This window comes from Flavobacterium sp., from assembly GCF_046073885.1.
In the GTDB taxonomy this organism is placed as follows: domain Bacteria; phylum Bacteroidota; class Bacteroidia; order Flavobacteriales; family Flavobacteriaceae; genus Flavobacterium.
Window position 1 is genome coordinate 1 of sequence record NZ_JBJTND010000028.1, and the last position, 40,655, is coordinate 40,655.

Sequence of the window (40,655 nt, forward strand, 5' to 3'; positions counted from 1 at the left end):
TCCCATTCGAGAATCATCAATGAAGCTGTGCCATTTAATATGGAAGCCGATTCATTGAACGCTTCGATTTTAGGTGCAGATGCCGTGCCAGGAACACCGGAATTTGATTTGTTCATCAATCAGGCGCGAAGCGAAATCACCGTTAAAGCGGGTCAGAAATGTACCGCAATTCGTAGAATGATTGTTCCTGAAAAACTTATTGATGAAGTGCAAAATGCTCTTTCTAAATCGTTGGATAAAGTAACCGTTGGTGACCCACGATTGAAAGAAGTGCGCATGGGTGCTTTGGTTAGTAAAGACCAAGTTGAGGTGCTTAAAAATAGAGTTTCGGAGTTATCTAAAACCACCAAATTGGTTTATGGCGATTTAGAAAAAGTGAATTTAATTGGTGCCGATGCAAAAGGTGCTTTCGTGAGTCCGATTTTACTTCGTGAGGATCAACCATTTCAAAATACTTCCGTGCATGAAACGGAAGCGTTCGGACCTGTTTCAACCTTAATGCCTTATGCAACTTTAGAGGAAGCCGTAGAATTAGCACAAATGGGTAAAGGTTCTTTGGTTTCTTCCATTGTTACCAACTCGGATGCAATTGCCAAAGATTATGTAGTCAATGCTGCTTCGCATCATGGAAGAATTTTAGTGCTGAATCGCGAAAATGCAAAACAAAGTACCGGTCACGGTTCGCCATTGCCTTTGTTGGTTCATGGTGGTCCAGGGCGTGCTGGTGGAGGTGAAGAGATGGGTGGAGTTCGCGGAATTACGCATTACATGCAGCGCTGTGCTATTCAAGGTTCGCCAACAACATTAACCGAAATCACCGGAATTTACCAAGCAAATTCAGCTTACAAAGAAATTACCCAACATCCGTTTCAATACCATTGGGAAGACATCCAACCGGGAATGTCGTTGCGTACTCATAACAGAACGGTAACCGATACAGACATAATAAATTTTGCCAACCTTACTTGGGATCATTTCTATGCCCATACCGATATTACCTCTTTGGACGGAAGTATATTTAAGAAAAGAACCGCGCACGGCTATTTTATTTTGGCAGCAGCTGCAGGATTGTTTGTGTATCCAAATAAAGGTCCGGTAGCAGCCAATTACGGATTGGAAGAATGTCGTTTCTTACGTCCAATTTACCACAACGACACCGTTTATGTGCGCTTGACTTGCAAGCAAAAAGTAGATCGTGATGTGGCTTCCGCCGAACATCCAAGCGGAATTGTAAAATGGTTTGTAGAGGTTTTTGACACTACTGATGAATTGGTGGCCGTGGCTACAATCTTGACCATGGTTCAGAAAAAGCAAGAAGTTTTTGTGGAAATGACCGATGAAAAAATAGCAGGATGCTTAAATAAATTAACCGAAGATGCTAAACCAAAATGGGGTACCATGTCGGCGCAACATATGTTGGAGCATTTAGAATTTGGCTACCAAATCGCATCGGGTAAAATTCAAGATTTTGAAATTACCACTCCCGAAAAGATTATAGATAAAGTGCACAATACACTTTATAATTATGAGAAAATGCCACAAAATTTTGATTTTCCTTTAGCAGAAAAATCAAAAATAAAAGAGTTGAAGTACGCCGATTTATCAGAAGCTAAAAACAAAATGTTGGAAGCTCGTTCAGCTTACCTTGATTTCTTTAAACAAAATCCAGAAGCCCTATTGAAAAATGCCGTTTTTGGTGAAATGAATCGCTATGAATGGTATTTATTAGAACGAAAACATTTGAACCATCATTTTGAACAGTTTGGTGTGCTATAAAACTTTATACTTTAAATTTTAAACAAAATATGAGCGCTTACGTAAAACATAACATAGAAAATCACATTGCAACGATTGAATTTTTTCATCCGGAGCAAAACTCATTGCCGGGAACTATTTTGGCGCAATTGGCCAATACGATTATCGAAGTTGGAAATCGCGATGAGGTAAAAGTAATTATTGTAAAAAGTGGGGGCGACCGAACCTTTTGTGCCGGAGCCAGCTTTCAAGAATTAATTTCAATTAACGATGCGGCAACAGGAAAAGTTTTTTTCTCGGGTTTTGCCAATGTCATTAATGCGATGCGTAAATGTCCGAAGTTCATCATTGGGCGCATACAAGGAAAAACTGTGGGTGGTGGAGTCGGAATAGCTGCGGCAACCGATTATTGTATGGCAACCAAATTTGCAGCCATAAAATTATCCGAATTAAATGTCGGAATCGGACCATTTGTAGTTTCACCTGCCATTGAAAGAAAAATGGGTGTTTCAGCTATGTCACAAATTGCTATTGATGCCAATTCGTTTTACGATGCCAATTGGGCAAAAGAGAAAGGGTTGTTTGCCAATGTTTTTGAATCTATTGAAGAAATGGACGAAGCCGTTCAGAAATTTGCCGAACATTTGTGCACTTACAATCCGGAAGCCATGCTTGAAATGAAAAAAGTTTTTTGGAGAGGAACAGAAGATTGGGATAATTTATTAGCCGAAAGAGCCGCTATCAGCGGAAGATTGGTGTTGTCTGATTTTACAAAAGAAACATTGAAAAAGTTTAAATAGGGTCTAAGGTTTGAGGTGTTGGGTATTTGAAAAAGCCTAGAACCTACAACCTAGAACCTAATACCTATAAAAATGATATACGAATTCAAAGGATTTATTCCGGTTGTTCACGAAAGTAGTTTCATTCATCCGCAGGCTGCGGTCACGGGGAATGTAATTATTGGGAAAGATGTATATGTTGGTCCGGGTGCTGCCATTCGTGGCGATTGGGGCGAAATCATCATTGAAGACGGATGTAATGTGCAAGAGAATTGCACCATTCACATGTTTCCAGGAAAGGCCATGGTTTTAAAAGCGGGAGCGCATATAGGTCACGGTGCGATTATTCATGGAGCCAATATTGGAGCCAATACGCTTATCGGAATGAATGCCGTGATTATGGATGATGTAACGGTTGGTGATGAATGTATCGTGGGCGCGTTAAGTTTTGTTAAAGCTGGAACACAAATTCCGAATCGAAAAATGGTGGTTGGAAATCCGGCTGCAATAATTAAAGATGTTTCCGATGAAATGATCGATTGGAAAACCAAAGGAACTGCTTTGTACCAACAATTGCCAAAAGAATGTTACGAGACTTTAAAAGCGGTTGAGCCTTTGCGTGAAATTCCAGCCAATAGACCAACACAAGAAGCATTTTATAAAACATTAGAAGAATTTAAATCAAAATGATAATAGAATTCAAAATGCCCAAAATGGGCGAAAGCATATCCGAAGCAACGATAATCAGTTGGGTGAAAAGCGTGGGTGATTATGTGGAAGCCGAAGAAACCATATTAGAAGTTGCTACCGACAAAGTCGATAGTGAAGTGCCTGCACCCGTTTCTGGGGTGATTACTGAAATTCGTTTTAAGAAAGATGCTGTTGTTGAGGTAGGTACTGTTTTGGCTTTGATTGAAGAGACAGCCGGAAGCCAAAAGCCAGAGGTTGGAAGTAAAAAAATAGAAGTTAAAAAAGATCAAGTTGTTGAAGTTCCACAAACTAAAACACAAAACTCAAAATTCATAGCTAATCCTGACGCTTTCATTTCGCCATTAATAATCTCCATTGCTCAAAAGGAGAATCTATCTATCGAGGAGTTGCAAACCATTCCGGGATCAGGGGCAGACGGGCGTTTGCAAAAAAGCGATGTTTTTAATTATTTGAAAAATAGAAAATATCCAATTCAAAGTAAGCCAACAGCTAATTGCCAACCTACATCTTCTTATCCGAAACCAAAAATCAATTTTGTTGAAGGAAAAGACCGCATAGTAGAAATGGATCGTATGCGCAAAATGATTGCCGATCACATGGTTTATTCCAAACAAACTTCGCCTCACGTGACTTCCTATATTGAAGTGGATGTGACGAATTTGGTGAATTGGAGAAACGAAAACAAAGATAAATTCCAAGAGAAATACAACGAGAAACTGACATTTACTCCGGTTTTTGTTCAGGCTGTAGCCAAAGCAATAACCGATTTCCCAATGATTAATGTTTCTGTGGATGAGAAAAATATTATCGTGCACAACGACATCCATATCGGAATGGCAACGGCTTTACCAAACGGAAATTTAATCGTTCCGGTGGTGAAAAATGCCAATGAAAAAGACCTTGTTGCATTAGCTAAAGATGTTAATTATTTGGCGGATGCCTCACGAAATAACAAATTAAAACCAGAAGAAATACAAGGAAGTACTTTCACGATTTCAAATGTGGGAACCTTTGGAAGTTTAATGGGGACTCCCATAATTAACCAACCTGAAGTAGCTATTTTAGCTCTCGGAATTATCAAAAAGCGTGCTGAAGTAATCACAACTTCCAAAGGTGACGAAATTGCCATTCGCAGCATGATGTACCTTTCGCTATCCTTTGATCACCGCATAGTAGATGGTTATTTAGGAGGTTCTTTTTTAAGAAAAATAGGCGATTATTTAGAACAATTTGATATAAACACAACACTATAAATAAGGAACAAGAATATGAAATTTGACATTAAAATAAACAAAGTTGCGCAGTCTAAAGTTAGCCAAGTCGATTTGGATAATGTAATCATGGGATACAATTTTACCGATCACATGTTTATATGTGATTATGAAAACGGAGAATGGCAGAACCCAAGAATTGAGCCATTAGAATTAATTCCGACGCATCCAGCTGCTATGGCGTTGCATTATGGGCAGGCTATTTTTGAAGGAATGAAAGCGACTTTGGGTAAAGACGGAACGGCTTTATTGTTTCGCCCAATAGAAAATGCAAAGCGTTTGAATCACAGTGCGGACCGAATGGGAATGCCTGCTTTTCCTGAAGATTTATTCGTGGAGGCGTTAAAACAATTCACTGTTTTAGAAAAAGAATGGATTCCGAGTAAAATTGGAAGCGCCTTGTACTTAAGACCGTTTATGTATGCCGATGAGCCTTTTATAGGAATGCGTGCTGCAAATAATTATAAGTTTATTGTGATGGCTTCCCCTGCTGGGCCTTTGTACAGTAGAAAAATTAAATTATTTGCCGAAAAAACATTTGTTCGAGCAGTAAATGGTGGAACCGGAGAAGCAAAAGCGGCAGGAAATTATGCTGCGGCTATACGCCCAACCGAATACGCAAAAGCAAAAGGGTACGACCAAGTATTGTGGTTGGATCCTTATAATTTTGAATACATTCAAGAAGTAGGAACCATGAATATCTTTATCAAAATTGGAGGTAAATTCATTACTCCCGATTTGAGTGGTTCGATATTGTCTGGAATTACACGAATGAGTGTCATTGATTTATTGCGAAGCAAAGGATTTGAAGTAACCGAAAGACCAATCACTATTTCAGAAATTGTAGAAGCGTCGAATAATGGGACTTTAGAAGAAGCCTTCGGAACCGGAACAGCGGTAGGAATAGCGATGATTGAAGAAATTGGAAATGAAGAATTGGCGATTAAATTCCCAGAAAACAATCCGGTTTCTGTAATGGTAAATGATACCTTGAATGGAATTAAAGTTCAAGATATCAAAGATGAATTTGGTTGGATTATAGAAGCAAAATAGTTTTTTTCAATTCAAAATAACCCAGAAAAAGAATCAATGTTAGATAAAAAAATATTAGAAAAAGCCTTCTCCACTATGGCTACTGCCAAAGCCATGGCGACCTTGTATGAAGACAATTTCAAAATAGTTTCTAAATACGTACACGCCACTTCGCGTGGGCATGAGGCCATTCAAATTGCGATGGCAATGCAATTGTTACCACAAGATTATGCCTTTCCCTATTATCGCGATGATGCGATGTTACTGGGAATAGGAATGCAACCGTATGATTTGATGTTGCAATTAATGGCAAAAAAAGACGATCCGTTTTCGGGAGGGCGAACTTATTATTGTCACCCAAGTTTGAGGGATGCCGATAAGCCAAAAATTCCGCATCAATCTTCGGCAACGGGAATGCAAGCCATTCCGGCAACAGGCGCTGCGATGGGATTTTGGTATAAAGAAAATACAGGAATTCAAGATAAAAATCAAGAAAATCCAATAGTGGTTTGTTCGCTTGGTGATGCTTCGGTAACCGAAGGAGAAATTGCTGAAGCGCTTCAAATGGCAGCTTTAAAACAGCTTCCAATTTTATATTTGGTTCAAGATAACGGCTGGGATATTTCGGCGAATGCTGCCGAAACCAGAGCACAAAATGCCTTTGAATATGCCAAAGGATTTCATGGAATTGAAGCGATTTCTATTGATGGCGCTAATTTTATAGAAAGTTATGAGGCCGTTCAAAAAGTAGTGCAGATTATTCGAAAGGAGCGTCGTCCGTTTTTACTACATGCTAAAGTTCCATTGTTGAATCACCATACTTCTGGAGTTCGAATGGAGTGGTACCGTGATGATTTGGAAGAAGCGCAATCTCGAGATCCGTATCCGGTTCTAATAAAACAGTTAATGGATGCCGGATTTACTTCGGAAGAAATAAAAAATATTGAACAAAATGCGGTTGCCAAAGTGCAATCCGATTTTGATAAAGCACAACAGGCAGAAGACCCTTCGCCTGAAGATTTATTCACACATGATTTTGCTCCAACTCTAATTACGGAAGAAGTAGGCAATCGAAATCCGGAGCGGGAAGAAAAAGTGGTGATGGTTGATTGTGCGCTTTTTGCTGTGGAAGAATTAATGAAAAAACATTCCGAATGTTTGCTTTACGGACAAGATGTAGGCGGAAGATTGGGAGGTGTTTTTAGAGAAGCCGCTACATTGGCACAGAAATTTGGCGACGACCGCGTTTTCAATACACCAATTCAAGAGGCTTTTATTGTTGGTTCTACTGTCGGAATGTCGGCGGTTGGTTTGAAACCAATTGTTGAGGTGCAGTTTGCCGATTACATTTGGCCGGGATTGAATCAGCTGTTTACCGAAGTGAGTCGTTCGTGTTATTTATCGAATGGTAAATGGCCGGTAAGCATGATTTTAAGGGTGCCTATTGGTGCTTACGGCAGTGGTGGACCGTATCATTCTTCTTCTGTAGAAAGTGTACTAACCAATATCCGCGGAATCAAAATTGCCTATCCAAGTAATGGTGCCGACTTAAAAGGATTGCTAAAAGCCGCTTATTACGACCCCAATCCGGTGGTGATTTTAGAGCATAAAGGTTTGTATTGGAGTAAAGTAAAAGGCACAGATGCAGCTCGAGTGAATGAGCCAAGTGAGGATTATATTTTGCCTTTTGGAAAGGCCAATGTGGTACAGGAAATTTGGGAGCAAGAAGAGGAAGAGACCATTTCTGTAATTACTTACGGAATGGGCGTGCATTGGGCATTGAATGCATCTGCTGAAATTCTTCGACAAGCTCAGAATGACAAGCAACGAGTTGAAATTATCGATTTGCGTACCTTATATCCGCTTGACGAAGAAACCATATTTAAATCGGTTAAGAAAACCAAAAAATGTTTGGTTGTCACCGAAGAGCCAACTAATAATTCTTTCGCGAGAAGTTTGGCAGGATTAATTCAGGAAAAATGTTTCAAGTATTTGGATGCGCCTGTCATGGTTATTGGTTCGGAAAATATGCCGGCTATTCCGCTGAATAGCACCTTAGAGTTTACCATGATTCCGAATGTGGATAAGGTCCGATTAAAAATGGAAGAGCTTTTAAATTATTAAATCATAAAAAAACCACAACTCAGTTGTGGTTTTTTTATATAATTAGTTTACTTTTTTTGAGGAGGATATTGTTCTAAAATTTTATCTACAAATTCTTTAATTCGGGCATCTTTTTGCTCTACATCTTTGGTTAAATAGCCACTTCCTTCACCTTGCCAAATTAGTTCTTTAGTTTTTGCATCTAAAAGATCAATGAATAAAGATCCTTCGGGAGTAACAAAAGTGGAGGAATAACCCATTCCAAAACCTGGTCCCCAGCCCCAGCCCCAGCCGAAACCTGAATTATTGTAAACGTCTACACGTTGGTTTTCTTTGGTAAAAATACTCACCAATAAATCAGGTGTTTCGCTTTTAGAAAAACCTTTTAAAGCTAGCGCTTCGTCAATAGAATGAAGAATTCGTTTTTTGTCTAAATCGGAAATTTCAACTTTATCCACGGCGCCTTTTAAGTAGGCATAAGTTTTATAGCTGTCGAAATTTGCTTTTTTGTCGTAATCGACATTTACTCTAACCGAACTACATGAAGTTACTATTAAAAGTAAAAATAGAGGAACTAGTTTTATTGCTTTCATAATTAGAGAGTTATTAAGGTTGAAATACTATTTTTCAATTCAAATTTAATAAAAAAATGCAATCAACTTATTTTTGTTTTCTTAATTAACACTTTCTAAATAAGTTTTAACACTAATTAACAAGGGTTTAGGTTTTTTGTTTGAACCACTTTTGAGCATTAGGTCTTCTGTGAGGGCATCCCGGCCAGCAACAAGGGTTGCGTTTTCCTTTTATTAATTCTTCTCTCAATCTTTTATTATGGTCTTCTCTTGTTTCTTGTTTTTTGACAATCGTGACCCAACAAATCCATTCATTTCGTTGAATAGGTGTTAGTTTGTTCCATTTTTCAAGAAGAGTTGCGTTCGATGATAATGTCGTTTGCATATCATCTGGTACTTCATGTAAAATACCGTTTAAGATTTCAATAGTCATTATGAGTTACTATTAAATGAAATTTATCATTATTTAATGCTTGCTAAGTTTTTTTTGATTTTTATCATAAGTACGTCTGGAGTAACTCTAGGTAAATTACTAATAAACCAATTCAAAAATCCAACAACTTTCTTGCTTTTTCCATTTAAAAAGAGTTCAACTCCGGCTTTTGCAACGACCTTTACAGGCATTGGTTTGTTGATTTTCATAGCGTTAGTTTTACGCATTGAATTGGTGTGAAATGCAGTTTCTACTGCACCAGGACAAAGCGCTGTAAGGGTAACGCCAGTTCCTTGTAATTCAGAAGATACGGTTTCTGTAAAGGCTAGAACGAAACTTTTTGTAGCCGAATAAACAGAATAGTAAGGGAAGGGTATAAACGAAAGTATGGATGCTACATTCATGATTTTGCCTTTGCCAAATTGCACCATGTCAGCGCCAAACAATTTTGTAAGTCCAACTAATGCAGTGATGTTTACAGCAATCATTTCGTTGTCTTTTTGTAATGGCATTTCAACAAAATTACCATATTCTCCAAAGCCTGCATTGTTAATTAAACCGGTAACTAGTAAATTAGATTCTTTGATCTTATTATATAAATCTTCAGCAGAATTTGGTTTAGACAAATCAAAAAGAAAATAGAATACTTCAATTTCAAACTTATGTTTCAATTCATTAGAAAGTTCCTCCAATTTATCTTGACTTCGAGCTACCAATATTAAATTGTGTTTTTTTGACGCTAAAATTTTTGCCATTTCATAGCCAATACCCGAGCTTGAACCAGTTATTAAAGTAAATTCTTTCATTTTTTAGTTCTTAAAGATTTTGTTTATTCTACAAATCTAATTAATTAATCGGATCTTTTTTCTGTAAATAGAATTGTGAATTGCAATTGAATTTAATAATAGAAGCATTTACTTTAACTAATCCTCCTCTTTTTCATTGTTTTAGGTTAATTTCTCGTCTCTTTTTTTGTTGTTTTGTAAAAAAGTAATACTTTTGCAATCCTTTTGGCGAAGAAGAGTTTCCATTAGGAATCAACTATTTATGTAAAACACTGCTGCTGTTTTCTACCGCATTAAGAAACTCGAGAGGCACGGCATACAAATTTTTTATCAGCATGTCTGAATTAAACAAAGAACAACAAGCATTTTTAAATGATTTTAATTGGCACAATTACGCAGAAGGAATTGATGCAGTAGATCAAAAAAACTTGCAAGAATTTGAAGATTTAGTATCAAAAACTTTTATTGATACAGATCAAGAAGAAGTAGTAGAAGGTGTAGTAGTAAGAATTACCGATCGTGATGCTATTGTTGACATCAACGCAAAATCGGAAGGTGTTATTTCATTAAACGAATTCCGTTACAACCCAAACTTAAAAGTGGGTGACAAAGTAGAAGTATTAATTGACATCCGTGAGGACAAAACAGGTCAGTTAGTATTATCTCACAGAAAAGCTAGAACAATTAAATCTTGGGATAGAGTTATTTCTGCTAATGAAACTGGAGAAATCGTTCAAGGTTTCGTTAAATGTAGAACTAAAGGTGGTATGATTGTAGATGTTTTTGGAATTGAAGCATTCTTACCAGGTTCACAAATTGATGTGAAACCAATCCGTGACTACGATGTATATGTGAACAAAATGATGGAATTTAAAGTTGTTAAAATCAACCACGAATTCAAAAATGTTGTTGTATCTCACAAAGCGCTTATCGAAGCAGATATCGAAGTACAGAAAAAAGAAATCATTGGTCAATTAGAAAAAGGACAAGTATTAGAAGGTATTGTTAAAAACATTACTTCTTATGGTGTGTTTATTGACTTAGGTGGTGTAGATGGATTAATCCACATTACAGACCTTTCTTGGTCAAGAATCAATCACCCAAGTGAAGTTCTTGAATTAGACCAAAAATTAAACGTAGTAATTCTTGATTTTGATGATGAGAAAACAAGAATCCAATTAGGTTTAAAACAATTAAACGCTCATCCATGGGATGCTCTTGGAGCTGAACTTAAAGTAGGTGACAAAGTGAAAGGTAAAGTAGTAGTTATTGCTGATTACGGTGCTTTCATTGAAGTTGCTGAAGGTGTTGAAGGTTTAATCCACGTTTCTGAAATGTCATGGTCTACGCATTTAAGAAGTGCGCAAGATTTCGTGAAAGTAGGAGATGTAGTTGAAGCTGTTGTTTTAACATTAGACAGAGACGAAAGAAAAATGTCTTTAGGTATCAAACAATTAACTCAAGATCCATGGACAGACATCACTGCGAAATATCCAGTAGGTTCTAAACATACAGGTATCGTAAGAAACTTTACTAACTTTGGTATCTTCGTAGAATTAGAAGAAGGTATTGATGGTTTAGTTTATATTTCTGATTTATCTTGGACTAAAAAAATCAAACATCCATCAGAATTTGTTAACGTAGGAGACAAGTTAGAAGTTGTTGTATTAGAATTAGATGTTGACGGACGTAAATTATCTTTAGGTCACAAACAAACTACTGCTAATCCATGGGATAAACACGAAGCAGCTTTTGCTGTAGGAACTATCCACAACGGAACTATTGCTGAAATCGTTGATAAAGGTGCTACTGTAGATTTTGGTGATGATGTTGTTGCATTTATTCCAACACGTCACTTAGAAAAAGAAGACGGTAAAAAATTGAAAAAAGGCGATGCTGCTGATTTCAAAGTTATCGAGTTCAACAAAGAATTCAAAAGAGTAGTTGCTTCGCACACTGCTATCTTTAGAGAAGAAGAAGAGAAAAATGTTAAAGCTGCTACAGAATCTGTTGCTGCTGCTAACAGTAACAATCAAGCTTCAACTTTAGGAGATAACAATGATATTCTTGCTGAATTAAAAGCTAAAATGGAAAAAGGAGGTAAATAATCTCCATTCTAATACTAGTAAAAGCGTTACTTCTGTAACGCTTTTTTTTTGATTCAATTCTATAAAAAAACACTCCAATTGGGAGTGTTTTTTTTATAAAAGAACGTTACTAATTATCTCAATTGAGCTCCAAGTTCGCTTTCAAAGTTGGATTGAAGTTTGCTCATGATTTTGTCAATTTGAGTATCAGTAAGTGTTTTTGTTGCATCCTGAATTGTAAAACTTACCGCATACGATTTTTTCCCTTCCGGCAAATTCTTCCCTTCATATACATCAAATAGATTGATGTTTTTAAGCAATGATTTTTCCGTTTGAAGTGCAATTTTATATATAGATTCAAATGCTACATTAGCATCAACTAATAAGGCAAAGTCTCTGCGCACTTCTGGGTATTTTGGAATAGGAGTAAATTTGATTTTATTCGATAATACCTTAAGAATTAAATCCCACTGAAATTCGGCATAAAATACTTCTTGCTTAATGTCAAAATGTTTGGTAATTGATTTTTTAACCGTTCCCATTTCAACCAAAATATCTTTTCCTAAAGCAAATCCGATCCCTTCTGCAAAAACGTCACTAGCAACTGGTGTGTTTTGAACAGAGTCAATTCCTAATCTAGATAAAACAGAATTTACATATCCTTTAAATAAAAAGAAATCGGAAGGTTTTTCTGGATTAGTCCAAGTTTCGGCCGAACGATTCCCGGTTGTGAAAAGAGTAAGGTGTTTCTTTTCGCTATAGCCATTTACTAAATTGCGGTAGCTTTTCCCGAATTCAAATAATTTTAAATCGCTACTTTTTCTATTGATGTTATACGAAATAGCCTCAAGCCCAGAAAACAACATCGATTGTCGCATCGTTGACAAATCGTTGCTTAACGGATTTAACATCGTTACATTATGCTCCTCTTTTAACTGCTCAGATAATTTAATATACTCTGGGGTGGTTAAAGAATTGGCCATCATTTCATGAAATCCCAGGGAATTCAACTGATTGGCAATTACATTTTGAACTTTATAATCTTCGGTTCTTGGAGAATTCGAAACAGTAGCTGTTAATTTATTTGGAATGTGGATGTTGTTGTATCCATATACTCGAAGAATCTCTTCAATTACATCTACTTCTCTTTGCACATCGACTCTATATGGAGGAATTTGCAATCCAAGACCCGCATCTGAAGAGCTATTTACTTTAATATCTAAAGAAGCAACAATTTTTTTGATGGTTTCTTTAGGTAATTCTTGACCTATTAATTTGAAGGTTTTTTCATAATTTAAGAAAACCGAAAACCCTTCAATTTTCTTTGGATACAAATCAATTATATCAGAAGTGATTTCACCACCTGCAACTTCTTGAATCAATAATGCAGCACGTTTTAATGCGTATTCTGTAATCTCTGGATCGATACCTCTTTCAAATCGGAACGATGCATCGGTACTTAAACCATGTCTTTTTGCCGTTTTTCTAACCGCCACCGGATTAAAATAGGCACTTTCTAAAAATAGGGAAGTAGTGCTTTCTGAAACACCTGAGTTTTTTCCTCCAAAAACTCCTGCAATACAAAGTGCTTCATTATCGTCGCAAATCATAATGTCTTCTTCGTGAAGCGTTCGCTCAATTCCGTCTAGTGTAACAAACTTAGTTCCCGAAGCAACTGTTTTTACATTTATTTTTCCATTAATTTGGGAAGCATCAAATGCATGAAGCGGTTGGCCCAATTCGTGTAACACATAATTCGTGACATCAATCACGTTGTTTTTTGGCGAAAGCCCAATTGCTTTCAATCTATTTTGTAACCAACTTGGAGATTCTTTAATTGTAACTCCAGAAATTGTAACACCACAATAGCGAGGTACCAATTTAGAATCGGCTACATTCACGTCAATTTTTAGCGTTCGTTTATCTATTTTAAATTTAGATACCGATGGAGTAATCAATTCTAGTGAAGCGTTTTTCTGTAATAAACCGGCTCTCAAATCTCTTGCCACCCCCATGTGAGACATGGCATCAGCGCGATTTGGCGTCAATCCGATTTCAAAAACTTCATCATTTTCGATATTAAAAACTTTAGCCGCAGGAGTTCCTGGAGCCAAGCTGGCATCCAAAATCATAATCCCATCATGGCTAGAACCAAGATCCAATTCGTCTTCGGCACAAATCATACCGTGACTTTCTTGACCTCTAATTTTTCCTTTTTTGATTTCAAATGCTGCACCTTCTTTATCAAAAAGTTGGGTTCCAATTGTTGCAACAGGTACTTTTTGACCAGCTGCCACATTACTAGCGCCACAAACAATTTGAACCGGAGTACCCGATCCAAGATCTACGGTTGTAATTTTTAATCGGTCGGCATCTGGATGTTTTTCGCATGTTAAGACATGACCTACAACAACGCCTTCTAATCCTCCTTTAACCGATTGGTATTTTTCAACCATTTCTACTTCAAGTCCTAAATCAGTAAGGATATTAGAAACTTCTTCAGAGGGAGCATCTATTTTTAAAAATTGTTTTAACCAGTTGTATGAAATCTTCATGATATTATATGCTATTTGAGACCTCAAAGATAAGTATTGTAGCTTTTACAATAAAATATATTTAACCCAAAAAACATTTTCTTTTATTTTGAGAATCTAATTATGAATACCTATCTTTTTTTTGAAATGTATAATTAATTAGCAATTTTTTTCCTTACTTATCATATTTGTGCTATAGAATGCAATTTTTGTGCTATTTTTTTGTGAAGTGGGTTTCTACTTTTGGATAAACCAAAAAATTAAATATTATGAGTAATTTAGTCAAAAGACCACAATTAAAAGAAAAGTACGATAATTACATTAACGGAACTTGGACTGTACCTTCTACAGGTCAGTATTTTGATGTAGTTTCTCCAGTAGATGGGAAATTATTAGCAAAAGCTGCACATTCAGCAAAATTAGATATCGAAAAAGCAGTAGATGCTGCTGAAAAAGCATTTGTAACTTGGAGTCAAACCTCGGCTACAGAAAGAAGTATAATATTAAACAAGATTGCAGATCGTATTGAAGCTAACATTGAGCTTCTTGCAACTGTAGAAACGCTTGATAACGGAAAAGCAATTAGAGAAACAATTAATGCCGATTTGCCATTATCTGTTGATCATTTTAGATATTTTGCAAGTGTTATTCGTGCAGAAGAAGGATCTATAAACGAATTAGATAAAGATACGGTTTCAATTATTGTTAATGAGCCATTAGGAGTAATTGCACAAATTATCCCTTGGAATTTCCCAATATTAATGGCAGTTTGGAAACTTGCTCCGGCACTTGCCGCAGGAAACTGTGTGGTGCTTAAACCAGCAGAAAGCACTCCAATTTCAATCATGGTAATGATGGAAATCATTGGAGATTTATTGCCTCCAGGGGTAGTGAATGTTGTAAATGGTTTTGGTGCAGAACTAGGAAGAACTTTAGTTACCAATCCAAAAGTTGCTAAAGCGGCATTTACAGGATCTACTGCAACAGGTAGAATGGTAATGCAATATGCTACAGAAAATATTATTCCTGTAACATTAGAATTAGGTGGAAAATCTCCAAATATTTTCTTCCCTTCAGTTATGGATGAAGACGATGCCTTTTTAGATAAAGCTATTGAAGGTGCTGTATTATTTGCTTTCAATCAAGGAGAAGTTTGTACCTGTCCATCAAGATTGTTAATTCATGAAGCTATTTATGATAAATTCATTGCAAGAGTATTAGAAAGAGTAAAAGCTATTAAAGTAGGACATCCATTAGATCCAACTGTAATGATGGGTGCTCAAGCTTCACAAATTCAAAAAGATAAAATTCTTTCTTATATCAATTTAGGTAAAGAAGAAGGAGCTGAATTATTATGTGGTGGTGGTGTAAACCACTTGGGTGACGAACTTGAAGGAGGATATTATATTCAGCCAACTCTATTTAAAGGTCATAACAAAATGAGAATTTTTCAAGAAGAAATTTTCGGACCTGTATTGGCAGTAACTACATTTAAAACTACCGAAGAAGCATTAGAAATTGCTAATGATACCATGTATGGTTTAGGTGCTGGAGTTTGGACTCGTGATGCACATGAATTGTACAGAGTTCCAAGAGCAATTCAAGCGGGTAGAGTTTGGGTGAATCAATACCATGCTTATCCAGCTGGCGCTCCATTTGGTGGATACAAACAATCGGGTATAGGTAGAGAAAATCATAAAATGATGTTGGATCATTACCGTCAAACAAAAAACATGTTGATTTCTTATAACAAAAACAAATTAGGTTTCTTTTAATAGTTAACAGAAATTAATCTAACCGCAAATTCACAAATTACTATATTTGATGAGTTTGCGGTTTATAATTATATATTATGGAAAAAATAAAACGATTGGCAGTAACTCCAAAAGCATTGGAAGTTATTGAGATGCTTGAGAGTAAATTTGGTGATTTAATGTTTTATCAAGCAGGTGGATGCTGTGAAGGAACCCAGCCTCAATGTTTTGAAAAAGGTGCATTTTTTCCGAGAACCAATGATGTTTGTATTGGGCAAATTCTAAGTTTTGACTTTTGGGTAGATAAAGATCTATTTGAATATTGGAAATTCAGTCATTTTACTTTGGATGTAACCGATGGGTTTGGTCCGGGTGGATTTTCTTTGGAAACCCCTTATGGTAAAACATTTAAAATTAATTACCGATTATTTACAGAAGACGAATTAAGTAATTTGGAAGAAGTAAATTTAAATTCCTACGATTAATGACCAACATTCATTAATTGGTATTGCTTTGGTGTAACTCCCTCGTATTTTTTAAATAAACGAATAAAGTAATTACAATCCTCAAATCCGGTTGCATAAGAAACTTCATTCACATGAATCTTTGGGTTTTTAAGCAGTTTCTTTGCGTGTTTTATTTTTTCATTCAAGATGTATTCAATTGGGCTCATACCCAATTCTCTTTTAAAATAGCGATAAAACGAGGTCGTACTCATGCACGCTTTCTCGCTTAAATCTTTCAAATTGATATTTTCCTGAATATTTTTTTTAATAAAATCAATGGATGCCGAAAGCGAACTATTGATTTCAATTGGGGCATCACCTTCAAATCGTTTTGCCGTTTGTGTTTGAATGATTCGGATGAGTAATTCTTGCAAAGTCAAATCCGCTAATGCGTCTTTGGTTATTGAAGTGCTCATACACTCTTTAATCAATTTATTAATAGTTGTAGCCAAATCTACATTGTTGTAGAAAAAATAATTCTGATAATTTAATTGCCAAAAATTATTATTTCCTTCTTTAGGATACCGCTCATTCAAAAAATTCAGCGTATCCGATATTTTAGTTTGGTCAATAGCCAATGCCAAACATTGAGTTGGATTTTCTAGTGTAGCTTCAGGAAAGTCAATTTTCATTCCCACATTGGACGGAATAACTACCGTTTCTCCAGGAAGATAATCAAAGCCAGGATCATCAAAAAGATGCATTACTTTCTTACCACGCAACATGCTTGTAACTACCAAATCATTGAACTTTAAAGGAACCAAAGCCGATTCTTGATAGGTTTCAAAAATATTCAACTCACAATTATTCAAAGAAAAAATGGTTCGGTTTTCCACCAAAGTTTTCAGAGATTTTTCATGAGTTAATGCAGGTGCATTAAGTAATGATTTTAAAGACATTGAAAATAAATACTTGATTTCGAGTACCAATATAAAAAAAATAATCAGATTAATTGCATCTTTAATTAATCTGATTATTAGAATTGAATATTTATTAGGTTACAATAAATTTTCGTCTACCAAATTTGGAAGAGTTACTTTTAACAAAGGTTGCACTTCCATAGCTCTCTTAATTGCAAAAACAGCACCTTCATTTCGCGCCCAACTTCTTCTTGAAATTCCGTTATTGACATCCCAAAAAAGCATCGATTCCAATCTTTTAGAAGCTTCTTTGCTGCCGTCAAGCACCATTCCAAAACCACCATTAATTACTTCGCCCCAGCCAACGCCTCCACCATTATGAATGGAAACCCAAGTTGCGCCACGGAAGCTATCACCAATAACATTGTGTATTGCCATATCGGCTGTGAAACGAGAGCCATCATAAATATTGGATGTTTCTCTATAAGGTGAATCCGTTCCGGAAACGTCGTGGTGATCGCGACCTAAAATAACATAACCAATTTCTCCACGAGCGATAGCTTGATTAAAAGCTTCAGCAATTTTCATTCTTCCTTCTGCATCAGCATAAAGAATACGCGCTTGCGACCCTACCACCAATTTATTTTCTTGAGCTCCTTTTATCCATTGGATGTTGTCGGCCATTTGTTGTTGGATTTCTTCGGGTGAATTTTGCATCATTTTTTCCAATACATCACACGCAATTTGATCGGTTTTTGCTAAATCATCCGGATTTCCAGAAGCACAAACCCATCTAAAAGGGCCAAATCCATAGTCAAAACACATGGGACCCATAATGTCTTGCACATAACTGTTGTATTTAAAATCGATGTGGTTTTCTGCAAATACATCAGCGCCAGCTCGAGATGCTTCCAATAAAAAGGCATTTCCGTAATCAAAGAAATACGTTCCTTTTGCGGTGTGTTTGTTAATAGCCGCAGCATGACGACGAAGTGTTTTTTGCACTTCTTCTTTAAATTTATCGGGATTGTTCGCCATTAATTCATTGGATTCCTCAAAAGTATAACCAATAGGATAATACCCTCCAGCCCACGGATTGTGTAATGAAGTTTGATCTGAACCCAAATCAATATGTAGATTTTCTTGATCGAATAGCTCCCAAACATCCACCACATTTCCTAAATAAGCAATAGAAACTACTTCGTTGTTTTGTAATGCTTTTTTCACTCGAGGGACTAATTCCTCAATAGAATCGGTTACTTCATTGATCCATCCTTGCGAATGACGAATGTGGGTAATTTTCGGATTTACTTCGGCACAAACCGTTACGCAACCCGCAATATTTCCTGCTTTGGGTTGTGCTCCCGACATTCCGCCCAGTCCCGAGGTTACAAATAATCCGCCTTTTGGTGATTTTTTTATTTTTCTGAATCCGTTTAAAACAGTAATAGTAGTTCCGTGAACAATTCCTTGCGGTCCAATATACATATAACTTCCTGCAGTCATTTGGCCGTATTGAGAAACACCCAAGGCATTCATTTTTTCCCAATCGTCGGGCTTAGAATAATTCGGAATTACCATTCCGTTGGTTACAACCACTCTTGGTGCTTCTTTATGCGAAGGAAATAAACCCATTGGATGCCCGGAGTACATCACCAAAGTTTGCTCGTCGGTCATTTCAGATAAATACTGCATGGTCAATCGGTATTGCGCCCAGTTTTGAAACACCGCACCGTTTCCACCATAAGTAATTAATTCGTGTGGGTGTTGTGCCACAGCATGATCCAAATTGTTTTGTATCATAAGCATAATGGCTTTTGCTTGCTCGCTTTTTCCAGGATATTCAGAGATAGGGCGGGCATATATTTTATAGTCAGGACGGTAGCGGTACATGTAAATTCTACCGTACGTTTCTAATTCTTCTTTAAATTCAGGTAGTAACACCGCATGGTGTTTGGCATCAAAATAGCGTAAGGCATTTTTTAAAGCCAATTTTTTTTCTTCAGCAGAAAGAATCTCCTTTCGTTTTGGGGCATGATTTATTGCTGCTTCGTAGGGTTTTACATTCGGTAAGGCCGATGGAATTCCTTGTGCTATTTCTTCTTTAAAAGTCATATTATTTATTTTCTATGATAATATTCGGGTTGATTTTTTGTAACTCGTTTAGGAATAATACTTCATTATCAGGAGTAATGTAGAGGTCGTTTAAGTGTTTTGTAAAAATAATTAATCCATTAGTTGTTGTGCCAAATTTATTAAATCCGCTCCACATTGTTTCGCCTTTTCGTACTTTATAAATTTTATTGATGTCGGTTTTGTACATCGTAAAAATTATTTTTATCAGAAGAAAATTCCCTTCAATTCTAATTTTTAATTTTAGAATAGAAACAATTAAAATGAATATTATAATCAGAAAAATACTTTCCATTACTAGAAATGGATAGAATCCATTTTTTTCTAATAACATTAGTACGGGCATTAGCAACAAAAAAAGAAATAAAAAAATATAAATCAGCCGAAATATCCCTGCCAGCTTCTTTGATTGGAATTCCATATTCATTGTATCAGCTATTTTTTTATAGTTCCTGTTTTTTTATCAAATCCATATGGACAATGGCGACAACCACTTCGGCAACAATGGCCTCTTTTTAAGTGGAATTTTTCGGTAAAAACTTTATAACCTTCTGGTGCAAGATAATAATCTTCACCTTCAATAAGTTTTACTTCTTCTTTGTCTTCTTTCATAGCTACAAATTTAGCAACTTACAACTACTAAATACCATTTCTAATTAATAATTTTGATGGAGTTAAATTTCATTTATTTTTAAAATTTAGGGCTTCCGATTCGTAACTTTGTAAAAAATAATTCAATTGGAAGTTTTAACTCAAGAAATACAAATTAATAACCCATCGGTTAAATTAGCTATCCGAAGGGAAGATTTGATTCATCCTTTTGTTTCTGGGAATAAATTCCGAAAGTTAAAATACAATTTGCTGCAAGCAAAAAAAGAAAATCATCACACGCTGCTTACTTTTGGCGGAGCTTTTTCCAATCATATTGCGGCAACAGCATTTGCAGGAAAAGAGAACGGATTTCAAACCATTGGTGTCATTCGTGGGGAAGAATTAGAATCAAAAATCAAAGAAAATCCAACATTGCAATTTGCCCAAGATTGTGGTATGAAATTTGAGTTTGTATCGCGGGAGGAATACCGACAAAAAGAAAGTGATGTGTTTATTTCAAAATTAAATCACAAATACGGTTCTTTTTATTTGGTACCCGAAGGAGGAACCAATGAATTTGCGATAACGGGATGTGAAGAAATTTTGACTTCTGCCGATTCAGAATATGATTATATATGTTGTGCGGTAGGAACAGGAGGCACGATTTCGGGGGTTATAAATAGCAGTTTTGAAGGCCAAAAAATTTTGGGATTTCCGGCGTTAAAAGGAGATTTTTTACAAAAAGATATTCGTAATTTTGCCAAAAAAGATAATTTTAGTTTGATTACTGATTATCATTTTGGCGGATACGCAAAAGTGACAGAGGATTTGATCGAATTTATTAATTTGTTTTACCAAAAAAATAAAATTCCTTTAGATCCAATTTATACCGGAAAGATGGTTTTTGGCGTTATAGATTTAATACAAAAAAAATATTTTCCATCAGGGTCTAAAATTCTCCTGATTCATACTGGAGGATTACAAGGAGTGGCCGGAATGAATTTACAATTGAAAAACAAAAATTTACAAACTATACAATTTGATGATTAAGAAATTAGTTTTCGGTTTTGCTTTAATTGTTGCTACTTCCTGTGGCACAAGTCGCCCAGTTATTGCCTATACTAAGAGTAAAAAAGCACCAGCAAAAGCAGTAGTTAAGCCTACGCAACCTGTTGCTGTAACTAAAACGCAAACGGGTAATACTACTGAGCCCACACCGGCCAACACAATCAGCACAAGCAATTCAACTGAGGTGCTTGCTGCAACTACTCGAGTGAAAGTTACTACGGCCATGGTGTTGGAATACATTGAAAAATATAAAGAAATTGCCAAACAAGACATGATTGACTACGGAATTCCGGCAAGTATCACGCTTGGTCAAGGGATTTTAGAGTCGGGGGCGGGTACTGGACCTTTGAGTATTCAGGCCAATAATCATTTTGGAATAAAATGCCACAAAGAATGGACAGGACCAAGTATCAATTATGATGATGACGCCGAGCAAGAGTGTTTTAGAAAATACATGGAGCCAAAAGAATCCTATCGTGATCATTCACTATTTTTAACTTCACGGGAACGGTATTCTGGGTTGTTTAAATTACAAAAAGACGATTACAAGGCATGGGCAAAAGGCTTGAAAGACGCGGGTTACGCGACCGATGTTGCTTATCCAACCAAACTTATCGGATTGATAGAGCGCTACCAATTGCAAAAATACGATGCCGAAGTATTAGGCAAAGTGTATATTCCAACAGCAGTCAGCTCGGTGGAAAAAAATACTCCTGCAACCGATTCAAATTCGGATTTGCATGAAGTGATTAAAGGAGATACGTTGTATTCGATTTCAAAACGATACAATATTTCGGTGGAAGATTTGAAAAGAAAAAATAATATTCCGGATTTCGGAATTGCTATAGGCCAAAAATTAATTGTAAAATAATAGTTCAGCATACATTTTATGTTATATCAAAGAAGTAGTCAGTTATTTATCGATGCAGAAAAAGTAATTCCAGGAGGAGTAAATTCTCCGGTGAGAGCCTTTAAAGGAGTAGGAGGAACCCCAATTTTTGTAAAAAAAGCCCAGGGTGCTTATTTATATGATGAAGACGGGAATAAATTAATAGACTACATCAATTCGTGGGGGCCTATGATTTTAGGTCATGCCTATCCACCCGTTATTGACGCTATTACGGAGCGAGCAAAAAGCGGAACTTCTTTTGGAATGCCTACTGAGTTAGAAACTCAAATTGCGCAATTGGCCGTTTCAATGGTTCCAAATATTGATAAAATTCGATTTGTAAATTCAGGTACCGAAGCATGTATGAGTGCCATTAGACTGGCTCGCGGATTTACAAATAAAAACAAAATAATCAAATTTGCTGGTTGTTACCACGGTCATTCCGATTCGTTTTTAATTCAAGCCGGAAGTGGAGCGAGTACTTTTGGAACTCCAAATAGTCCCGGAGTTACTCCAGGTACCGCACAAGATACCTTATTGGCAAATTACAATGATTTGGAAAGTGTTCGGAATTTATTTGAAGCAAATAAAAATCAAATTGCAGCCTTAATTGTGGAGCCCGTTGCCGGAAACATGGGTTGCGTGCCGCCTCTTGGGGGATTTTTAGAAGGTTTACGTGAACTATGTACTGAAAATGAAGCGTTGTTAATTTTTGATGAGGTGATGACTGGCTTCCGATTGGCAAAAGGGGGCGTTCAAGAATTATATAATATCAAAGCAGATATTGTTTGCTTTGGGAAAGTAATTGGTGGTGGTTTGCCTGTTGGTGCTTTTGCTGCACGAAATGAAATCATGAATTATTTGGCTCCGGTTGGACCTGTTTATCAAGCAGGAACTTTATCGGGAAATCCGTTGGCAATGGCCGCTGGATTGGCCATGTTACAGGAAATAAATACAAATACCCAATTATTTGATAATTTAGATAAAAAGACGGCCTACTTAGAGGCTGGAATACATAAAGTACTTACTCAAAACGGAGTTGTTTATACCATCAATAGAGTAGGATCGATGATTTCGGTGCATTTTGATGCGCAACCAGTGGTAGATTTTCAAACTGCAAAAAATGGTGACAACGAAACCTTCAAAAAGTTTTTTCACGGCTTGCTAAAAGAAGGAGTATACATTGCGCCTTCTGCCTATGAAACTTGGTTTATTACGGATGCACTTACCTATGAAGATTTAGACTTTACGATTTCTGCCATAGATAAAGTTTCGAAGGCATTTTAATTAAGTTTATCTGCCTTGCAGCCATAAATTTCTAAAATCTCCATTTTTATCATAATCGGAGGCTTGTTTTTCAATGTTAAAATAACGGTTGCCTCGCGGGTCATTGCCAACGCCTGCCAGATAGGCCCAGTTGCCCCAATTGCTGCACACATCGTAATCAATTAATTGCTGCTCGAAATAAGCGGCGCCCAATCTCCAGTCTAGTTTCAAATCGTTGCATAAATAACTAGCTACATTTTGTCGACCACGATTGCTCATGAATCCGGTATGTTTCAATTCGAGCATGTTGGCATCAACAAAATCAACTCCGGTTTTACCCTCTATCCATTTTTGAAGTAGATTAGTATTTGAGTTGATTTCTGAACTTTCTTTGTTCTGGATACCTGCTTTTTGGAATAATTTTACTTTGTGTTTCTTCATCATAAATCGAAAATAATCACGCCATAATAATTCAAAAACCAACCAATAAGTAGAATCATTTGCTCCAAATTGGTGCTCGTATTTTTTTAATTCCTGATAGATAAATCGGGGTGAAATACAACCCATGGCCAGCCAAGCCGAAAATTTTGAAGAATAATCTGCCCCGATCATCCCGTTGCGGGTTATTTTATATTCTGAAATGCATTTACTTTCATAAAAATAATGATTCAGTCTAGCAATTGCTTCTGTTTCACCGCCTTTAAAATGAAGTACTGCATGCGAATCAATAGCTTGAGGGGTTAATCCCAATTCTTCCAATGTAGGAAGATTCATAGTTTCAATAATTGGAGATTTTATTTGCGGAGGCACATTAAAAGCAGGTCGAATAACAGATTCTTTTTCAGTTTTTTTTCTAAAATTGGTAAACACATCGGGAATGTTTTTAATAGAAAAAGGTAAATCTTCAGCGTGATACAAGGTGCTGGTGCTGAACGATTCGAAATCACATTTTATTTTAAACAGTGCTTCCTGAACTTTTTGTTCGGTGTTTCGTTCTTCAAAAGCAACCTCTCTTTTAGCAAACACTTTAGTTGCCTTATGTTGCTTTACTAATTTTGGAATTTCCTCTTCGGGTTTTCCTATTAAAATGACTAAACTAGATCCTAGGGCTCTTAAATTCCGATCTAAATCCTCAAGGGATTCCAATAGAAACTGCGCTCTAAAACTACCTGTTTTTTGGAAACCAAATTTGGTGGTGCCAAATTGTCCCTCATCAAAACAATACACTGGAATAATGAAATCACTTTCTGTAATGGCCTTAATTAAGGTTTCGTTGTCGTGTAATCGCAAATCGGTTTTAAACCAAACCACACTTATTGTCATAATTCGTTAATGTTATTTAAATAATAATCGGCTTGTTCAAGCAAAGCTGTTTTGTCTTCATTTTTCATTTTTCGCCATACATTATACATCATCCCAATGCGAGGATTAGAGGCAAGTTTGCTTTCATTTTTATCATAAAAATTCCAATATAAACTATTGAACGGACAGGCTTTATCACCTGTTTTTATATTTTTTTTGTAAAAGCAACTGCCGCAATAATGGCTCATTTTATCGATATAACTTGCTGAACTCACATAAGGTTTGGTTCCAACAATGCCTCCATCTGCAAACTGACTCATGCCACGCGTGTTGGTGATTTCTACCCATTCAAAGGCATCCAAGTATATTCCGAGATACCAAGCATCGATTGCATCGGGGTGCACTCCGGCCAAAAGCGCAAAGTTTCCTGTGATCATTAGGCGCTGAATGTGATGCGCATATCCATAGTTTAAGGATTGATTTATGGCATCTTTTAGGCAATTCATTTTTGTTTTCCCTGACCAATACCAAGATGGTAAATCAGCCTGATTGTTAAAGAAATTCAAAGCAGCATAATCGGGCATTTTGTTCCAGTAGATACCGCGCATGTATTCGCGCCAGCCAATTATCTGCCGAACAAAACCTTCCAATTGGTGAAATTCAATTTCATCGGGCCTACGTTTCCATTCCTCAATTACCCGATCGATTACTTCTTTAGGAGAAATGAGTTTGATGTTCATGGAAAATGAAATTCGAGAATGATATAAAGACCATTCATTTGGCATCATGGCATCTTGATAACTTCCAAATAAAGGGAGGCAATTGGTTGCAAAAAAATCTAATAATTCTAACGACTGCGCCCTATTTATTGGCCAAACGAAATTTTTAGCATCAATAGTTCCAATAGTTTTAATGTTGGTTTTATTTATTTCTTCCAAAATGTTTGAAACGTTGTTGTCAAACACCAATGGTTTTGTTGGTTTGTGGTCTTTGGGTAGTTTTTTTCGATTGTCACTATCGTAATTCCATTGTCCTGTGAGCGGCTGATCTCCCTCCATTAATACCCCATTTTTCTTACGCATGGCACGATAAAAGTTTTCCATTAGAAACATTTTTTTGCCTTGAAAAAAATCGCCCAATTCATTTCGGGTGGTATAAAAATGTTCAGAATCTACGGCAGTGCTTGTTATAGAAATTGAACGACAAAGTGCTTTTAGAGTTTCGTCTACACGAAATTCATCGGGTAATTGGTATTCAAAATGCGTAAAGTGATGGGTTTCAATTAGGTTTTGTATGTTTTTTTCAATTGATTGAAAGTTGTTTTCATCATTTAATTGAAGGTAAATCAGTTGGTGTCCATTTGACTTTAATTCCGCAGCAAAAGAACGCATGGCAGCAAAAATCCCAACTACTTTTTGAACATGATGTTGCACATAATCGGTTTCTGTTCGAATTTCCATCATCACATAAGTAACGGAATCTTCTGTTTTAGAAAACCAAGAATGATTGCTATTTAATTGATCGCCTAAAATTAATCGTAAGGTTTTATTCATTTTATTTATTGCTTCGGCATTTATCACTACAGTATTTTACTTCGTCCCATACTTTTTCCCATTTCTTTCTCCATGAAAAGGGTTTGTTGCAAACGACACAAATTTTACTTGGAAGATGCTGTTTTTTTACTCCGCGCATTTTTTAATTTATTTGGATTTTGCACATGTTTGTTTAAAATTCTTTTTCCTTCAATCTTCACTTCACTTTTATTTCTAAAACTCCAAACTATTTCACTGGCTCGTTTCCGGGATTCTTCAATATCTACAATAGGAAACGGATAATCTTTTCCAATTTCACAATTGTAAAATTGTTGTTCAATGAGGTTTAATTTCCAAGGTTCATGAATTAAATTGGGTGGAATTTGATCTAATTCGGGAACCCATTTTTTTATAAATATTCCCTCTGGATCGTGGTCTTCCGAATTTTTAATTGGATTATAAATCCGAATTGTATTGATGCCGGTGGTTCCCGCTTGCATTTGCAATTGGGGATAGTGAATTCCGGGTTCATAATCTAAAAACTGTCGCGCCAAAAAATGCAGTTCCCGCCAATCTTGCCATAAATTGAAAGTAAAAAACGAAACCACCATGGCTCGCATTCTAAAATTAATATATCCTGTAGTAACCAGGCAGCGCATGCAGGCGTCAATTATTGGAATTCCAGTTTTACCTTCCTGCCAAGCTTTAATATAGGTGTCGTTTTTTTGTTTTACTAATTGATCATAAGCGGAGTTAACATTTTCAAATTCCATGCGGCATTCGTCTTCAAATTTTTGAATGAAATGGCAATGCCAATGCAATCGAGAAACAAAATTTAAAAGAGCTCTTTTGTTTGTTGCCTTGTCATAATTTTGAAGCGTGTATTGATACACCATTCTCATGCTGATGTTCCCATAAGTCAAGTAGGGAGATAATCGGCTACATCCTTTTCTGCTTAAGCTGGGTTTAGAAATATGTTTGCTGTAATTTTTATGGCGCTCTTTAATGAAACTATCCAAATAGCGCCAAGCCCAATATTCTCCACCTTGTTGAAAGTTTTCATTTCTAGTAATAATCTCTTTGGGAAGTTCTTTTCCTTTTAATTTCAAATAAAAAGCAGGCTCTAAATTTTCAAATTGAATTGCATTTATGTCTACCATTTTTGGGGTAGCGCGCATTTCTTGTTCCCATTTTTTATCCCAGTCGGATCTTGATTTGAGTTTTCTAATAACTCCGTGCATTTGGGATTGCTTCCATTCAATGTTATGAATGTCAAAAAATACCTGCATGGATTTATCCCTATTAAAAGTAATTTGATTGCCAATTTCTTGATGTGAAAATACCGTTTTAATGGTGTATTTTTTTTGTAATGCTTCAAAAACGGAAGCTACTTCATTATGGAAAAAATAGATTTGAGTTGGGATTTTACTCAGTTTATTTTGCAATTCTTGAATGGATTCATAAATAAACCTCCAATGGCGCACATCGGAATCATCATAAGACATTACTGAAGGTTCAAAAAAATACAATAATAAAATCGGAATGTCTTCTTTCTGTGCTAAATATAATGGTTCATGATCTACAAATCGAAGATCACGTTTAAACCAAATAATATTTATTGTTTTGTTATTCAATTGTTGGTATTGACTTTATTTCAAGATTGGGTTTTGCATAGCTCAATCGATCCAATATTATTGTTTTATGATAACTGTCAAGTCCGGAACAGGTAACAGTATTTGCTTTTTCAATATCTACAAAACCGTCTGTTGCTATACAATTTTGGGGCACATAAATGTGTTTGATTTCTCCAATAACAAGCGTGGTGTTGTTGCTTGTAATGTCAATTTTTTCTTTGAATTCAATTCCCAATTGAATTTTGCTTTGTGCTACGTAGGGCGCCAAAAAATGGTCTTTATATTCTTCATTTAAACCCGTAATTTCAAATTCGGATACCTCTTTATCATATCGAGCCGAAGTTTGATGGGCTTGTTTGTAAATGGATTCATTTACATGGTTTAAGGTATAATAACCGGTTTCTATAATGTTACTAAAAGTGTTTCTTTCGGGTGGTGAAGGCCGAAAGATCAAACCAATTAATGGCGGATTGGCACCCACATGAAAAATAGAACTGAACACCGCCAAGTTGGTATTTCCATTTGTATCGATAGTGCCAACAAGGGCCAGACTTTTAAATCCGCCCAAACTATTTATTAAATGCGCTCTTTCGTGTTTTTCTAAATCTATTAAGGTTTCCGATGTAAAATGTTTTACCATGTTTTTTGGATTATTTAATTTTATCTATCGAAATCCATTTTTTGTCACTATTCAATTTGAATGTTCCAATATGTTCTTTATTCCATTCCAATGGAGAAATTAAAGACAAGAAATTTTCACCATCATCGCCCCGATACAGGTGATAGATTTCGCCAATTACAGGTTCAAAAGAAAAATTTGAATTGTAAACCAATTCATTGTTTTCAAATTCTTTCAATAATTTTTCATATTCCTGTCTGAGTTCGTAAAATTTATTTTCAAACTCTTTATTTACCGAACTTATGTTTCTGCTCTTCCAAGAAACGATGTTGTCTATTTTAATTACTGGTGCTCCAACATTTGTAGGATAATTTAATAAACTAGAATTGTAACCGGTTTCGTGATTATATACTACATTGTCAGGTCTTTCTTTCTTCATTTTTAATGATTTAGGTGTGCTTTTTTTGGAAATAAAAAATTAACAAATATTTTTGTTTAACAAATGTACAAAATTGTTAAACAATATTTATCTTTACACCAACAAAATTTATCAAATATGGCAACAAAAAATGCAACACTAACCAAAGATGCAATCGTATCTATGTATATGAATTATGTTTTAGAACATGATGAAAAGCCAAAATCTGTTTATCAATTTTCGAAACAAAATTCTATTTCAGAAACAGAATTTTATAATTTCTTTGGAACCATTGAAAGCCTTGAGAAAGAAATTTTCAAAATCTTTTTTGATAATACCTTTCAACTTATTCAAAAGGACGAAAATTATGAATCGTATGATATGAAAGGGAAGTTGTTAAGTTTCAATTTTACTTTTTTCGAATTGTTAACTGCCAATAGAAGTTATGTATTGTTGGCTTTAAAAGAACACGGCAACCATCTTAAAAGCTTGATGCAGCTTTCTAGTTTGCGCACGCATTATATTCAATTTGTATCCGGAATTATTTCTGAGGAAATGATTGTAAAACAGGAGAAACTTCAAAATATTCAAGAGAAAGCCATTCAAGAATCTTTTTGGGTTCAATTGGTATTAACCATGAAATTTTGGTTGGATGATAGTTCACCAGCCTTAGAAAAAACGGATATTTATATTGAAAAATCAATTAATACCGCGTTCGAATTAATGAACGCATTTCCATTAGACAGTCTTTTTGATTTTGGAAAATTCCTATTTAAAGAAAAAATTTATTCCAAATAATGAAAACAATAGACTACATCCCGACTTCCAAAATTCAAAGAGCCTCTAAGTTGGTCCAAACTGGAGCTAAAGTCGGCGTAAATTATTTGAAATATTATGGCGAAAAGCTGGTCAATTCCGATTTAAATAAAGACAAGCTGAATGAAAGTAATGCCGAAGATATTTATGACGGTTTGAAGAGTTTGAAGGGAAGCGCTCTTAAAGTGGCTCAGATGTTGAGTATGGATAAGAGTTTTTTGCCGCAGGCGTATGTAGAAAAATTCTCACTTTCTCAATTTTCGGTACCACCGCTTTCCGCACCTTTGGTTTTGAAAACTTTTAAAACCAATTTGGGAAAATCACCATATGAAATTTTTGATGAGTTCAATCCCAATTCGGTTAATGCAGCCAGTATTGGACAAGTGCATAAAGCTGTAAAAAATGGAAAAAATTTAGCTGTTAAAATTCAGTATCCCGGTGTTGCCAACAGTATTTCATCCGATTTGGCTTTGGTAAAGCCCATCGCTATTCGAATGTTCAATCTTCAGGGTAAGGATTCTGATAAATATTTTAAGGAAGTTGAAGATAAATTGATTGAGGAAACCAATTATTTATTGGAACTAAAACAAAGCCAGGAGGTAGTTGCTGCTTGTAATAAAATTGAAAATTTAGTATTCCCTGAATATTATCCTGAATATTCTACTGAGAAAATTATCACCATGGATTGGATGTCAGGAATTCACCTTTCAGAATTTGCTGCAATAAATAAAGACCAAGAAATCGGTAATAAAATAGGTCAAGCTTTGTGGGATTTTTACATGTATCAAATTCACATTTTGAGAAAAGTACATGCCGATCCGCATCCTGGAAATTTTATGGTGAATGAAGAAAATCAGCTCATAGCACTTGATTTTGGTTGTATGAAAGCAATTCCGAATGATTTCTACATTCCGTATTTTCAATTAATAGACAAGAATATCATTAATAATCCAAAATTGTTTTCTGATAAATTATATGAATTGGAAATTCTAAGAGTTGATGATTCAAACGAGGAGGTTGACTATTTCACTTCGATGTTTTACGATTTGTTGTCTTTGTTTACCAAGCCTTTTCAAACCGAAAATTTTGATTTTTCAGATGATGAATTTTTTGAAAATATCGCCAAACTTGGGGAACGTTTTGCAAATGACACGACTTTAAGAAAAATGAATGGAAACAGAGGTTCTAAACATTTTATATATATGAACCGTACCTTTTTTGGATTGTATAATTTGTTGTACGATTTAAAAGCTAAAATTGTGGTCAATCAGTTTTTGAAGTATCAAAATCAATAATCAAAATGGATTTATTTAGCCAAGAAAGAAACGATAAAAAATTTGAAGTTTTGTCGTTAGAAGACGGTGAAATATTAGTCATGAAAAACTTTTTCGATCCTTCTGAGGCACAAAACTTGTTTGAGATTTTGCAAAAGACCATCAATTGGAGACAAGAACAAATCAAAATGTACGGGAAAACCCATCTTGTACCTAGAAAAACAGCATGGTATGGAGAGGAGGGTTTGAATTATTCCTATTCTGGAATTATTTGTCATCCAGAAAAATGGACTGATGAACTCAATTACATTAAAAGTGAAATTGAAAAATTAATTCCTTCAGAAAAATTTACAAGTGTTTTGTTGAATTTATACAATGATGGAAATGATAAAATGGGTTGGCATGCAGATGATGAGAAAGAATTGGGAATCAATCCAACTATTGCTTCAGTGAGTTTTGGTGCGACCCGAAGATTTGATATTAAGCACAAAGAGATTTCCGGATTGCAATATCAATTTGAATTGACTTCGGGATCATTATTAATTATGCAAGGGGCTTTGCAACACCATTGGATACATCAAATACCAGCGCAAAAGAAAGTCACTAAACCTCGAATAAATTTAACTTTTAGAACAATAAAAGAGCCTCACTAATGTGAGGCTTTTTTTTTATACAATTAATATTTGTAGTATTGGGTTTAAGAAATTAATACTGAAATAATTAAAAATAAATTTTAGTTATATTCGATATTAAATACTATAACTTTGCTTGAATTTAAATAATCTAGAAAAGTCCATTTTTGAAGAAAATAAATTTCAAAAATTAAATCTGATAATATGAAGAACGCTCATAAAATTAATTTAGTATTATGCCTTTTGCTGTTTGTGAATTTTTCTTTTTCACAGGTATTTACAGATAGTAACTTACCAATAGTTATTATTACTACTGATATTAATCCTTCAACCAATTTGCCTTATGAGATTGTAGATAGTCCCGATGTGTTAGCAACAATGAAAATTATCAAACACAATGATGGGACAAGAAATTATGTATCTGATCAAAGTACATCTTCATTATTGAATTATAATGGTCGTATTGGAATTCAAATTAGAGGGTCTTCCTCTCAAGCAGCACCTAAAAAAGCCTATAAAGTCACAACTTTAATGGCTGATAATATTAGTAATAATAATGTGAGTATTTTAGGGATGCCATCCGAAAATGATTGGATATTAAACGGGCTTGCTTTTGACCCCTCATTGATTCGCGATTATCTTGCATATAATACTTCAAGAAAGATGGGGAATTATGCCTCAAGAACTCAGTATTGTGAAGTAATGATAAATGGTGAATATATGGGTTTGTATTTATTTCAAGAAAAAGTAAAAGCAGATTCAAATAGGGTGAATATTGTTAAGATTACTAATACAGACATTGCGGGTGACAATTTAACTGGAGGTTATATTACTAAGGCAGATAAAACTACAGGAGGTGACCCAATTGCTTGGTCAACACCTTCATATACGGGCGTGATGGTTGACTATATTCATGAACTTCCAGATCCTTTAGCAGTGAATTTAGTTCAAAATTCGTACATCTATAATCATTTTAATGACTTTCAATCAGCAATTTCTTCTAATAACACCTCGTTAAGTAACGGGTACCCCGTGTTTATAGATGTTCCATCATTTATTGATTTTATGCTTTCTAATGAATTTGCTGCAAATGTTGATGGGTATCAATTTAGTACTTATTTTCATAAAGATCGTAATGGGAAATTAAGAGCAGGACCAGTTTGGGATTTTAATTTAACATTAGGTAATGATTTGTTTTTTTGGGGATATGATAGGAGTAAAGTTGATACTTGGCAATTTGACAATGGTGATAATATAGGTTCCAAGTTTTGGAAAGATTTATTTGATAATTCCGAATATAAATGTTATTTATCTAAACGGTTTAATGAGTTAATTCAGCCGGGACAGGCAATGAATATAAATTATATAAATGCGTATATTGATGCTACTGTTGCTTTAATAAGCGAAGCTGTTGTTCGTGAAAATCAAAAATGGAATACTGTTCCGAATCTTTCGCAAGAAATAATAAATATTAAATCATTTATTTCAAATAGAATTTCTTGGATGACTAATCATTTGGGAAGTTTTACAAATTGTACTGGAGTTTATGTCCCACCCCTTGTAATTACTAAAATACATTACAATCCGTCAACAACAACAAGTTTTCCGATTAGTGCTGATCAAGAATTTATTGAAATTTCGAATACAGGTTCTTCTTTAGTTAATTTATCTGGCATCTATTTTAAAGAACTTGGAATTAGTTATCAATTTCCATTCAATTCTACGATTTCAGGAAATTCTAGTATATTTTTAGCATCAAATAGTTCGGTTTTTCAAACTCAAAATGGTTTTGCTCCATTCGGACAGTTTACTAGGAATCTCTCAAATAAATCTCAAAAATTAGTTCTCTCTGATGCCTTTGGAAATATAATTGATAATGTGGAGTATTTTGATTCTGCTCCTTGGCCAACAGCTCCTGATGGAAATGGAAGTTACTTGCAATTAGTAAGTACAAGTTTGGATAATAATTTAGGTTCTAGTTGGATTGCAAGTTCTAATGCTTTAGCAACAGATGAAATCAGTACCAATTCTTGGGTAACAATTTATCCTAATCCAGTTGTTAATTATTTAACTATAAGTTCATCAAATCAGATACTCAAAATTGATTTTTTTGATATTTCAGGAAAAGTTGTTAAATCCCTTGATGTAAATTCAAGCCAAATTTCTACTGATGTTTCTGCTTTGTCAAACGGGGTGTACTTTATGACGATAGAAGGTGAGTATGGCATTAAGCATTCTAAGTTTATTAAAAACTAAAATTTTATAATATCATAATAAAAAAAAGCCTCACTAATGTAAGGCTTTTTTTGTGGGCGATGAGGGGTTCGAACCCCCGACCCTCCCGATTACATCGGGATGCTCTAAATTAAAAGATATTATTCTTTATTTATTATGAGTTCTTGAATTTTGATTTTGCTTTTCCAGGACTTGATTTGTTTTTCTCTAGCAATAGCTTCAGATTTTTCAATAAAGGTTTCTGAGTATACGATTTTCCAATCATTGTTAGTTCCAGTAAATCCTTTGCTTTTTTGATTATGGCGTATTATTCTTTCTTCCATATTAGAAGTAAATCCAATATAAAATTTATCTTTTGTATCACTGAAAAGTATGTAAACAAAAAATATCATAAAATTAAATTAGATTAATAAAAAAAACTCCAACATTTCTGTAGGAGTTTTTTTTGTGGGCGATGAGGGGTTCGAACCCCCGACCCCCTCGGTGTAAACGAGGTGCTCTGAACCAGCTGAGCTAATCGCCCGATTTTTGATTTCTCATTAATCAGGGTGCAAATATAGGGCTTATTTTTAATCTAGCAAACATTTTCTATAAAACTTCTGCAACCACAAAAGTGCTTCCTCCTATATAAATAAAGTCGTTTTTGTGGGCATTATGTAATGCAGTTTGATAAGCATGTGAAACAGAAGTACATACTTTTCCGTGAAGTGCTTTTTGGGCCGCTTTTTCTTGTAAAATAGTGGCGTCTAAACCACGTGAAATTGATGGCTTGCAAAAATAATATTCGGCTTCCAAAGGAAATAAAGGAAGTATTTCGTCCAAATCTTTATCGTTTACTACGCCCAAAACAATGTGTAGTTTTAGGTATTTTTCTTTTTTTATTTGGTTCAATACCACTTGTAAACCATGTGAATTATGTGCCGTATCACAAATTACCTTGGGCTCTGATTGTAGTTGTTGCCATCTCCCTTGTAGTCCGGTATTGTGAATTACATTTAGAAGTCCGTTTTTTATTTCTTCTTCCGAAATCGAAAAAACTCCTTGCTCTTGTAGAACTCGAATGGTTTGCAATACCGTTTTTTTATTTGCAATTTGATAATCACCGAGTAAAGCAGAAGGGTAGGATTCAGAAATTAAATCGGATGCAAAATATATTTCTGAATTAGTTTGTTTCGCTTTATCTAAAAAAACTGGTTGAGTTTCTTCAGTATATTCTCCTATCACAACGGGAACATTCGGTTTTATTATTCCGGCCTTCTCTGTGGCAATACTGGAATAGCTAGTGCCTAAAAACTGGGTGTGGTCTTTGGCAATATTGGTAATTACAGAAACGATTGGGGTGATAATATTGGTCGCATCCAATCTTCCGCCCATTCCAACTTCAATTATATTGATATCGGTTTTCACTTTTTGGAAATAGTCAAATGCTAAACCCACTGTCATTTCAAAAAAACTAAGTTGGTTTTCTTCAAAAAAAGATTTGTTTTTTGATACAAATTCACAAACAAATTCTTCTGTTATTTCTTCACCGTTGATTTTAATTCTCTCTCTAAAATCTTTAAGATGAGGGGAGGTATACAAGCCAACTTTATAGCCTGATTCTTGCAAAATGGAAGCGAGCATGTGTGAGGTAGATCCTTTTCCGTTGGTGCCTGCAACATGAATGCATTGCAATTTTTTTTCGGGATGATTTAAATGTTTTGCCAATCCTAGCGTGTTGGTTAAATCTTCTTTATAGGCAGAAGCACCTTGCAATTGATATACAGGTAATTGATTGAAAAGCCAGTTGATTGTTTCTTGGTAATTCATTTATTTTTAGAATAAAAAAAATCTAATACAAAATATTTTTCCAAATTTGTAGTTTACTATTATATTAGAAATTATCTTTAGTGCAAATTTGAGATTATTTTTAATAACTAAATCAAAAATAAAAAAGTATGATGAATTTTTTTCTACAAGTGCAAAACGATACAATCGCTAAAGCAACCGGAGCCGTTATAGAAGGTGCCGTAAAAACGAATGAAATTACGGTTTTGGAATTTATCTTTAAAGGAGGATTTTTCCTTATTCCTATAGCCCTTTTATTATTTTATACTTTTTATTTAATTATTGAGCGTTATTTATATATCTACAAGCGTGCAGTAATTGATCCGTTTTTGATCCGTGATATTCGTGAGAATTTGAATGCCGGAAATTTAGATGGTGCCGTGAATAGTGCCGAAAGAAGTGGTACCGCTTCAGGATATGTACTACGCGAAGGAATTTTAACTATTGGTAGACCAATTTCAGAAATTGAATCGAATATGGAACGCGCTGCTAATATTGAAATTGGAGGGATGGAACGCAAATTAGGGCAATTAGGATTGATTGCCGGTATTGCGCCAACATTTGGTTTTATTGGAACTATTGCAGGGGTTATCAAAATATTTTATAGTATTTCACAAACGGAAGACATTAGTATTGGAAATATTTCCGGCGGATTGTATGAGAAAATGATTAGTTCTGGTGCCGGATTAGTTGTGGGAATCATTGCTTATTCAGCGTACCATTTATTTAATGGAAAAATTGACAGCTTTGCTTTAAGCATTCAAAAACAAGTATTAGATTTTGTTAATATAATTCAGCGTCCAAATGGTAAAACGAAATAAACGATTTCACGCCGAAGTTGCGACTTCGTCCTTAAGTGATATCATGTTCTTTTTGCTTTTGTTTTTCTTAATCATTTCAACATTAGCAAATCCGAATGTGATTAAAATGACCTTGCCAAAATCTAAAACAAGTGAAAAGACCAACAAACAGCTTATTAGTTTGTCTATCACAGAAGATAAACGATATTATTTGGATAAGGAAGAAATCCCTTTTGCTGATTTAGAGACTACATTGTTTTCTAAAATGGGTGCTGCCAAAGACCAAACGGTTGTAGTTCGAATTCCATTTAATCTTCAGGTTCAAGACTTAGTAGATGTACTTCAAATAGGGGTCAAAAACAAATTAAAATTTGTCATAGCAACCAATAATTCAAAATAAAAAAAGGCAGTTTCAAACTGCCTTTTTTTATTCATTATCCATGTACTGTTTCTGATTTGCCGTAGTTGGTGATTAATTCTCCTTCAAATTCCAACCATTCTTTCCAGCGTTTATCCACATCTACTTTTTCGGTATATTTTCGGGCAAATTTTAGGAAGGTGGTGTAATGTCCTGCTTCACTAATCATTAATTTTCTGTAAAATTCAGCCAATTCTGGGTCTTTAATATTTTGCGATAAAACCTTAAAACGTTCGCAACTTCTTGCCTCAATCATTGCAGAAAACAAAAGTCGATCAATAAAAGAATCGTTTCTACTGCCGTCTTTTTTCATGAATTTAAAAAGCTCATTCACATAATGGTCTTTGCGCTCTCTTCCCAGTTTTAGTCCGCGTTCTTTAATAATGTTGTGCACCAACTGAAAGTGTTCAATTTCTTCTTTGGCTATTTCTAATAAATCGGTAACAAGTTCTTCATGCTCCGAATTATAGGTAATTATTGTAATGATATTAGTAGCTGCTTTTTGTTCGCACCAAGCATGATCGGTAAGAATTTCTTCAATATTTGATTCTACTACGGTAACCCATCTTGGGTCGGTTACTAATTTAAGACCTAACATTTGTATAGATTTTTGATATATGCAAAATTAAGTCTTTTCTTTGTAATTGAATTCGATATTATGGTAAATTCTAAAACTTTATTAATTCTAGGTTTTGTTTGGCCCGAGCCAAAATCTTCGGCTGCTGGAAGTCGTATGATGCAATTGATAGATTTGTTTGCTGCTGCAAATTATCAAATCACTTTTGCGAGTACAGCACTAAATTTGGAATTTTCTGAAGATCTAGTTTCGCGAGGAATTTCCTTAAAAAATATTGAGTTGAACGCCTCTTCTTTTGATTCATTTGTATCTGAATTAAATCCGGAAATTGTTTTATTTGACCGATTTATGGTAGAAGAACAATTTGGTTGGAGGGTTGCCGAAAATTGCCCTAATGCCTTGAAGGTTTTAGATACCGAAGATTTACATTGTTTGCGGCTAGCACGACAATTGGCTGTAAAAGAAAAGCGTGAATTTACATTAAACGACTTGTATTCGGATGTTGCTAAAAGAGAAATCGCGAGTATTTTGCGATGTGATTTAACTTTGATGGTATCCGAATTTGAAATGAATTTACTTCAATCGCAATTTAAAATTGCAAACGAATTACTTTATTATTTGCCAATCTTTGCTGAAAAACTCGTCGATAATCCTTCGTATGAAGATAGAGCAGATTTTATTTTCATTGGCAACTTTCTGCACGAACCCAATTTAGATTGCGTTCGTTATTTATCAGAAACGATTTGGCCATTGCTTACCAAGCAATTGCCGGAAGCAAAAATGTTGGTATATGGTGCTTATCCTAGCCCGAAAGTAATGCAATTGCACAATCCAAAAATGAAATTTGAGGTTTTGGGTAGGGCAGAAGATGCTTTTGAAGTCATTAAAAAAGCCAAAGCAATGTTGGCACCTTTACGATTTGGTGCAGGAATAAAAGGTAAACTTTTGGAGGCTATGCAATGCGGAACTCCAAGTGTTACATCTTCTATTGGCGCTGAAGCTATGGCTGGTGGTATGGAATGGAATGGCTTTATTTCGGATGATGCTAATGATTTTGTTACTTCGGCTGTTCAGCTTTATAGAGATGAAAAACTTTGGGAAACATGTCAAGCGAATGGTTATGCTTTATTAGAGAATCGTTACCATAAAAATTTATTTGAAAGCAACTTAATGAAACAAGTGATAATGGTTATTGAAAATCTACACCAACATCGCAAAGCAAACTTTATAGGTACAATTTTGAACCATCACCTAAATTTAAGTACCAAATACATGAGTAGGTGGATTGAAGAAAAGAATAAGACAAAATAAAAAAACCGCTCATTAAGAGCGGTTTTTTTTTATAATATAATAGCTATAAATTAAGCTAACATAGTCACTGGATTTTCTATAAACATTTTTAATGTTTGTAGGAATTGAGCTCCGGTTGCACCATCAATTGTTCTGTGGTCACAAGCTAATGAAAGCATCATGGTATTTCCAACTACAATCTGACCATTTTTCACAACTGGTTTTTCAATGATTGCACCTACAGAAAGTATTGCTGAGTTTGGTTGATTGATAATTGAATTGAATTCAACAATTCCAAACATTCCAAGGTTTGAAACAGTAAATGTGCTTCCTTCCATTTCGTTTGGAAGTAATTTTTTAGTTTTTGCTCTTCCTGCTAAGTCTCTAACGCCAGCACCTATTTGAGACAAGCTCATTGCATCTGTAAATCGTAAAACAGGAACAACCAATCCGTCTTCAACTGCTACTGCAACTCCAATATTCACATGGTGGTTGATGGTAATTGCATCCTCATTCCATTGGGAATTAATTTTTGGATGTTTTTTTAATGCCATTGCACACGCTTTGATTACCATATCGTTAAATGATACTTTGGTGTCAGGAACAGCATTTATCATTGCTCTTGATTTCATCGCTTCATCCATGCTCACTTCAATAGTTAAATTGTAGTGTGGTGCCGTGAATAAAGATTCTGCCAATCGTTTAGCAATAATTTTTCGCATTTGCGAATTGTTGATTTTTTCGGTTACTACTTCTCCAGCTGGTACAAACGGTTTTGCAGCCGCAATGGTTTGTTCTGCTTGTTGAGAAGTTGTTGCGGCAACAGGAGCTGCGCCATTGAAATTTTCGACATCACTTTTAGTGATACGGCCATTTTCACCTGTACCTTTTATTTGTGAAAGGTTGATACCTTTATCTTTAGCAATTTGTTTGGCTAACGGAGATGCAAAAATACGATCGGTTGTGTTAGCTACTGGTTGGTGTGAAGCAGCTGCTGCAACTGGAGCTGCAACGGGTTCAGCAGTTTTTGCTACAGGGGCTTCTGTTTTACCAAAATTCTCTGCAACACCTGTAATGTCAGTTCCTGCAGGACCAATAATTGCTAATACGCTATCTACTGGTGCTGATTCGCCTTCTTGAATTCCGATATATAATAAAGTTCCAGCATTAAAAGATTCGAATTCCATGGTTGCTTTGTCGGTTTCGATTTCAGCAAGGATATCTCCTTCTTTTACATTATCTCCAACTTTTTTCAACCAAGTTGCAACAGTTCCTGTAGTCATGGTGTCACTTAAACGTGGCATCGTTATTACTTTTACTCCGGCAGGAATTGCTGCTGGAGTAGAAGTTGTAGGAGTTGCTTCAACTGGAGCTGCTTCGGCAACTGGAGCTGGAGCTGCGCCTGATAATAAACTAGAAATATCTTCGCCTTCTTTTCCTATGATTGCTAATAAAGAATCTACAGGGGCAGATTGACCTGCCTCAATTCCGATGTGTAAAAGCACACCCGAATTAAAAGATTCGAATTCCATTGTAGCTTTATCGGTTTCGATTTCAGCTAAAATATCTCCTTCTTTAATAGTATCTCCAACTTTTTTTAGCCATGAAGCAACAGTCCCTTCAGTCATGGTGTCGCTCAATCGAGGCATTGTTATTACTGTAGCCATAATTATAATCTATGAGAAATGAAAGGATAATTTTCTTGTTCGTAAACTACATCATACAATTGTTGCGCTTCTGGGAAAGGAGATTCTTCAGCGAATTTTTCACATTCGTCAACTAAATCTTTTACTCTTTCATCAATCGCTTCAATTTCTGCATCGGTAGCATATTTTTTTTCTTTGATGATATCTAAAACTTGAGTAATTGGGTCAATTTTACGATACTCATCTACTTCTTCTTTAGTGCGATATAATTGTGCATCCGACATAGAGTGACCTCTATAACGATATGTTTTCATTTCTAAAAATGTTGGTCCGTCACCACGACGCGCTCTGTCAATTGCTTCCTGCATAGCTTCAGCAACTTTTACAGGATTCATTCCGTCAACTGGTCCACATGGCATTTCATAGCCTAAACCTAATTTCCAAATATCGGTATGATTTGCTGTTCTTTCAACTGAAGTTCCCATGGCGTATCCATTGTTTTCACA

The 40,655-nt window shown here is 35.3% G+C and carries 38 protein-coding genes and 1 tRNA gene; 19 read left to right on the top strand and 20 right to left on the bottom strand.

Annotated features, from left to right (window positions below):
• From ACKOWY_RS04330 to ACKOWY_RS04355, 6 genes are all read left to right on the top strand, one after another.
• Positions 1 to 1,776 (top strand): aldehyde dehydrogenase family protein (locus ACKOWY_RS04330; RefSeq protein WP_408940217.1); only part of this gene is annotated, 1,776 nt, incomplete at its 5' end.
• Positions 1,777 to 1,805: 29 nt separating this feature from the next.
• Positions 1,806 to 2,555 carry an enoyl-CoA hydratase/isomerase family protein gene (locus tag ACKOWY_RS04335; RefSeq protein WP_408940218.1) on the top strand — a complete coding sequence of 250 codons (750 nt, stop codon included), beginning with the start codon at positions 1,806 to 1,808 and terminating at the stop codon, positions 2,553 to 2,555.
• A 72-nt stretch (positions 2,556 to 2,627) separates the two neighbouring features.
• Positions 2,628 to 3,224: a transferase hexapeptide repeat family protein gene (locus tag ACKOWY_RS04340; protein ID WP_408940219.1), complete on the top strand. Its 597-nt coding sequence runs from the start codon at positions 2,628 to 2,630 to the stop codon at positions 3,222 to 3,224.
• 23 nt (positions 3,225 to 3,247) lie between these two features.
• The gene (locus ACKOWY_RS04345; protein ID WP_408940220.1) at positions 3,248 to 4,498 is read left to right on the top strand and encodes a dihydrolipoamide acetyltransferase family protein; all 1,251 of its coding nucleotides are present in this window, start codon (positions 3,248 to 3,250) and stop codon (positions 4,496 to 4,498) included.
• A gap of 15 nt (positions 4,499 to 4,513) precedes the next feature.
• Positions 4,514 to 5,569: a branched-chain amino acid aminotransferase gene (locus ACKOWY_RS04350; protein WP_408940221.1), complete on the top strand. Its 1,056-nt coding sequence runs from the start codon at positions 4,514 to 4,516 to the stop codon at positions 5,567 to 5,569.
• A 36-nt stretch (positions 5,570 to 5,605) separates the two neighbouring features.
• Positions 5,606 to 7,672, top strand: coding sequence for a thiamine pyrophosphate-dependent enzyme (locus ACKOWY_RS04355; protein WP_408940222.1), 2,067 nt, complete (start codon positions 5,606 to 5,608; stop codon positions 7,670 to 7,672).
• Between the two features lie 47 nt (positions 7,673 to 7,719).
• On the opposite strand, the gene ACKOWY_RS04360 is transcribed toward ACKOWY_RS04355, so the two are convergent.
• The 3 genes from ACKOWY_RS04360 to ACKOWY_RS04370 all read right to left on the bottom strand — a co-directional run bounded on the left by ACKOWY_RS04360 (position 7,720) and on the right by ACKOWY_RS04370 (position 9,462).
• Positions 7,720 to 8,244 (bottom strand): DUF4136 domain-containing protein, encoded by a 525-nt coding sequence (locus tag ACKOWY_RS04360; protein WP_408940223.1) that lies wholly within the window; start codon positions 8,242 to 8,244, stop codon positions 7,720 to 7,722.
• A 127-nt stretch (positions 8,245 to 8,371) separates the two neighbouring features.
• A complete protein-coding gene (locus ACKOWY_RS04365) occupies positions 8,372 to 8,656 on the bottom strand; it encodes a YdeI/OmpD-associated family protein (RefSeq protein ID WP_408940224.1) in 285 nt (94 codons plus the stop codon).
• A 29-nt stretch (positions 8,657 to 8,685) separates the two neighbouring features.
• Positions 8,686 to 9,462, bottom strand: a complete 777-nt coding sequence (locus tag ACKOWY_RS04370) for an SDR family NAD(P)-dependent oxidoreductase (protein ID WP_408940225.1) — start codon at positions 9,460 to 9,462, stop codon at positions 8,686 to 8,688.
• 314 nt (positions 9,463 to 9,776) lie between these two features.
• Here ACKOWY_RS04370 and rpsA point away from each other — a divergent pair, with 314 nt between their 5' ends.
• On the top strand, positions 9,777 to 11,549 hold the full coding sequence (rpsA, locus tag ACKOWY_RS04375; protein WP_408940226.1) for a 30S ribosomal protein S1: 1,773 nt from the start codon (positions 9,777 to 9,779) through the stop codon (positions 11,547 to 11,549).
• Positions 11,550 to 11,662: 113 nt separating this feature from the next.
• Here the strand turns inward: rpsA and pheT are convergent, their stop codons facing one another.
• On the bottom strand, positions 11,663 to 14,098 hold the full coding sequence (pheT, locus tag ACKOWY_RS04380) for a phenylalanine--tRNA ligase subunit beta (RefSeq protein ID WP_408940253.1): 2,436 nt from the start codon (positions 14,096 to 14,098) through the stop codon (positions 11,663 to 11,665).
• 233 nt (positions 14,099 to 14,331) lie between these two features.
• On the opposite strand from pheT, the gene ACKOWY_RS04385 reads away from it, so the two are divergent.
• Together ACKOWY_RS04385 and ACKOWY_RS04390 are read left to right on the top strand one after the other, a co-directional pair.
• Entirely contained in the window at positions 14,332 to 15,837 is a 1,506-nt protein-coding gene (locus tag ACKOWY_RS04385; protein ID WP_408940227.1) for an aldehyde dehydrogenase family protein, read from the top strand.
• 77 nt (positions 15,838 to 15,914) lie between these two features.
• Entirely contained in the window at positions 15,915 to 16,301 is a 387-nt protein-coding gene (locus ACKOWY_RS04390; RefSeq protein WP_408940228.1) for a DUF779 domain-containing protein, read from the top strand.
• On the opposite strand, the gene ACKOWY_RS04395 is transcribed toward ACKOWY_RS04390, so the two are convergent.
• The 4 genes from ACKOWY_RS04395 to ACKOWY_RS04410 all read right to left on the bottom strand — a co-directional run bounded on the left by ACKOWY_RS04395 (position 16,298) and on the right by ACKOWY_RS04410 (position 19,927).
• Entirely contained in the window at positions 16,298 to 17,221 is a 924-nt protein-coding gene (locus ACKOWY_RS04395) for an AraC family transcriptional regulator N-terminal domain-containing protein (protein ID WP_408940229.1), read from the bottom strand. The two genes, ACKOWY_RS04390 and ACKOWY_RS04395, sit on opposite strands and share 4 nt — an antisense overlap.
• A gap of 99 nt (positions 17,222 to 17,320) precedes the next feature.
• Positions 17,321 to 19,297, bottom strand: a complete 1,977-nt coding sequence (locus ACKOWY_RS04400) for a urocanate hydratase (protein WP_408940230.1) — start codon at positions 19,295 to 19,297, stop codon at positions 17,321 to 17,323.
• A 1-nt stretch (position 19,298) separates the two neighbouring features.
• Positions 19,299 to 19,742 carry a PH domain-containing protein gene (locus tag ACKOWY_RS04405; RefSeq protein ID WP_408940231.1) on the bottom strand — a complete coding sequence of 148 codons (444 nt, stop codon included), beginning with the start codon at positions 19,740 to 19,742 and terminating at the stop codon, positions 19,299 to 19,301.
• 8 nt (positions 19,743 to 19,750) lie between these two features.
• Positions 19,751 to 19,927, bottom strand: a complete 177-nt coding sequence (locus tag ACKOWY_RS04410; protein ID WP_408940232.1) for a DUF5522 domain-containing protein — start codon at positions 19,925 to 19,927, stop codon at positions 19,751 to 19,753.
• A gap of 117 nt (positions 19,928 to 20,044) precedes the next feature.
• On the opposite strand from ACKOWY_RS04410, the gene ACKOWY_RS04415 reads away from it, so the two are divergent.
• The 3 genes from ACKOWY_RS04415 to hemL are packed head-to-tail and all read left to right on the top strand — an operon-like array spanning position 20,045 to position 23,150.
• Positions 20,045 to 20,956: a 1-aminocyclopropane-1-carboxylate deaminase/D-cysteine desulfhydrase gene (locus ACKOWY_RS04415; RefSeq protein WP_408940254.1), complete on the top strand. Its 912-nt coding sequence runs from the start codon at positions 20,045 to 20,047 to the stop codon at positions 20,954 to 20,956.
• Entirely contained in the window at positions 20,949 to 21,845 is an 897-nt protein-coding gene (locus ACKOWY_RS04420) for a glucosaminidase domain-containing protein (protein WP_408940233.1), read from the top strand. Before ACKOWY_RS04415 ends, ACKOWY_RS04420 begins: the two co-directional genes overlap by 8 nt.
• Positions 21,846 to 21,863: 18 nt before the next feature.
• On the top strand, positions 21,864 to 23,150 hold the full coding sequence (hemL, locus tag ACKOWY_RS04425; protein ID WP_408940234.1) for a glutamate-1-semialdehyde 2,1-aminomutase: 1,287 nt from the start codon (positions 21,864 to 21,866) through the stop codon (positions 23,148 to 23,150).
• Positions 23,151 to 23,156: 6 nt separating this feature from the next.
• Here hemL and ACKOWY_RS04430 read toward each other — a convergent pair whose 3' ends face one another.
• The 6 genes from ACKOWY_RS04430 to ACKOWY_RS04455 are packed head-to-tail and all read right to left on the bottom strand — an operon-like array spanning position 23,157 to position 28,655.
• The gene (locus ACKOWY_RS04430; RefSeq protein WP_408940235.1) at positions 23,157 to 24,452 is read right to left on the bottom strand and encodes a DASH family cryptochrome; all 1,296 of its coding nucleotides are present in this window, start codon (positions 24,450 to 24,452) and stop codon (positions 23,157 to 23,159) included.
• Positions 24,449 to 25,984 (bottom strand): cryptochrome/photolyase family protein, encoded by a 1,536-nt coding sequence (locus tag ACKOWY_RS04435; RefSeq protein ID WP_408940236.1) that lies wholly within the window; start codon positions 25,982 to 25,984, stop codon positions 24,449 to 24,451. Before ACKOWY_RS04435 ends, ACKOWY_RS04430 begins: the two co-directional genes overlap by 4 nt.
• Before the next feature lies 1 nt (position 25,985).
• Positions 25,986 to 26,123 carry a DUF2256 domain-containing protein gene (locus ACKOWY_RS04440; RefSeq protein WP_408940237.1) on the bottom strand — a complete coding sequence of 46 codons (138 nt, stop codon included), beginning with the start codon at positions 26,121 to 26,123 and terminating at the stop codon, positions 25,986 to 25,988.
• Positions 26,089 to 27,597, bottom strand: coding sequence for a deoxyribodipyrimidine photo-lyase/cryptochrome family protein (locus tag ACKOWY_RS04445; protein ID WP_408940238.1), 1,509 nt, complete (start codon positions 27,595 to 27,597; stop codon positions 26,089 to 26,091). Before ACKOWY_RS04445 ends, ACKOWY_RS04440 begins: the two co-directional genes overlap by 35 nt.
• Positions 27,590 to 28,237, bottom strand: coding sequence for a flavin reductase family protein (locus ACKOWY_RS04450; protein ID WP_408940239.1), 648 nt, complete (start codon positions 28,235 to 28,237; stop codon positions 27,590 to 27,592). Before ACKOWY_RS04450 ends, ACKOWY_RS04445 begins: the two co-directional genes overlap by 8 nt.
• 10 nt (positions 28,238 to 28,247) lie before the next feature.
• Entirely contained in the window at positions 28,248 to 28,655 is a 408-nt protein-coding gene (locus tag ACKOWY_RS04455) for a DUF2452 domain-containing protein (protein ID WP_408940240.1), read from the bottom strand.
• Between the two features lie 117 nt (positions 28,656 to 28,772).
• Here ACKOWY_RS04455 and ACKOWY_RS04460 point away from each other — a divergent pair, with 117 nt between their 5' ends.
• From ACKOWY_RS04460 to ACKOWY_RS04475, 4 genes are all read left to right on the top strand, one after another.
• A complete protein-coding gene (locus ACKOWY_RS04460; RefSeq protein ID WP_408940241.1) occupies positions 28,773 to 29,432 on the top strand; it encodes a TetR family transcriptional regulator C-terminal domain-containing protein in 660 nt (219 codons plus the stop codon).
• On the top strand, positions 29,432 to 30,745 hold the full coding sequence (locus ACKOWY_RS04465) for an ABC1 kinase family protein (protein ID WP_408940242.1): 1,314 nt from the start codon (positions 29,432 to 29,434) through the stop codon (positions 30,743 to 30,745). The genes ACKOWY_RS04460 and ACKOWY_RS04465 overlap by 1 nt, the downstream gene beginning before the upstream one ends.
• 5 nt (positions 30,746 to 30,750) lie before the next feature.
• The gene (locus ACKOWY_RS04470; RefSeq protein WP_408940243.1) at positions 30,751 to 31,377 is read left to right on the top strand and encodes an alpha-ketoglutarate-dependent dioxygenase AlkB family protein; all 627 of its coding nucleotides are present in this window, start codon (positions 30,751 to 30,753) and stop codon (positions 31,375 to 31,377) included.
• A 183-nt stretch (positions 31,378 to 31,560) separates the two neighbouring features.
• Entirely contained in the window at positions 31,561 to 33,612 is a 2,052-nt protein-coding gene (locus ACKOWY_RS04475) for a CotH kinase family protein (RefSeq protein WP_408940244.1), read from the top strand.
• A gap of 119 nt (positions 33,613 to 33,731) precedes the next feature.
• Here the strand turns inward: ACKOWY_RS04475 and ACKOWY_RS04480 are convergent, their stop codons facing one another.
• The 3 genes from ACKOWY_RS04480 to ACKOWY_RS04490 all read right to left on the bottom strand — a co-directional run bounded on the left by ACKOWY_RS04480 (position 33,732) and on the right by ACKOWY_RS04490 (position 35,400).
• Positions 33,732 to 33,983, bottom strand: coding sequence for a GIY-YIG nuclease family protein (locus ACKOWY_RS04480; protein ID WP_408940245.1), 252 nt, complete (start codon positions 33,981 to 33,983; stop codon positions 33,732 to 33,734).
• Between the two features lie 56 nt (positions 33,984 to 34,039).
• A tRNA-Val gene (locus ACKOWY_RS04485) sits at positions 34,040 to 34,114 on the bottom strand.
• A 65-nt stretch (positions 34,115 to 34,179) separates the two neighbouring features.
• A complete protein-coding gene (locus tag ACKOWY_RS04490) occupies positions 34,180 to 35,400 on the bottom strand; it encodes a bifunctional folylpolyglutamate synthase/dihydrofolate synthase (RefSeq protein WP_408940246.1) in 1,221 nt (406 codons plus the stop codon).
• A 128-nt stretch (positions 35,401 to 35,528) separates the two neighbouring features.
• On the opposite strand from ACKOWY_RS04490, the gene ACKOWY_RS04495 reads away from it, so the two are divergent.
• Both ACKOWY_RS04495 and ACKOWY_RS04500 read left to right on the top strand, forming a co-directional pair.
• On the top strand, positions 35,529 to 36,239 hold the full coding sequence (locus ACKOWY_RS04495) for a MotA/TolQ/ExbB proton channel family protein (RefSeq protein ID WP_408940247.1): 711 nt from the start codon (positions 35,529 to 35,531) through the stop codon (positions 36,237 to 36,239).
• Positions 36,223 to 36,618, top strand: a complete 396-nt coding sequence (locus ACKOWY_RS04500; protein WP_408940248.1) for an ExbD/TolR family protein — start codon at positions 36,223 to 36,225, stop codon at positions 36,616 to 36,618. The genes ACKOWY_RS04495 and ACKOWY_RS04500 overlap by 17 nt, the downstream gene beginning before the upstream one ends.
• A gap of 34 nt (positions 36,619 to 36,652) precedes the next feature.
• Here the strand turns inward: ACKOWY_RS04500 and ACKOWY_RS04505 are convergent, their stop codons facing one another.
• Complete coding sequence (locus tag ACKOWY_RS04505; protein WP_408940249.1) at positions 36,653 to 37,234, bottom strand: tRNA-(ms[2]io[6]A)-hydroxylase; 582 nt, start codon at positions 37,232 to 37,234, stop codon at positions 36,653 to 36,655.
• Positions 37,235 to 37,294: 60 nt separating this feature from the next.
• Between ACKOWY_RS04505 and ACKOWY_RS04510 the strand changes: the two genes are divergently transcribed.
• Positions 37,295 to 38,524 (top strand): glycosyltransferase, encoded by a 1,230-nt coding sequence (locus ACKOWY_RS04510; protein ID WP_408940250.1) that lies wholly within the window; start codon positions 37,295 to 37,297, stop codon positions 38,522 to 38,524.
• A 50-nt stretch (positions 38,525 to 38,574) separates the two neighbouring features.
• Here the strand turns inward: ACKOWY_RS04510 and ACKOWY_RS04515 are convergent, their stop codons facing one another.
• Positions 38,575 to 40,170, bottom strand: a complete 1,596-nt coding sequence (locus ACKOWY_RS04515) for a 2-oxo acid dehydrogenase subunit E2 (protein ID WP_408940251.1) — start codon at positions 40,168 to 40,170, stop codon at positions 38,575 to 38,577.
• Positions 40,171 to 40,172: 2 nt separating this feature from the next.
• On the bottom strand, positions 40,173 to 40,655 hold a 483-nt coding region (locus ACKOWY_RS04520), incomplete at its 5' end, for a thiamine pyrophosphate-dependent enzyme (RefSeq protein WP_408940252.1).

What these genes read in the sequence shown, in the direction of transcription:
- ACKOWY_RS04465 (WP_408940242.1), top strand. Translation starts at nt 29,432, where the DNA reads ATGAAAACAATAGACTACATCCCGACTTCCAAAATTCAAAGAGCCTCT.
- ACKOWY_RS04410 (WP_408940232.1), bottom strand. Translation starts at nt 19,927, where the DNA reads ATGAAAGAAGACAAAGAAGAAGTAAAACTTATTGAAGGTGAAGATTAT.
- hemL (WP_408940234.1), top strand. Translation starts at nt 21,864, where the DNA reads ATGTTATATCAAAGAAGTAGTCAGTTATTTATCGATGCAGAAAAAGTA.
- ACKOWY_RS04490 (WP_408940246.1), bottom strand. Translation starts at nt 35,400, where the DNA reads ATGAATTACCAAGAAACAATCAACTGGCTTTTCAATCAATTACCTGTA.
- ACKOWY_RS04400 (WP_408940230.1), bottom strand. Translation starts at nt 19,297, where the DNA reads ATGACTTTTAAAGAAGAAATAGCACAAGGAATTCCATCGGCCTTACCG.
- ACKOWY_RS04335 (WP_408940218.1), top strand. Translation starts at nt 1,806, where the DNA reads ATGAGCGCTTACGTAAAACATAACATAGAAAATCACATTGCAACGATT.
- rpsA (WP_408940226.1), top strand. Translation starts at nt 9,777, where the DNA reads ATGTCTGAATTAAACAAAGAACAACAAGCATTTTTAAATGATTTTAAT.
- ACKOWY_RS04350 (WP_408940221.1), top strand. Translation starts at nt 4,514, where the DNA reads ATGAAATTTGACATTAAAATAAACAAAGTTGCGCAGTCTAAAGTTAGC.
- ACKOWY_RS04390 (WP_408940228.1), top strand. Translation starts at nt 15,915, where the DNA reads ATGGAAAAAATAAAACGATTGGCAGTAACTCCAAAAGCATTGGAAGTT.
- ACKOWY_RS04480 (WP_408940245.1), bottom strand. Translation starts at nt 33,983, where the DNA reads ATGATATTTTTTGTTTACATACTTTTCAGTGATACAAAAGATAAATTT.
- ACKOWY_RS04395 (WP_408940229.1), bottom strand. Translation starts at nt 17,221, where the DNA reads ATGTCTTTAAAATCATTACTTAATGCACCTGCATTAACTCATGAAAAA.
- ACKOWY_RS04435 (WP_408940236.1), bottom strand. Translation starts at nt 25,984, where the DNA reads ATGAATAAAACCTTACGATTAATTTTAGGCGATCAATTAAATAGCAAT.
- ACKOWY_RS04470 (WP_408940243.1), top strand. Translation starts at nt 30,751, where the DNA reads ATGGATTTATTTAGCCAAGAAAGAAACGATAAAAAATTTGAAGTTTTG.
- ACKOWY_RS04420 (WP_408940233.1), top strand. Translation starts at nt 20,949, where the DNA reads ATGATTAAGAAATTAGTTTTCGGTTTTGCTTTAATTGTTGCTACTTCC.
- ACKOWY_RS04440 (WP_408940237.1), bottom strand. Translation starts at nt 26,123, where the DNA reads ATGCGCGGAGTAAAAAAACAGCATCTTCCAAGTAAAATTTGTGTCGTT.
- ACKOWY_RS04460 (WP_408940241.1), top strand. Translation starts at nt 28,773, where the DNA reads ATGGCAACAAAAAATGCAACACTAACCAAAGATGCAATCGTATCTATG.
- ACKOWY_RS04385 (WP_408940227.1), top strand. Translation starts at nt 14,332, where the DNA reads ATGAGTAATTTAGTCAAAAGACCACAATTAAAAGAAAAGTACGATAAT.
- ACKOWY_RS04455 (WP_408940240.1), bottom strand. Translation starts at nt 28,655, where the DNA reads ATGAAGAAAGAAAGACCTGACAATGTAGTATATAATCACGAAACCGGT.
- ACKOWY_RS04475 (WP_408940244.1), top strand. Translation starts at nt 31,561, where the DNA reads ATGAAGAACGCTCATAAAATTAATTTAGTATTATGCCTTTTGCTGTTT.
- ACKOWY_RS04370 (WP_408940225.1), bottom strand. Translation starts at nt 9,462, where the DNA reads ATGAAAGAATTTACTTTAATAACTGGTTCAAGCTCGGGTATTGGCTAT.
- ACKOWY_RS04505 (WP_408940249.1), bottom strand. Translation starts at nt 37,234, where the DNA reads ATGTTAGGTCTTAAATTAGTAACCGACCCAAGATGGGTTACCGTAGTA.
- ACKOWY_RS04365 (WP_408940224.1), bottom strand. Translation starts at nt 8,656, where the DNA reads ATGACTATTGAAATCTTAAACGGTATTTTACATGAAGTACCAGATGAT.
- ACKOWY_RS04510 (WP_408940250.1), top strand. Translation starts at nt 37,295, where the DNA reads ATGGTAAATTCTAAAACTTTATTAATTCTAGGTTTTGTTTGGCCCGAG.
- ACKOWY_RS04500 (WP_408940248.1), top strand. Translation starts at nt 36,223, where the DNA reads ATGGTAAAACGAAATAAACGATTTCACGCCGAAGTTGCGACTTCGTCC.
- ACKOWY_RS04450 (WP_408940239.1), bottom strand. Translation starts at nt 28,237, where the DNA reads ATGGTAAAACATTTTACATCGGAAACCTTAATAGATTTAGAAAAACAC.
- ACKOWY_RS04340 (WP_408940219.1), top strand. Translation starts at nt 2,628, where the DNA reads ATGATATACGAATTCAAAGGATTTATTCCGGTTGTTCACGAAAGTAGT.
- ACKOWY_RS04360 (WP_408940223.1), bottom strand. Translation starts at nt 8,244, where the DNA reads ATGAAAGCAATAAAACTAGTTCCTCTATTTTTACTTTTAATAGTAACT.
- ACKOWY_RS04515 (WP_408940251.1), bottom strand. Translation starts at nt 40,170, where the DNA reads ATGGCTACAGTAATAACAATGCCTCGATTGAGCGACACCATGACTGAA.
- ACKOWY_RS04430 (WP_408940235.1), bottom strand. Translation starts at nt 24,452, where the DNA reads ATGACAATAAGTGTGGTTTGGTTTAAAACCGATTTGCGATTACACGAC.
- ACKOWY_RS04405 (WP_408940231.1), bottom strand. Translation starts at nt 19,742, where the DNA reads ATGAATATGGAATTCCAATCAAAGAAGCTGGCAGGGATATTTCGGCTG.
- ACKOWY_RS04355 (WP_408940222.1), top strand. Translation starts at nt 5,606, where the DNA reads ATGTTAGATAAAAAAATATTAGAAAAAGCCTTCTCCACTATGGCTACT.
- ACKOWY_RS04495 (WP_408940247.1), top strand. Translation starts at nt 35,529, where the DNA reads ATGATGAATTTTTTTCTACAAGTGCAAAACGATACAATCGCTAAAGCA.
- ACKOWY_RS04345 (WP_408940220.1), top strand. Translation starts at nt 3,248, where the DNA reads ATGGGCGAAAGCATATCCGAAGCAACGATAATCAGTTGGGTGAAAAGC.